Origin of the sequence: Mesorhizobium sp. BR1-1-4, from assembly GCF_020165375.1 — a bacterium.
GTDB lineage: Bacteria > Pseudomonadota > Alphaproteobacteria > Rhizobiales > Rhizobiaceae > Mesorhizobium > Mesorhizobium australicum.
In genome coordinates this window covers 1-55,458 of the sequence record NZ_JAIUIB010000007.1, presented here as the reverse complement: position 1 = coordinate 55,458, position 55,458 = coordinate 1, and the positions used below count along the sequence as shown (strand labels likewise).

General features: G+C 63.7%; 54 protein-coding genes, 1 tRNA gene, 1 rRNA gene and 1 pseudogene (1 of these 57 only partly in view). 35 read left to right on the top strand and 22 right to left on the bottom strand.

The features are described 5' to 3' along the window. The 6 genes from LB571_RS16615 to LB571_RS16590 all read left to right on the top strand — a co-directional run. A protein-coding gene (locus LB571_RS16615; RefSeq protein WP_015315665.1) for a UxaA family hydrolase crosses the window boundary here: on the top strand, positions 1-1,287 show its 3' portion. Its footprint begins 219 nt before the window's first position; only the last 1,287 of its 1,506 coding nucleotides appear in the window; the start codon falls outside the window, past its left edge; the stop codon is at positions 1,285-1,287. A gap of 61 nt (positions 1,288-1,348) precedes the next feature. Beyond that, positions 1,349-2,347, top strand: coding sequence for an aldo/keto reductase (locus tag LB571_RS16610; protein ID WP_015315664.1), 999 nt, complete (start codon positions 1,349-1,351; stop codon positions 2,345-2,347). A gap of 335 nt (positions 2,348-2,682) precedes the next feature. Then, positions 2,683-3,675 (top strand): ABC transporter substrate-binding protein, encoded by a 993-nt coding sequence (locus LB571_RS16605; protein ID WP_224596058.1) that lies wholly within the window; start codon positions 2,683-2,685, stop codon positions 3,673-3,675. Positions 3,676-3,828: 153 nt separating this feature from the next. Beyond that, complete coding sequence (locus LB571_RS16600; RefSeq protein WP_224596055.1) at positions 3,829-5,382, top strand: sugar ABC transporter ATP-binding protein; 1,554 nt, start codon at positions 3,829-3,831, stop codon at positions 5,380-5,382. After that, positions 5,379-6,344, top strand: a complete 966-nt coding sequence (locus tag LB571_RS16595) for an ABC transporter permease (RefSeq protein WP_015315661.1) — start codon at positions 5,379-5,381, stop codon at positions 6,342-6,344. Before LB571_RS16600 ends, LB571_RS16595 begins: the two co-directional genes overlap by 4 nt. Before the next feature lie 64 nt (positions 6,345-6,408). Further along, on the top strand, positions 6,409-7,425 hold the full coding sequence (locus tag LB571_RS16590) for a zinc-binding alcohol dehydrogenase family protein (RefSeq protein WP_140823915.1): 1,017 nt from the start codon (positions 6,409-6,411) through the stop codon (positions 7,423-7,425). Between the two features lie 2 nt (positions 7,426-7,427). Here LB571_RS16590 and phnF read toward each other — a convergent pair whose 3' ends face one another. Then, positions 7,428-8,177 (bottom strand): phosphonate metabolism transcriptional regulator PhnF, encoded by a 750-nt coding sequence (phnF, locus tag LB571_RS16585; protein WP_015315659.1) that lies wholly within the window; start codon positions 8,175-8,177, stop codon positions 7,428-7,430. Between the two features lie 111 nt (positions 8,178-8,288). Between phnF and phnG the strand changes: the two genes are divergently transcribed. The 12 genes from phnG (at position 8,289) to phnE (LB571_RS16525) (ending at position 18,737) form a co-directional block, all read left to right on the top strand. Next, positions 8,289-8,750, top strand: coding sequence for a phosphonate C-P lyase system protein PhnG (phnG, locus tag LB571_RS16580; RefSeq protein ID WP_224596052.1), 462 nt, complete (start codon positions 8,289-8,291; stop codon positions 8,748-8,750). Continuing rightward, on the top strand, positions 8,750-9,361 hold the full coding sequence (gene phnH, locus LB571_RS16575; protein WP_224596049.1) for a phosphonate C-P lyase system protein PhnH: 612 nt from the start codon (positions 8,750-8,752) through the stop codon (positions 9,359-9,361). The genes phnG and phnH overlap by 1 nt, the downstream gene beginning before the upstream one ends. Position 9,362: 1 nt before the next feature. Beyond that, on the top strand, positions 9,363-10,475 hold the full coding sequence (locus LB571_RS16570; protein WP_224528985.1) for a carbon-phosphorus lyase complex subunit PhnI: 1,113 nt from the start codon (positions 9,363-9,365) through the stop codon (positions 10,473-10,475). Then, entirely contained in the window at positions 10,472-11,383 is a 912-nt protein-coding gene (locus tag LB571_RS16565) for an alpha-D-ribose 1-methylphosphonate 5-phosphate C-P-lyase PhnJ (RefSeq protein WP_224596045.1), read from the top strand. The genes LB571_RS16570 and LB571_RS16565 overlap by 4 nt, the downstream gene beginning before the upstream one ends. Beyond that, on the top strand, positions 11,380-12,156 hold the full coding sequence (phnK, locus tag LB571_RS16560; protein WP_015315654.1) for a phosphonate C-P lyase system protein PhnK: 777 nt from the start codon (positions 11,380-11,382) through the stop codon (positions 12,154-12,156). Before LB571_RS16565 ends, phnK begins: the two co-directional genes overlap by 4 nt. A 46-nt stretch (positions 12,157-12,202) precedes the next feature. Beyond that, positions 12,203-12,910 (top strand): phosphonate C-P lyase system protein PhnL, encoded by a 708-nt coding sequence (phnL, locus tag LB571_RS16555; RefSeq protein WP_015315653.1) that lies wholly within the window; start codon positions 12,203-12,205, stop codon positions 12,908-12,910. Further along, positions 12,907-13,545: a DapH/DapD/GlmU-related protein gene (locus LB571_RS16550; RefSeq protein ID WP_224596044.1), complete on the top strand. Its 639-nt coding sequence runs from the start codon at positions 12,907-12,909 to the stop codon at positions 13,543-13,545. Before phnL ends, LB571_RS16550 begins: the two co-directional genes overlap by 4 nt. An 86-nt stretch (positions 13,546-13,631) precedes the next feature. Further along, positions 13,632-14,342, top strand: a complete 711-nt coding sequence (locus LB571_RS16545; RefSeq protein ID WP_140618946.1) for a DUF1868 domain-containing protein — start codon at positions 13,632-13,634, stop codon at positions 14,340-14,342. A gap of 130 nt (positions 14,343-14,472) precedes the next feature. Further along, a complete protein-coding gene (gene phnC / locus LB571_RS16540; protein WP_015315650.1) occupies positions 14,473-15,330 on the top strand; it encodes a phosphonate ABC transporter ATP-binding protein in 858 nt (285 codons plus the stop codon). A gap of 111 nt (positions 15,331-15,441) precedes the next feature. Next, positions 15,442-16,350: a phosphonate ABC transporter substrate-binding protein gene (phnD, locus tag LB571_RS16535; protein ID WP_015315649.1), complete on the top strand. Its 909-nt coding sequence runs from the start codon at positions 15,442-15,444 to the stop codon at positions 16,348-16,350. Positions 16,351-16,409: 59 nt separating this feature from the next. Further along, the gene (gene phnE, locus LB571_RS16530; protein ID WP_140721068.1) at positions 16,410-17,366 is read left to right on the top strand and encodes a phosphonate ABC transporter, permease protein PhnE; all 957 of its coding nucleotides are present in this window, start codon (positions 16,410-16,412) and stop codon (positions 17,364-17,366) included. A gap of 3 nt (positions 17,367-17,369) precedes the next feature. Further along, complete coding sequence (gene phnE / locus LB571_RS16525; protein ID WP_224596043.1) at positions 17,370-18,737, top strand: phosphonate ABC transporter, permease protein PhnE; 1,368 nt, start codon at positions 17,370-17,372, stop codon at positions 18,735-18,737. A 293-nt stretch (positions 18,738-19,030) separates the two neighbouring features. On the opposite strand, the gene LB571_RS16520 is transcribed toward phnE (LB571_RS16525), so the two are convergent. The 3 genes from LB571_RS16520 to LB571_RS16510 form a co-directional block, all read right to left on the bottom strand. Continuing rightward, positions 19,031-19,882, bottom strand: coding sequence for a sugar phosphate isomerase/epimerase family protein (locus LB571_RS16520; protein WP_224596011.1), 852 nt, complete (start codon positions 19,880-19,882; stop codon positions 19,031-19,033). A 212-nt stretch (positions 19,883-20,094) separates the two neighbouring features. Next, positions 20,095-21,282 carry a Gfo/Idh/MocA family protein gene (locus LB571_RS16515; protein WP_224596008.1) on the bottom strand — a complete coding sequence of 396 codons (1,188 nt, stop codon included), beginning with the start codon at positions 21,280-21,282 and terminating at the stop codon, positions 20,095-20,097. Between the two features lie 53 nt (positions 21,283-21,335). Then, positions 21,336-22,391, bottom strand: coding sequence for a sugar phosphate isomerase/epimerase family protein (locus tag LB571_RS16510; protein WP_224596006.1), 1,056 nt, complete (start codon positions 22,389-22,391; stop codon positions 21,336-21,338). A gap of 400 nt (positions 22,392-22,791) precedes the next feature. Here LB571_RS16510 and LB571_RS16505 point away from each other — a divergent pair, with 400 nt between their 5' ends. From LB571_RS16505 to LB571_RS16485, 5 genes are read left to right on the top strand one after another with little or no spacing between them, the layout of a single operon-like run. Further along, positions 22,792-23,679 (top strand): sugar phosphate isomerase/epimerase family protein, encoded by an 888-nt coding sequence (locus LB571_RS16505; RefSeq protein WP_015315643.1) that lies wholly within the window; start codon positions 22,792-22,794, stop codon positions 23,677-23,679. Between the two features lie 60 nt (positions 23,680-23,739). Beyond that, positions 23,740-24,909 carry a mandelate racemase/muconate lactonizing enzyme family protein gene (locus tag LB571_RS16500; RefSeq protein ID WP_224596002.1) on the top strand — a complete coding sequence of 390 codons (1,170 nt, stop codon included), beginning with the start codon at positions 23,740-23,742 and terminating at the stop codon, positions 24,907-24,909. Positions 24,910-24,911: 2 nt separating this feature from the next. Then, positions 24,912-25,631, top strand: coding sequence for a FadR/GntR family transcriptional regulator (locus LB571_RS16495; RefSeq protein WP_015315641.1), 720 nt, complete (start codon positions 24,912-24,914; stop codon positions 25,629-25,631). 14 nt (positions 25,632-25,645) lie between these two features. Beyond that, complete coding sequence (locus tag LB571_RS16490; protein WP_224596490.1) at positions 25,646-26,626, top strand: hydroxyacid dehydrogenase; 981 nt, start codon at positions 25,646-25,648, stop codon at positions 26,624-26,626. Between the two features lie 40 nt (positions 26,627-26,666). Beyond that, positions 26,667-27,056 (top strand): hypothetical protein, encoded by a 390-nt coding sequence (locus LB571_RS16485; protein WP_140721051.1) that lies wholly within the window; start codon positions 26,667-26,669, stop codon positions 27,054-27,056. Positions 27,057-27,071: 15 nt separating this feature from the next. Here the strand turns inward: LB571_RS16485 and LB571_RS16480 are convergent, their stop codons facing one another. Then, positions 27,072-28,376, bottom strand: coding sequence for an amidase (locus LB571_RS16480; protein ID WP_224595998.1), 1,305 nt, complete (start codon positions 28,374-28,376; stop codon positions 27,072-27,074). Between the two features lie 115 nt (positions 28,377-28,491). On the opposite strand from LB571_RS16480, the gene LB571_RS16475 reads away from it, so the two are divergent. Further along, a complete protein-coding gene (locus LB571_RS16475) occupies positions 28,492-28,839 on the top strand; it encodes a GFA family protein (protein ID WP_224595995.1) in 348 nt (115 codons plus the stop codon). 38 nt (positions 28,840-28,877) lie between these two features. Here the strand turns inward: LB571_RS16475 and LB571_RS16470 are convergent. From LB571_RS16470 to LB571_RS16430, 8 genes and pseudogenes are all read right to left on the bottom strand, one after another. Next, a pseudogene (locus tag LB571_RS16470) lies at positions 28,878-29,105 on the bottom strand (MFS transporter); the annotation flags it as partial. A 222-nt stretch (positions 29,106-29,327) separates the two neighbouring features. Beyond that, positions 29,328-30,431, bottom strand: coding sequence for an ABC transporter ATP-binding protein (locus LB571_RS16460; protein WP_015315636.1), 1,104 nt, complete (start codon positions 30,429-30,431; stop codon positions 29,328-29,330). Further along, on the bottom strand, positions 30,431-31,534 hold the full coding sequence (locus LB571_RS16455; RefSeq protein WP_015315635.1) for an ABC transporter ATP-binding protein: 1,104 nt from the start codon (positions 31,532-31,534) through the stop codon (positions 30,431-30,433). Before LB571_RS16455 ends, LB571_RS16460 begins: the two co-directional genes overlap by 1 nt. Continuing rightward, positions 31,531-31,761 (bottom strand): hypothetical protein, encoded by a 231-nt coding sequence (locus LB571_RS16450; protein WP_015315634.1) that lies wholly within the window; start codon positions 31,759-31,761, stop codon positions 31,531-31,533. Before LB571_RS16450 ends, LB571_RS16455 begins: the two co-directional genes overlap by 4 nt. Further along, entirely contained in the window at positions 31,758-32,717 is a 960-nt protein-coding gene (locus tag LB571_RS16445) for a carbohydrate ABC transporter permease (protein WP_015315633.1), read from the bottom strand. The genes LB571_RS16450 and LB571_RS16445 overlap by 4 nt, the downstream gene beginning before the upstream one ends. Before the next feature lies 1 nt (position 32,718). Then, entirely contained in the window at positions 32,719-33,624 is a 906-nt protein-coding gene (locus LB571_RS16440; protein WP_015315632.1) for a carbohydrate ABC transporter permease, read from the bottom strand. A gap of 69 nt (positions 33,625-33,693) precedes the next feature. After that, positions 33,694-35,010, bottom strand: a complete 1,317-nt coding sequence (locus LB571_RS16435; RefSeq protein ID WP_015315631.1) for an ABC transporter substrate-binding protein — start codon at positions 35,008-35,010, stop codon at positions 33,694-33,696. 360 nt (positions 35,011-35,370) lie between these two features. Then, entirely contained in the window at positions 35,371-36,051 is a 681-nt protein-coding gene (locus LB571_RS16430; protein WP_140875042.1) for a TetR/AcrR family transcriptional regulator, read from the bottom strand. A 139-nt stretch (positions 36,052-36,190) separates the two neighbouring features. On the opposite strand from LB571_RS16430, the gene LB571_RS16425 reads away from it, so the two are divergent. From LB571_RS16425 to LB571_RS16415, 3 genes are read left to right on the top strand one after another with little or no spacing between them, the layout of a single operon-like run. Continuing rightward, the gene (locus tag LB571_RS16425) at positions 36,191-37,387 is read left to right on the top strand and encodes a Tm-1-like ATP-binding domain-containing protein (RefSeq protein ID WP_015315629.1); all 1,197 of its coding nucleotides are present in this window, start codon (positions 36,191-36,193) and stop codon (positions 37,385-37,387) included. Between the two features lie 9 nt (positions 37,388-37,396). Next, complete coding sequence (locus tag LB571_RS16420; protein WP_140661660.1) at positions 37,397-38,254, top strand: phosphoenolpyruvate hydrolase family protein; 858 nt, start codon at positions 37,397-37,399, stop codon at positions 38,252-38,254. 5 nt (positions 38,255-38,259) lie between these two features. Continuing rightward, complete coding sequence (locus tag LB571_RS16415) at positions 38,260-38,676, top strand: cupin domain-containing protein (RefSeq protein WP_140661659.1); 417 nt, start codon at positions 38,260-38,262, stop codon at positions 38,674-38,676. 67 nt (positions 38,677-38,743) lie between these two features. On the opposite strand, the gene LB571_RS16410 is transcribed toward LB571_RS16415, so the two are convergent. Further along, positions 38,744-39,934, bottom strand: a complete 1,191-nt coding sequence (locus LB571_RS16410; RefSeq protein WP_224595992.1) for a M24 family metallopeptidase — start codon at positions 39,932-39,934, stop codon at positions 38,744-38,746. A gap of 365 nt (positions 39,935-40,299) precedes the next feature. Between LB571_RS16410 and LB571_RS16405 the strand changes: the two genes are divergently transcribed. The 5 genes from LB571_RS16405 to LB571_RS16385 all read left to right on the top strand — a co-directional run bounded on the left by LB571_RS16405 (position 40,300) and on the right by LB571_RS16385 (position 45,519). Beyond that, positions 40,300-41,910, top strand: a complete 1,611-nt coding sequence (locus LB571_RS16405) for an ABC transporter substrate-binding protein (RefSeq protein ID WP_224595989.1) — start codon at positions 40,300-40,302, stop codon at positions 41,908-41,910. 144 nt (positions 41,911-42,054) lie between these two features. Beyond that, complete coding sequence (locus LB571_RS16400) at positions 42,055-43,041, top strand: ABC transporter permease (protein WP_224595985.1); 987 nt, start codon at positions 42,055-42,057, stop codon at positions 43,039-43,041. Next, positions 43,038-43,868, top strand: coding sequence for an ABC transporter permease (locus LB571_RS16395; protein ID WP_224595982.1), 831 nt, complete (start codon positions 43,038-43,040; stop codon positions 43,866-43,868). The genes LB571_RS16400 and LB571_RS16395 overlap by 4 nt, the downstream gene beginning before the upstream one ends. Continuing rightward, on the top strand, positions 43,865-44,746 hold the full coding sequence (locus tag LB571_RS16390; protein ID WP_015315622.1) for an ABC transporter ATP-binding protein: 882 nt from the start codon (positions 43,865-43,867) through the stop codon (positions 44,744-44,746). The genes LB571_RS16395 and LB571_RS16390 overlap by 4 nt, the downstream gene beginning before the upstream one ends. After that, positions 44,743-45,519: an ATP-binding cassette domain-containing protein gene (locus tag LB571_RS16385; RefSeq protein ID WP_224595979.1), complete on the top strand. Its 777-nt coding sequence runs from the start codon at positions 44,743-44,745 to the stop codon at positions 45,517-45,519. The genes LB571_RS16390 and LB571_RS16385 overlap by 4 nt, the downstream gene beginning before the upstream one ends. A gap of 36 nt (positions 45,520-45,555) precedes the next feature. Here the strand turns inward: LB571_RS16385 and LB571_RS16380 are convergent, their stop codons facing one another. The 4 genes from LB571_RS16380 to LB571_RS16365 form a co-directional block, all read right to left on the bottom strand. Then, entirely contained in the window at positions 45,556-46,311 is a 756-nt protein-coding gene (locus LB571_RS16380) for an ATP-binding cassette domain-containing protein (RefSeq protein ID WP_224595976.1), read from the bottom strand. Beyond that, on the bottom strand, positions 46,304-47,365 hold the full coding sequence (locus LB571_RS16375; RefSeq protein WP_224595973.1) for an ABC transporter permease subunit: 1,062 nt from the start codon (positions 47,363-47,365) through the stop codon (positions 46,304-46,306). Before LB571_RS16375 ends, LB571_RS16380 begins: the two co-directional genes overlap by 8 nt. Before the next feature lie 99 nt (positions 47,366-47,464). Then, positions 47,465-48,442, bottom strand: a complete 978-nt coding sequence (locus LB571_RS16370) for an ABC transporter substrate-binding protein (protein ID WP_015315618.1) — start codon at positions 48,440-48,442, stop codon at positions 47,465-47,467. Between the two features lie 425 nt (positions 48,443-48,867). After that, complete coding sequence (locus LB571_RS16365; protein WP_140713129.1) at positions 48,868-49,773, bottom strand: sugar-binding transcriptional regulator; 906 nt, start codon at positions 49,771-49,773, stop codon at positions 48,868-48,870. A 283-nt stretch (positions 49,774-50,056) separates the two neighbouring features. Here LB571_RS16365 and LB571_RS16360 point away from each other — a divergent pair, with 283 nt between their 5' ends. Next, on the top strand, positions 50,057-50,965 hold the full coding sequence (locus LB571_RS16360) for a tagatose-bisphosphate aldolase (protein WP_224595970.1): 909 nt from the start codon (positions 50,057-50,059) through the stop codon (positions 50,963-50,965). 35 nt (positions 50,966-51,000) lie between these two features. Next, the gene (locus LB571_RS16355; RefSeq protein WP_224596487.1) at positions 51,001-52,473 is read left to right on the top strand and encodes an ROK family protein; all 1,473 of its coding nucleotides are present in this window, start codon (positions 51,001-51,003) and stop codon (positions 52,471-52,473) included. On the opposite strand, the gene LB571_RS16350 is transcribed toward LB571_RS16355, so the two are convergent. Both LB571_RS16350 and LB571_RS16345 read right to left on the bottom strand, forming a co-directional pair. Next, on the bottom strand, positions 52,457-53,068 hold the full coding sequence (locus LB571_RS16350; RefSeq protein ID WP_140661649.1) for an NAD(P)-dependent oxidoreductase: 612 nt from the start codon (positions 53,066-53,068) through the stop codon (positions 52,457-52,459). The genes LB571_RS16355 and LB571_RS16350 overlap by 17 nt on opposite strands. A 36-nt stretch (positions 53,069-53,104) precedes the next feature. Further along, positions 53,105-53,743 carry a DsbA family protein gene (locus LB571_RS16345; protein ID WP_140661648.1) on the bottom strand — a complete coding sequence of 213 codons (639 nt, stop codon included), beginning with the start codon at positions 53,741-53,743 and terminating at the stop codon, positions 53,105-53,107. Between the two features lie 140 nt (positions 53,744-53,883). Between LB571_RS16345 and LB571_RS16340 the strand changes: the two genes are divergently transcribed. Continuing rightward, on the top strand, positions 53,884-54,801 hold the full coding sequence (locus LB571_RS16340) for a LysR family transcriptional regulator (RefSeq protein WP_224595967.1): 918 nt from the start codon (positions 53,884-53,886) through the stop codon (positions 54,799-54,801). Positions 54,802-54,906: 105 nt separating this feature from the next. Here LB571_RS16340 and LB571_RS16335 read toward each other — a convergent pair. Beyond that, a tRNA-Met gene (locus LB571_RS16335) sits at positions 54,907-54,983 on the bottom strand. A 243-nt stretch (positions 54,984-55,226) separates the two neighbouring features. Further along, a 5S ribosomal RNA gene (rrf, locus tag LB571_RS16330) occupies positions 55,227-55,341 on the bottom strand. Positions 55,342-55,458 lie beyond the last annotated feature (117 nt).

The window sequence follows — 55,458 nt, the reverse complement described above, 5'->3', positions numbered from 1 at the left end:
CATGTCCATTCGCACAATCTGGTCTTCGAGGCCGGCCGCCTCCCCGTGGTGCCGCCAAGCGAGGCCGAGCATGCGACTGAAGCGGACCGCGCCCGGACATTCATGGGCTATCGCCGCGCCGACGGCCGCGCCGGCACGCGCAACTTCATCGGCATCATCGCCAGCGTCAATTGCTCGGCCACCGTCTGCCATTCGATCGCCGACACCGCCAACCGGACCCTTTTGCCGAAATATCCCGGGATCGATGGCTTCGTGCCCATCGTCCACGGCCAGGGCTGCGGCATGAGCGGCACCGGCGACGGCATGATGGTGCTGCACCGCACGCTTGCCGGCTATGCCCGCCACCCGAATTTCGGCGGCGTGCTGATGGTCGGGCTCGGCTGCGAGGTCAACCAGCTCACGCTTTACGGCCAGAAGGGTGCCGCCGCCGGCAAGCGCCACTTCAACATCCAGGATGCCGGCGGGTCGCGCAAATCGGTCGAAAAGGCGATGGGCGTGCTGGCCGAGATCGCCGAGGAAGTCGGCCAGTTGAAGCGCGAGCCGATCCCCGTCAGCGAGATCGTCGTCGGCCTGCAATGCGGCGGCTCCGATGGCATGTCGGGTATCACCGCCAATCCGGCGCTGGGTGCGGCCGTCGACATCCTCGCTGGCGTCGGCGGCATCGGCATCCTCTCCGAGACGACGGAAATCTATGGCGCCGAGCACCTGCTCGCCTATCGCGCCGCAAGCCCCGAGGTCGCCAAGAAGCTCGATGGCTACGTGAAATGGTGGGAGGATCACGTCGCCAAGCATGGCGCCTCGATCGACAACAATCCGTCGCCCGGCAACAAGCGCGGCGGCCTAACCACCATCCTGGAAAAGTCGCTGGGCGCGGTCGCCAAGGGCGGCCAGACGCCGCTTAACGGCGTCTTCGGCTACGCCGAGAAGGTCACCGGCAATGGGCTGGTGTTCATGGATACGCCCGGCTACGACCCGGTCTCTGCCACCGGTCAGGTCGCGGGCGGCGCCAATGTCATCGTCTTCACCACCGGCCGCGGCTCCTGCTTCGGCTGCCGGCCGACCCCCTCGATCAAGGTCGCCACCAACTCGACCATGTATCACCAGATGGAAGAGGACATGGACGTCAATTGCGGCGTCATCGCCTCCGGCGAAAAGACCATTGCCGGCATGGGCCGCGAGATCTTCGAACTGATCGTCGAGACGGCTTCGGGCCGGAAGACCAAGAGCGAGGATTTTGGCTACGGGGACAACGAATTCGTGCCCTGGCATCTCGGCGCGACGCTCTGATTTCGATTGATATCTGATAGACTGCCCGGCCGGACAAGTGGCCGGGATAGGGAGGTTGCGCATGGAAAAACGCCGCATCGGCCAGACCGCGTTGGAGGTCACCGAAGTCAGTTTCGGCGGCGCCGCGATCGGCGGCCTCTACCGGGCGTGTTCGCGCGAAGCGGCGATGGAAACGCTGCAGGGCGCGTGGGAGGCGGGCCTGCGCTATTTCGACACCGCGCCCTTCTACGGTTTCGGCCTGTCGGAACGGCGCTTCGGCGATTTCCTGCGCTACAAGCCACGTGATTCCTATGTGTTGTCGACCAAGGTCGGCCGCCTGCTTCACCCGGTGCCCGAAGATCAGGTGCCAGACCACTCCTATGTCGATCCGCTGCCCTTCGCGCTGGACTACGACTATTCCTATGACGGCATCATGCGCTCGGTCGAGTTCAGCTATGCGCGCCTTGGGCTAAACAGGATAGACATCCTGTTTGTCCACGATATCGGCGTTTACACGCACGGTGTCGAGAAAACCAAATTGCACTTTCGCCAGTTGATGGACGGCGGCCTCAAGGCGCTCGAGGAGCTGAAGCGGGCCGGCACGATTTCCGCCTACGGGCTCGGCGTCAATGAAGTCCAGATCTGCCTCGACGTGATGCGCCGCGCGCCGCTCGACTGCATCCTGCTCGCCAGCCGCTATTCCTTGCTCGACCGCAGCGCGGAAGCCGAATTGCTGCCGCTGTGCCGGGCGCAACGCACCTCGCTTGTCATTGGCGGGGTTTTCAACTCAGGCATATTGGCGACCGGGCCGGTGCAAGGGGCGCATTTCGACTACCAGCCCGCCAGCCGCGATGTTCTCGACCGTGTCGACGCCATGGAGAAGATCGCCGCTGAAGGTGGCTACCCGCTGCCCGCCGCCGCGTTCCAGTTTCCTTTGCACGAACCCGCGGTCGCCACTGTGCTGACCGGTACCGCAAAATTGGCAAACCTGACGCGCAACCTCGAACTGCTCGATATCGACGTGCCGGAGACGGACTATGCCAGGTATCGTCCCTACACGGTGGTGCAGGAACTGCATTGAAGCGCATCTTCGCGATGTGCACGGGCGCGCGACCCGCCTTCGCGATGTCGCGATCCAGAGAAGAATGAATATTCCATGTTGACTGATCTATGGAATTAATATTCCATACCTTCACAGAACGGAAACGGGAGCGCCTGACCGCGACAAGGGAGAGCCGCCGCTGGGGGAGTCATTGTCGGGCAGTTGGAGAACTGGCTGAAACACCGCTTGCATCGGCTGGATCGATGCACTATCAAAACGGTGCAACTGTTTTTTATTGATAAAGTTCTGTTTGGGCCACGCCTATCCGGACGGAGCTTCCGTTAACGTTCACCGGGCGACTTAGGGAGGATCCTATGAAATTCGTGACCAACATTCTCAACCGCCGCGCCGTCATGGCCCTGGCGGCAGCATCGATGCTCACCGGCGTCATGCATACCGCACCGGTTTCGGCGGCGGATGTGACCATCCCGATCATTGTCAAGGACACCACGTCCTTCTACTGGCAGATCGTTCTGGCCGGCGCCCGCAAGGCCGGCAAGGATCTCGGCATCAACGTGCCGGAACTCGGCGCCCAGGCCGAGACTGACGTCAACGGCCAGGTCTCGATCCTCGAGAACGCCGTCGCCAGCAACCCGGCCGCGATCGTGATCGCGCCCACCGAGTTCAAGGCGCTGGGCAAGCCGATCGATGAAGCGGCCGCCAAGGTCAAGGTCATCGGCATCGACTCCGGCGCCGACTCCAAGGCCTTCACCTCGTTCCTGACCACCGACAACGTGCAGGGCGGACGCGTCGCCGCGGACGGCCTTGCCGCCGCCATCGGCGCCGCCAATGGCGGCAAGATCGAGGGCGACGTCGCCCTGATCACCAACGCTCCCGGCGCCGGCTCGCTCGAACAGCGCAAGCAGGGCTTCACCGAGCAGCTCAAGGCAAAATATCCCGGCCTGAAGCTGGTCGCCGACAAATACGCCGACGGCCAGGCCACCACCGGCCTCAACATCGCCACCGACCTGATCACCGCCAATCCGAACCTCAAGGGCATCTTCGCCTCTAACCTGATCATGGCACAGGGCGTCGGCCAGGCCGTCGCCGAGAACAACCTTGGCGGCAAGCTGGCGCTGGTCGGCTTCGACAGCGACGAGAAGCTGATCAAGTTCCTCAACGACGGCGTCATTTCCGCCCTCGTCGTCCAGGATCCCTACCGGATGGGCTATGACGGCATCAAGACCGCGCTCGCCGCCTCGAAGGGCGAGAAGGTCGAGGCCAATGTGGACACCGGCGCCAATCTGGTGACCAAGGCCAATATGAAGGACCCTAAGATCGACGCGCTGCTCAATCCCAAGCTCTAAGCAGCCGGCGTTCAAAACCGCTTCCGGGGCCAGAGGCCCCGGAAGCATCCGCCGCCAAAGCGGCTTGGCGATCAGCCCGTTTGGCCGGGCTGCCTGAAAGACGACCGCAGCCTCGCCGAATGCCAACCGCGAGGCCAATCTGGGAGGATTGTCATGACGCCGACGGCGCAGGAACTGCATCCGGCCCCCGTGCTGGAACCTGGCAGGACCATCCTCGAACTGCGCGGGCTGGAAAAACGCTACCCCGGCACCCATGCGCTGAAGCCGGTCAATCTCGCCTTCAAGTCAGGCGAAATCCACGCCATCGTCGGAGAGAACGGCGCCGGCAAATCGACCCTCATCAAACTCCTGACCGGCGTCATGCCGCGCACCTCTGGCGAGGTCCTCTGGGAAGGCCAGCCGGCAGCCCTGGCGACGCCGCATGAAGCGATGGCGCTCGGCATCAATGCCGTGCACCAGGAAGTCGTGCTGTGCCGTCACCTGACGGTCGCCGCCAACATGTTCCTTGGCGAGGAAAATTCCCGTTTCGGCATCCTGCAGCAGCGCGCCATGGTCAGGGAAGCGCAGACGATCATCGACGATCTCGGCTTCGACCTGCCGGCGCATGTCGTGCTGGGTGATCTCACCATCGGCCAGCAACAGCTGATCGCCGCTGCCCGCGCCACGGTGCGCGGCACCAAATTCCTGATCTTCGACGAACCCACGGCCTACCTCACCCGCAAGGAGGCCGACCAGCTTTTCACGCTGATCCGGCGCCTGAAGGGTGAAGGCGTGACGATCATCTACATCAGCCATCGCATGGAGGAGGTCTTCGAACTCGCCGACCGGGTTTCCGTGCTGCGCGACGGCACGCTGGTCGGCACACGCAATATCGCCGAGACCAATGATGCCGAGCTGGTCAAGATGATGATCAACCGCTCTATCGAACAGGTCTATCACAAGGAGCATTTCACGCCGGGCGCTCCGATCGTCGAAACAAGGAACCTGTCGGGCAAAGGCTTCGAGAACATCTCGATGATGGTGCGTGCCGGTGAGATCGTCGGCCTCTACGGACTGATCGGCGCCGGCCGCAGCGAGTTCGTCACCTCGCTCTATGGACGTCATAAGAAGTCGGCCGGCCAGATCCTGTGGGAAGGCAAGGACGTCCAGATCAACTCCGAGCACGACGCCATCAAGCTCGGCATGGCACTGGCGCCGGAAAGCCGCCGCGACCAGGGCCTTTGCCTCAATCTGCCGGTCGGCCTCAACCTCAATTTGCCGATCTACAAGCGCATCTCCAGCAATCTGTTGATCTCGAACGCGAAAGAGAAGGCCGAGGCCGACCGTCAGATCGCCGGCCTGAGGATCAAGACGCCGACGCGCGGGGCGCTGGCGTCGAGCCTTTCGGGTGGCAACCAGCAGAAGATCGTCATCGGCAGATGGCTGGCGCACGGCGCCAAGCTGTTCATCTTCGACGAGCCGACGGTCGGCGTCGATGTCGGCACCAAGGCGGAGATCTATCGCCTGTTCGGCGAGCTGTTGTCGAAGGGCGCCGGCATCATCCTGATCTCGTCCTATTTGCCGGAGGTCTACGAACTGGCCGACACGCTGCACGTGTTCCGGCGCGGCAAGCTGGTGGCCACGCACGGGTTCCACACCGCCAGTCACGAGGACATTCTCACGCAGGCGCTCGCCGAGAAACAAGAAAAACTGGGAGGACAGACATGAGCATCGAGGCGATCCCCGCCGAAAAACCGAAGCGCAACTACAACGTCCTGTTCGGGCTGACGCTGCTGGCGCTGCTGGTGCTGCTCTGGATCGTCCTGTCCCTGGCGACGCCAAGCTTCGCCTCGGGTAACAACATCGCCAATCTTCTGCGGCAGGGCTCGATGATCGCCATCATGGCGGTCGGCCAGACCTTCGTCATCATCACCGGCGGCATCGATCTGTCGGTCGGCGCGGTGGTCGGCTTCGCCACCGTCGTCGTCGCCATGCTGATCAATGCCGGCGTTCCGATCGCGGTCGCCATCCTGATCACCTTGCTCGTCGGTGTCGCCATCGGCCTTTTCCATGGCTTCGGCATCGTCAAGATGGGCTTGCCGCCGTTCATCATCACGCTGGCGACGCTGACCTCGCTGCGCGGCATCGGCCTTTTGATGACCAACGGCAACTCGATCAACATCAACAGCGACAGCTTTACCGCCTTCTCGCGCAATTCCTTTATCGGCATCCCCAATTTGTTCTGGATGGTGATCCTGGTGGGTGTGCCCGCCTATGTCTTCCTGCATCACAGCCGTTGGGGCCGCTACCTCTTTTCGGTCGGCTCCAACGCCGAGGCCTCGCGCCTGTCCGGCGTCAATGTCCAGCGCACCATCTACATGGCTTATACGCTGTCCGGCCTGTGCGCGGCCTTCGTCGGCGTGCTGCTCGCCGCCCGCATCGGCATCGGCAACCCGACCCAGGCCGAGGGCTGGGAACTGCAGGCGATCGCCTCTTCGGTCATCGGCGGCACCTCGCTGTTCGGCGCGGTCGGCTCGGTGCACGGGCCGCTGCTTGGCGCCTTCATCCTGGCCACCATCAACAACGGCGCCAACCTGCTCAACGTCAACTCGTTCTGGCAGCGCATCATCACCGGCGCGCTGATCATCATCATCGTCTACTTCGACGGACTGCGCCGCCGCGGCAAATGACGCATTCCAATCGATCGCCGGCTTGGCGCGGGCCGGCGATTTCTTGAACAGACTGGATCAAAGCATGAAAGCCGTCGTCTGCCGCTCGCCCGGCGACCTTGCTGTCGAAGACCACCCGGCTCCCGGCGCCCCACCTCCCGGCTGGGCTCTGGTGGCGGTCAGCCATGTTGGCATCTGTGGCACCGACTACCATATCTTCGAGGGCAAGCACCCGTTCCTCGTCTATCCCCGCATCATGGGCCATGAGGTCTCCGGCACCGTGATCGAGCGGGGCGAAGGCGTCGACCTCGCCCTTGGCGAACCGGTGATCATCAACCCCTACCTTTCCTGCGGCAAATGCATCGCCTGCCGGCACGGCAAGCCCAATTGCTGTGTCAGGATCGAAGTGCTCGGCGTGCACCGCGACGGCGCGATGTGCGAACAGGTCCTGGTGCCGGCTAAGAATCTCTATCCCACCAACGGCCTGTCGCTCGCCGACGCCGCCGCCGTCGAATTCCTGGCCATCGGGGCGCATGCCGTCCGGCGCGCCCGGGCCGAGCCTGGCGCCCGCACCCTGGTCATCGGCGCCGGCCCGATCGGGCTCGGCACCGCTATCTTCGCCCGCATTGCCGGGTTGGACGTGACACTTCTCGACATGAGCACCGAAAGACTGGTCTTCGCGGCGAGTGAACTCGGCTTTTCGATTCTCGACGGCTCGCAAGGACCCGTGTCCGATCTGGTGCGTGATGCGACCGACGGCGAAGGCTTCGACGTGGTCTTCGACGCCACCGGCAACACGCGATCGGTTCAATCTGCCTTTGCCCACGTCGCGCATGGCGGAGCGCTGGTGCTGGTCAGCGTCGTCAAGGACGATATTGTTTTTTCCGATCCCGAGTTCCACAAGCGAGAAATGACATTGATCGGCAGCCGCAATGCGTTGCGCGCCGACTTCGACCATGTCGCGGCCTCGATCCGCAATGGTGCCGTGCCGTTGGCCAAGCTTGTCACCCACCGCACCACGCTGGCCGATACGCCAGGAGATCTCGCACGCTGGGCGCATGAAAAGTCGGGCCTGATCAAGGCCGTGATCGAGATCGGATAGCCCTACAGCGCCGACAGCTTCAACTCCACCCGCTCGGCCGGAAAACGCGACTCCGAAAACTGGATCGGCTGGCCGTCGGGTGTGACGTTGACCGCAACCGTGACCAGCACGATGGCGCCCGGCTGCAGATCGAGATCGGCGAGATCGGCGGCGTCGGCATGGCGCGCCGAGAGCACGGTCGATTGCCTGAGATAATCGTCGATACCGAAACGTGCGAGCGAGGCGGTGATAGAACCGGTTTGCGCCATCGCCTTGTCGATGCCGGCAAAGCGCCGGGCATCGAACCATCCAGCGGCGCGCGACACTGGCCGTCCGTCAGCCTCGCCGCGTGTCTCCAACCGGATCACCTCGGCACCCCTGGCAAGGCCAAGGCCTTCGGCCACGCGCTGGCTGGCGGGCTCGACCGACGAAGCGAGCAGCACGATGTGCCGTTCCGACGTCTGCCCCTGCAGGCCAGCCGAAAAGCGTGTCCGCGCGCCAATCGGATAGGACAGCCGCTTGCGTGACAGGACGAAGGTGCCGCGTCCCTGCTCGGCCCGCAGCACGCCCTCCTGCACGAGGGCCGATATGGCGCTGCGTACGGTGTGACGGTTGACGCCGTAGCGCTCGGCCAGCGCGACTTCGGGCGGCAGCGCGGCGTTTTCGGCGAAATCGCCGGCGGCGATGGATTGCAGGATCCTGTCGGCGATCTGGCGCCACAGTGAGACGCCGCTGCGCCGCTCGATGCTGTCGGCCACATCATGCCCGATCATGTTTTGCCCCCCGGCCTGTCACGCACCCGTCATGGACTCGCGTTAGGTAATATGTATAATTTGTATAGTTGTCTATATCAATAGACAAATTTAGCTGAGAGGAAGTTGGCGATGCGAGGACAGGAAGGCCGCGACCAGGCCGAGCGCAAGGCCGCCATGGCGACGCTGGCGCAATCGAGCGGCGACGACATCGTGCGGCTCTGGAACGAGTCCGGCCTGCCTTCGCAAGCCGAACTTCTGCGCGGTCCCGAGACGGGCCTGGTCACGCTGCGTGGCCGCATCGGCGGCGGCGGCGCGCCCTTCAATGTCGGCGAGGCGACCGTCACGCGTGCCACTGTCCGGCTGCCATCCGGGCAGGTCGGCCATTGCTACGCGCTTGGCCGCGACAAGCAGAAGGCGAAGCTGGGAGCAATAGCCGACGCGCTCTGGCAGGACCCTGCCCGCCGCACCGAGGTCGAGACCAGGCTGATCGCGCCTTTGCGGTCGGCGCTTGCCGCTGCCCAGGAAAAACGCCGCGCCGAGACGGCGGCAACGAAGGTGGATTTCTTCACCATGGTTCGCGGAGAAGATTGATGGATATCGCTGCGCAATCGATCGAGGGCGGTTTCGCCGATCCGGTCTTCAACGCTCAGACCGTGTTTCGGGCCGTCATGGATGCCATAGCGCGGCCGGGCAGTGTCCACCCCTTGCCACCCCTGGCCCGCCCACCGGCTCCGCTCTCGGCGACGTCGGGCGCCGTAGCACTGGCGCTATGCGACAACGACACGCCGCTCTGGCTCGACCCTCCCCTGCATGCCTCCGCCGCGATCGGGTCCTGGCTTGGTTTCCACACAGGCGCGCCGCTGGCCAACACGCCGGCCGACGCGCATTTCGCGTTTGTTGCCACGCCGGCCGAGATGATGGCGCTCGACGGTTTTTCGCAGGGCACGCAGGATTATCCCGACCGATCGACGACGCTGATCCTGCAGGTCGGCGACCTCGTTTCAGGCACTCCGTTACTGCTGGAAGGCCCGGGCATCGAAACCAGCGCCACGATCGCGCCGGCACGGATGCCGCGCCATTTCGTCGAGCAGTGGAAGCAGAATATCAGGCGCTTTCCGCGCGGCGTCGACATCATCCTCGCCACATCGGACGGCATAGCCTGCCTGCCGCGCACGACGCGCATCAAGACGATGGAGGTGTAAAATGTATGTCGCGGTAAAAGGCGGCGAGGCCGCCATTGCCAACGCCCACAGCCTGCTCGCCGATCGCCGGCGCGGCGACCGCTCGGTGCCCGCACTTCGCCTCGACCAGATCGTCGAACAGCTGGCGCTCGGCGTCGACAGGGTGATGAGCGAAGGCTCGCTCTATGACCGTGAACTGGCCGCGCTAGCCATCGTTCAGGCGCGCGGCGACATGATCGAGGCGATCTTCCTGGTCCGCGCCTATCGCACAACGCTGCCGCGCTTCGGCTACAGCAAGCCGATCGACACCGGCGCCATGCTGGTCGAACGGCGCGTCTCGGCGACCTACAAGGATCTGCCAGGCGGCCAGTTGCTCGGCCCGACCTTCGACTACACGCATCGGCTGCTCGACCCTGAACTTGCCGCTGGCGCCGATGTCGCCGAGCCCTTGCAGCGCGAGACGGAAGCGCAGGCGATGCCGCGCGTCTCGGCGATCCTCGCCCGTGAAGGTCTGATCGAACCGGATGGCCAGATGCCGCAGGACCATGTGCCCGGCGACATCACCCGCGAGCCGCTGGAATTCCCGATGGCGCGCGACATCCGCCTGCAGGCACTGTCGCGCGGCGACGAGGGTTTTCTGCTGGCGCTCGGCTATTCCACCCAGCGCGGCTATGCCCGCAACCATCCCTTCGTCGGCGAAATCCGCATCGGCGAGGTCGAACTGGAACTCGACGTTCCCGAACTGCCCTTCGCCGTGCCGCTCGGCACGGTGCGCGTCACCGAATGCCAGATGGTCAACCAGTTCAAGGGCTCGGCCAAGGCGCCGCCGCAATTCACCCGCGGCTACGGCCTCGTCTTCGGCCAGAGCGAACGCAAGGCGATGGCCATGGCGCTCTGCGACCGCGCCTTGCGCGCCTCCGAGCTCGGCGAGGATATCGTCGCCGCCGCCCAGGACGAGGAGTTCGTCATCTCGCACTCCGACAATGTCCAGGCCACCGGCTTCGTCGAGCACCTGAAGCTGCCGCACTACGTCGACTTCCAGGCCGAACTCGATCTCGTACGTCGCATGCGCGCCGAGTACGAAGCACGCGAAAATCCAGCGAAGGCGGAAGAAAAAAAGGAGGCAGCGGAATGACTGCGCAACCGACAAACATCGCCACCTACAACTTCGCCTATCTCGACGAGCAGACCAAGCGGATGATACGCCGCGCGATCCTCAAGGGCATCGCCATTCCGGGCTACCAGGTGCCGTTCGCCTCGCGCGAAATGCCGATGCCCTATGGCTGGGGCACTGGCGGCGTGCAGGTCACCGCGTCGATTATCGGCCCCGACGATGTGCTCAAGGTCATCGACCAGGGCGCCGACGACACCACCAATGCCGTGTCGATCCGCGCCTTCTTCAAGAAAGTCGCTAACGTCGCGGTCACCACCGATACCGCCACCGCCACCATCATCCAGACCCGTCACCGCATCCCCGAACATCCACTCACGGCGGGCCAGGTGCTGGTCTACCAGGTGCCCATCCCCGAACCGCTGCGCTTCCTCGAGCCGCGCGAGACCGAAACGCGGAAAATGCATGCGCTGGAAGAATACGGCCTCATGCATGTGAAGCTCTATGAGGACATCGCCAAGCACGGCCGCATCGCCACCACCTATGCCTATCCGGTCAAGATCGAGGGCCGCTATGTGATGGACCCGTCGCCGACGCCAAAATTCGACAATCCCAAGATGCACCGCTCGCCGGCCCTGCAGCTGTTCGGCGCCGGCCGCGAAAAGCGCATCTACGCCGTGCCGCCCTTCACCGATGTGGTGAGCCTCGACTTCGAGGATCATCCGTTCGAGGTGCAGACTTTCGATCAGCCCTGTGCGCTGTGCGCGGCCGAGAATGTCTATCTCGACGAGGTCATCCTCGACGACCATGGCGGCCACATGTTCGTCTGCTCCGACACCGATTATTGCGAGAAGCGGCGCGCCGACGGCCATCGCGGCCACCTTGCCCCCGAAACCGATCTTGCAGCAGGAAACATGGAGCCGGCGCAATGACCGACGAACCGCTGCTGCGCGTCTCGGCGCTCTCCAAGTTCTATGGCTCGCGGGTCGGCTGCGACAATGTCTCCTTCGACCTGTGGCCGGGCGAGGTTCTGGCTGTCGTCGGTGAGTCCGGCTCCGGCAAGACGACGCTGCTCAACTGCCTGTCGACGCGGCTGCTGCCTTCCTCCGGCACAGCCAGCTACCGCATGCGCGACGGCCAGTTCCGCGAGCTCTACCGCATGAGCGAGGCCGAGCGCCGCTTCCTGATGCGCACCGACTGGGGCTTTGTCCATCAGAACCCAGCCGACGGCCTGCGCATGACGGTCTCGGCCGGCGCCAATGTCGGCGAACGGCTGATGGCGGTCGGCGACCGCCACTACGGCAAGATCCGCGCTACCGCGGTCGACTGGCTGTCGCGCGTCGAGATCGAGGAAGACCGCATCGACGACGAACCGCGCGCCTTTTCCGGCGGCATGCGTCAGCGGCTGCAGATCGCCCGCAATCTCGTCACCGGGCCACGGCTGGTGTTCATGGATGAGCCGACCGGCGGCCTGGATGTCTCGGTGCAGGCCCGCCTGCTTGATCTCTTGCGCGGCCTGGTCACGGACCTCGGCCTTGCCGCGATCGTCGTCACCCACGACCTCGCCGTGGCGCGGCTGCTGTCGCAGCGCATGATGGTGATGAAGGACGGCCGCGTCGTCGAAAGCGGCCTCACCGACCGCGTCCTCGACGACCCGCGCGCGCCCTACACGCAATTGCTGGTTTCCTCGATTTTGCAGGTGTGATGATGGCGCGTGTCCCGCCGACGATTGACGATTGGAGAACCTTCTGATGCCGACCCCACTCGTTGTTTCCGACGTTGCCAAAAGCTTCACCATGCATCTGCGCGACGGCATCAAACTCCCTGTCGTCGCGGGTGTCTCGTTCTCGATCAAGGCGGGCGAATGCACCGTGCTCGGTGGTCCGTCCGGCGCCGGCAAGAGTTCGATCCTGAAGATGCTCTACGGCAACTACGCCGTCGACGAAGGCCAGATCATCGTCAGGCACGAGGACGGACTGATCGACCTCGCCCATGCCAGCCCGCGCACCGTGCTTGCCGTACGCCGGCAAACGATCGGCTATGTCAGCCAGTTCCTGCGCACCGTGCCGCGCGTCTCGGCTCTCGACGTCGTCGCTGAGCCACTGGTTGAACGCGGTGAGGAGCGCGAGGCAGCCCGAGCCAAGGCACGCGCGTTGCTGGCCCAGCTCAACCTGCCGGAAAAACTCTGGATGCTGCCACCGGCAACCTTCTCGGGCGGCGAGCAGCAGCGTGTCAACATCGCGCGAGGCTTCATCACCGAGCACCCCATCCTGCTGCTCGACGAGCCGACCGCATCGCTCGACGCGACGAACCGCGACGTGGTGATCGAACTCATCGCCGCCAAAAAGGCGGCGGGCGTCGCCCTGCTCGGCATCTTCCACGATCACGATGTGCGCGAGGCGGTGGCCGACCGCATCATCGACGTCACCGCCTTCGCTCCGGGAAAAATCGCCGCATGACCAGGAAGCTATCGGAGACGCCGCTGGTCCACCCGACGGCGGAGGTGCACAACTCGACACTCGGCCGCTGGACCGAAATCGCCGACCGCAGCCGGGTTTCGGAAAGCGAGCTCGGCGACTATTCCTACATGATGCAGGACTGCGCGGTCTGGTGCGTGACGATCGGCAAATTTGCCAACATCGCCGCCAGCGTGCGCCTCAACGCCACCAACCACCCGACCTGGCGGCCGACGCTGCACCACTTCACCTACCGCGCCTCCGACTATTGGGACGACGCCGAGCATGAGAGCGAATTCTTCGCCGAGCGCCGCGCCAAGCGCGTCATCATCGGCCACGACACCTGGCTCGGCCACGGCTCGACCGTCCTGCCCGGCGTCACCGTCGGCGACGGCGCCGCCGTTGGCGCCGGCGCGGTCGTCTCGAAGGACGTCGCGCCCTACACGATCGTCGCCGGCGTACCGGCAAAACCGATCCGCGAGCGCTTCGACCGCCGCACCGCCGAGCGCTACCAGGCGCTTGCCTGGTGGGATTGGGATCACGCGAGGCTGCGCGCCGCGCTCGATGATTTTCGGGAGCTGACGGCCGAAGCTTTTTTGGAGAAACACGAAGAACGGGCATCGGGCAAAGAGGCATAGCCCTCACATCATCGTCATATCGCTGGCTTGTTCATACCCTTGACACAGGACTCGGACAGGACGCGATCTCCTTGAAGGAGATCGCCATGCTCGACACTGTCAGACCCTCGCTCGCCGGATTCTTTGCCGGCTCCAATCCGGCGTCGCCGGCGCATCTCGGCACGCGCTACGACGCGTCAGGCAACTTCCTCCTCGAGCCGGGCAACACCGTCGTCAGCCATCTGGTCAGCGGCTCGCCTTCGGAAGCGGTGGTGTTGGCCGTCCGCGAGAAGATGCTGGCAATGCCTGATGCCGACCGCCTCGCCTTCACGCCCGTTTCCAGCCTGCACATGACCCTTTTCCAGGGCATAATCGAATATCGCCGTCGCCTGCCCTTCTGGCCGCGGGACGTGCCGCTCGACACCAGCATCGACGCCATGACCCGCCTCTATCTGGAGCGCCTGAAGGGGTTCCAGGGCTTCGGCCCTTTCAACATCAAGGTGGCCGAGGTCCTGCCGACCGGCCTCACCGTTGCCGGCGCGACCGACGAGGATGCGCGCATCATGCGTGCATGGCGCGATGCGCTCGCGGTGCCGTTCGGCTACCGGCATCCTGATCACGACACCTACGTCTTCCACATCACCTTCGCCTATCAGATCCAGCGCTTTGATGATGATAGGGCCGCCGCGTGGCAGGCGCTGTTTGACGATTGCCTGGCACTTTTCGCGCGCCAGGCGCCGGTGATCGAGATCAAGGCTCCCGCCTTCTGCGCATTCCGCGACATGAAGCATTTCGAGGAATTGCTGGTGCTCGGCTGATCGCCCGCAAGGCGCCAGTCGCCGCGCCTGTGGAGCGTAACAAAACTGACATCATCGCGACACGGCAGGTTCATGTGGTTGCGTTAGGCGAGTGCCTGACGATCAATATGGACCGGACTGGAACCAGCCCATGTCAGCAAACTCTGCCACGCTCGAAATCCGCGGCGTCAGCCGACGATTTGGCAAGAACACCGCCGTCAGCGACGTCAACATCTCGATCCCGCAAGGGCAGATGGTCGGCGTCATCGGTCGTTCGGGCGCCGGCAAATCCACTCTTCTTCGCATGATCAACCGTCTTGTCGACCCCAGCCAGGGGTCGATTTTTTTTGACGGCGCCGAGGTCTCCCGGCTGCGCGGCTCGCCGCTGCGGCGCTGGCAGCGCGACTGCGCCATGATCTTCCAGCAGTTCAACCTGGTGCCGCGCCTCGACGTGCTGACCAACGTGCTGCTCGGCAAATTGAACCACCGTTCGACCCTGTCCAATCTTCTGGGCATGTTTTCGCGCGCCGAGTGCGCGGAGGCGGTCGCCGCGCTCGAGCGGCTCGACATCGCCCGCACCGCACTTCAGCCCGCCGGCACGCTGTCGGGCGGCCAGCAGCAGCGCGTCGCCATCGCCCGCGCCATGATGCAGCAGCCCAGGGTGATCCTCGCCGACGAGCCGATCGCCTCGCTCGACCCGCTCAACGCCAAGGTGGTGATGGATTCTCTGCAGGACATCAATCTGCGCGAAGGCATCACCGTTGTCACCAATCTGCATACGCTCGATACCGCCCGCACCTATTGCAACCGCATCATCGGCATGGCCGCCGGCAAGGTCGTCTTCGACGGGCCGCCCGAAGAGCTCGACCGCCAAGCCGTGCGTCTTGTCTATGGCGCCGACAGCAATGGCGGCGAGATATCGGAGGTCATCACCTCCACCAGTGTTGCCTTCAAGCAGAAGATCGCCGCATCCGCCGGACCGCTCGAACCCGCATTCCCGGGATACTGAGCCCAGTAAGAGCCAATAGCGAGCAGCCTGGATCGTCCGCCCGCGTCAAGGGCACTTGTCAAGATCAAGAACGCTGCCGGCGCGGGGCCGGAACTTACAGGAGAGATATCAATGTTCAGGAAGATGGTTTTCGGTGCCGTTTCGGTGCTCGCCATGGCCACCAGCATGGCCCATGCCGCCGACATGAAGGAATTTCGCGTCGGCATTCTCGGCGGTGAAAACGAAACCGACCGGCTGCGCAACTACCAGTGCCTGGCCGATCACCTGAAGGCCGAATTCGGCTTCGAGAAGGTTTCGCTGTTCCCGGCCGCCGACTATGACGGCGTCATCCAGGGCCTGCTCGGCGGCACGCTCGACTTCGCCGAACTCGGCGCTTCCGGCTACGCCAGCGTCTATCTCAAGGATCCGAAGGCGGTTACCCCGATCCTCACCACCAAGCAGACGGACGGCTCCACCGGCTACTATTCGATCGGCCTGGCGCTGAAGACGTCGGGGATCACGGACATCAAGTCAGCCAAGGGCAAGAAGCTCGGCTATGCCGATCCGGATTCGACCTCCGGCTACCTGATCCCGCTGACCCAGATTCCGAAGACCACCGGCGCCTCGAACGAGACCTACTTCGCGTCGACCCAGTTCAATGGCGGCCACGAAAACAACGTTCTGGCCGTGCGTGACGGTAAGGTAGATGTCGCAGTCGACGATTCCTCGGGCATCGGCGACTTCAAGAACGGCTACACCTCCGGCACCTTCCACAAGGAAGTCGCCAAGGGCGCCGTCGACCCCAACGACTTCGTCGAAGTCTGGCGCTCGGGCCTGATCCCGAATGGCCCGCTGGTCGTTCGCACCGCGATCGGCGACGACATGACCGCCAAGCTGGCCGCCTTCTTCACCGACCTGCCCAAGAAGGACAAGGCTTGCTTCGAAGGCGTCGAAGGCGGCGATTTCACCGGCTACGTTCCGGTGAAGCCGGACTTCTACAGCGTCATCGTGGAAGCCCGTAAGGCAGCCATCGGCGGCTAACGGCGAAATTGCAAAAGGGCGGTACCTCATCAAGTACCGCCCTTTTTGCATCTCCGATCATGACCCTTTCCGTGACAGCCCCCTCCGGCGCCACCCACGAGATGGCCGATGCCTGGCGACGCCAGACGTCGCTGCGCAGGTTGTATACCGTGCTCGGCGTCGGCCTGCTGCTTGCTGCGATGCTTTCCAGCATGTGGTTCGCCGACGAAGCCAATGCCGGGCACTTCTTCGACCGGCTGCCGCATATTCTGGATTTCCTGAGCTGGCTGGTCCCCAAGGACTGGAACGACGTCTGGCGGGCGCTGTTCGACATTGCCTCGCCGCATGATACGGGCACCCAGGAATTCAACTTCCCGCTCGGTCGCGTCTACGTCTGGGGCGGTTTCTACATCCCCGAATATTTCGAGCTGATGCTGACCACCGTGAACGTGGCGCTGGTCTCGACCTTCATCGGCTTTGTCTTCGCCGTGCCCTTTTCCTTCATCGCGGCGCGCAACCTGACGCCTCATCCGGCACTGAGGCTGGTGGTCAAGCGCTTCATGGAATTGCTGCGTGCCTTTCCGGAGATCGTCATCGCCGGGCTGTTCGCGGCCATCGTCTCGACCGGTCCGATCGCCGCCATCATCGCCATCGGCCTGCATTCCATCGGCGCACTCGGCAAGCTGTTCTACGAGATCAACGAGAACATCGACATGCGAGCCGAGGAAGGCCTGCGCGCGGTCGGCGCCAACTGGCTCGAGCGGGTTCGCTTTGCCGGCCTGCCGCAGGTGTTGCCCAACTTCATGTCGTACACGCTGCTGCGCGTGGAGATCAACGTCCGCGTCTCGACCATCATCGGCGCCGTTGGCGGCGGCGGCATCGGCGAAGAGCTGAAGCTCTCCATCTCGCGCGGCTTCGGCGCCAAGACGCTGGCACTGGTGCTGCTCCTGTTCACCACCATCTTCATCATCGACCAGTTTTCCGCCTGGCTTCGTCGCAAGCTGGTCGGCGAACAAGCCTTCATGATGGGGGCGTAAATCATGGCGACCATGACCGCTGAGGAGATGCTGTCGATCGAGGCGCGCCACCCGCAGGTGTTCCGGCGCCCGGCATACAAGCGCTTCGGTCCGCTCCTGCTGTTCGTCGGCACTCTCCTCTATCTGATCTATGCCTTGTGGTTCTTCAGCCTGCCGCAGGTGCTGCGGGAATCGCACTGGGAGCGCCTGCCGCTCTTCCTGACACAATGGATCAGCTACGATCTGCAGCCGGAATTCCGTCTCGACCAGCCGGAGATCACGCCCAAATACCCGCGCTTTTCCGCGCTGGGCGACAACCCGAATCCCGACTGGGTGGCCAGGAATCCGGACGGCACCTTCACCGTGCTGATCGACGGGCCGGCAAAATCCGTCACCTTCGACAAGACGCAGGCGACGATCGTCGCCAACGGCCAGACCGTGCCTGTTTCGCTGACCAGCGGCAAGCCGGTGGTCACGGGTGCCGTACCGGACTGGATCACCGCCCATGACGACGAGGTGGTGGCCAAGATGGGCTTCGTCGGCGAGGTGCGCGTCACTGTCGACCGCGTCAAGGTGCGCAAGCGCTTCCTCGGCTGGGCGAACTTCGTTTTCGACACGCGCTCGCCCTTCTTCGGCAAATCAGCGCGGGAAGTGATCTCGCTGATCGTCTCGGGACCAGAGCTGAAACCAGGTACCACCAACCTTGCTCTTGCCGGCGACAACGTCTGGAACAACGCCCAGTGGCAGCACGGCGATGTCTGGACGAAGCTCCTGCAGACCATTGTCATGGCCTTCCTCGGCACGCTGCTCGGCGGCATCGTCGCGTTCCCCCTTGCCTTCTTCGCGGCGCGCAACATCACGCCGAGTGGCGTGCTCAGCCAGGTGCTCAAGCGCTTCTTCGACTTCATGCGCTCGGTCGACATGCTGATCTGGGCGCTGTTCTTCACTCGCGCCTTTGGCCCCGGCCCGCTGGCGGGAAGTGCAGCGATTTTCTTCACCGAGATCGGCACCCTCGGCAAAGTCTATTCGGAAGGCCTGGAGAACATCGACGACAAGCCGCGCGAAGGCGTGCTCTCGACCGGCGCCAACGGCATCCTGGTGCAGCGCTACGGCGTGATGCCCGAAGTGATCCCGGTCTTCATCAGCCAGACACTCTACCAGTGGGAATCCAACACCCGCGGCGCCACCATCATCGGCGCCGTCGGCGCCGGCGGCATCGGCCTGAAACTGTGGGAAGCGATGCGCACCAATTCCAACTGGGCCAACGTCTTCTACATGGTGCTGCTGATCCTGCTCGTCGTCTTCATTTTCGACAACATATCCAACTTCCTGCGCCGCCGGCTGAGCCGGACGATCCACGATTACAACAGGATCCAGGCCAGGCAGGGTTAGTGTTGTGACGCAGAAGCGCAAGCATCGTCTCGCCCGGCGCCGAGGGGTGGACCCCACTCCGTCGAGCTTCGCTCGACACCTCTCCCCCGGTCGACGGGGTAGAGGAAAGGCACCAGACTGTCCGATCCGCGCTTGTCCCCGAAGGCCGAGGCTCTCTTCGTGTCCCGGCGCCACCAAGCCCCTTCCTCTCCCTCCGGAGGGGGGAGAGGTGGCTCGGCGAAGCCGAGACGGAGTGGGGGAACCACCTGGCAAGCGACGCGAACACAAATAGAAAATGGACCAGACGTAGGCGCCTAAGCCGCCTTCCTCCACCCGTCCCTGATATGCCTGTACCCATCGCGATAGACGGCTTCCGGCGTCTCGGAAAAATCCCGCCACACCTTGGTCGCCGCCGCCAGATCCTTCAGCGAGCGACCGAACGCTTCGATCGTCAGCCAGTCGTCATAGCCGCTCTTGCGAATGGCGGAAAAAGTTTCCTTCCACGGAATGTTGCCACGCCCCGGCACGCCGCGATCGTTCTCCGATATGTGGATATGCACCACATTGCCGCAGTGCTTCGTATAGGCGCCGATCGGGTCGACTTCCTCGATATTGGCGTGGAACGTGTCGTACATTGCCCTGATGTGCGGCCGGTCAATGGCATCGATATGCTCCGACAGGTCGGCCATGGTGTTGAGGAGGTAGCATTCGAAGCGGTTCAGCGCCTCGAGCCCGACGGTGACGTTGCGCTTTCCGGCGTGGTCGCCGATGGCACGCTGCGAGGCGATCGAGCGCTTCTTTTCGGCGGCGGTCGGTCCGGACCCGGAAAATCCGCCGAGCGTCGAATGCAGCGGTCCGCTCAGCGTGCGGGCGCCAAGCGCATCGGCGCAATCGATCGCCCATTTCATGTAGTCGACACCGGCCTTGCGTGTTGCCGCATCGGCCGAAATCAGGTTCATCGCCGGATCGCCCATGGCTGACACAGCGGTCCGCTCCAGCCCGATACGGTCGAGCAATTCGCCCAGCTTCCTGTAGTCGTCCGGCGTGCCGGCGAAGATCGGGATTTCGACACCGTCGAAGCCGGTTGCCTTGATGTCTCGAAGCAGCGGCTCGTGCTTCTTCGATACCGCCGTCGTCCACAAGAACATGCACATGCCGATCTTCATCGACGCCCTCCCTTTGCTGGCGGCCGGCCGATTGCACCGCCGGTGTTCGCCACTCCCCTCATCCGGCCGCTTCGCGGCCACCTTCACCCCGAGAGGGAGAAGAGATATGCGCCAACGCCTCCTCTCCCCCTCGGGGAGAGGTCGGATTGCCCCGAATTGCCTTCGCAATTCGATTGGCTATCCGGGTGAGGGCCCTCGTTACTCGGCGCCTCTTACAGCTTGGTCCAGGCCCCGTTCTTCTTCGACGACTTCACGCAGGCCTCGATGAAGGCCATGCCCTCGACGCCGTCCTGGATGGTCGGGAAGACGACATCCTTTGCTGGCTTGCCACCCTTCTTGCGTGCCGCGCGGATGGCCCGTGCGGCCTCCTGGTAGATGTTGGCGAAGCCTTCGAGGTAACCCTCGGGATGGCCTGACGGAACGCGGCTGACACGGCCCGCCACCGGCAGCGCACCGGCGCCGTTGCGGGTGATCAACTGTTTCGGCTGGCCGAAGGGCGTGTACCAGAGATAGTTGGGATCGGCCTGCACCCATTCCAGCCCGCCCTTCGAACCGTAGATGCGCAGCTTCAGGCCGTTCTCATGCCCGGGCGCCACCTGGCTCGCCCAGATCATGCCCTTGGCCGGATGCGTTTTCCCCGTCGGTTTGAAACGCAGCATGACGTTGACATTGTCGTCGAGCAGCCTGCCCGGCACGAAGGCGTCGAGATCGGCCGACAGGGAGTCGAGTTCGAGCCCGGAGACGAAGCGGGCGAGATTGTAGGCATGGGTGCCGATATCGCCGAGCGCGCCGCCGGCGCCCGCCTGCTTGGGGTCTGAACGCCAAGCCGCCTGCTTCTGGCCGGTGGCGGCGAGGTCCTCGGTCAGCCAGTCCTGCGGATATTCCGACTGCACGATGCGGATGTCGCCGAGCACGCCCTTGGCGACCATTTCGCGCGCCTGCCGCACCATCGGATAGGCGGTGTAGTTGTGGGTGAGCACGAACACCTTGCCGGTCTTTTCGACGATCGCCGCAAGCCTTTTCGCCTCGGCCAAGGTCGTTGCCAGCGGCTTGTCGCAGATCACGTGGATGCCAGCTTCCAGGAAGGCCTTGGCCGCCGGCACATGCACGTTGTTGGGAGTGACGATGGCCACCGCCTCGATGCCATCCGAGCGCTTTGCCTCGGCCTTGGCCATTTCGGCGTAGGACGCATAGCTGCGCGACGGATCGAGCCCGAGTTCGACGGCCGAGGCTTTCGCACGCGCCGGATCGGCCGACAGGGCGCCGGCGACCAGCACGAAATCATTGTCCATGCGCGCAGCGATCCGGTGCACTGCGCCGATGAATGCGCCCTGCCCGCCGCCGACCATGCCGTAACGGATCGGGCCGCCTCCCGTTTCCGACTTCGATGCACCAACCATGTTTTTCTCCCTCGTGTGAGATATCCCTCCCCCGAGGGAGAGGGAAAGCCGTGTCAAAATCCCATCATGGCGCGCAGCAGCTTCTTGTCCGTGGTGCCGGCGGCGAAATCGTCGAATGCCTTCTCCGTCACCCGGATGATGTGGTGCTGGATGAAGGGCGCCCCTTCGGCCGCACCATCCTCCGGATGCTTCAGGCAGCATTCCCACTCCAGCACCGCCCAGGAATCGTAATTGTACTGCGTCAGTTTGGAGAAGATGCCGCCGAAATCCACTTGCCCATCGCCGAGCGAACGGAAGCGGCCGGCGCGGTTCGTCCAGCTCTGGTAACCGGAGTACACGCCCTGCCGTCCAGTCGGATTGAACTCGGCGTCCTTGACGTGGAAAGCCTTGATCCGCTCGTGATAGATGTCGATGAATTCGAGATAATCGAGTTGCTGCAGCAGGAAATGCGAAGGGTCGTAGTTGATGTTGCAGCGCTTGTGGCCGCCGACCGCGTCGAGGAACATCTCGAAGGTCGCCCCGTCGAACACGTCCTCCGAAGGATGGATTTCGTAGCCGACATCGACACCATTGTCTTCATAGGCGTCGAGGATCGGCTTCCAGCGTTTGCCGAGTTCGCCGAAGGCTTCCTCGATCAGTCCGGCGGGCCGCTGCGGAAAGGGATAGAGGTAAGGGAAAGCCAGCGAGCCGGTGAACGACACCGAGACATTCAGCCCGAGATTGCGCGATGCCTTGGCACCGAACTTCATCTGTTCGACAGCCCATTCTTGTCTCGCCTTCGGATTGTTGTGCACCGACGGCGGCGCGAACCCATCCATCTGCGCGTCATAGGCCGGATGCACCGCCACCAATTGCCCCTGCAGATGCGTCGACAGTTCGGTGATCTCGACCCCGGCGTCAGTGCAGATGCCCTTCACCTCATCGCAATAGGCCTTGGAAGACGCCGCCTTCTTGAGGTCGAACAGGCGCGCGTCCCAGGTCGGGATCTGCACGCCCTTGTAGCCGAGGCCGGCGGCCCATTTGGTGATCGACGCCAGCGAATTGAACGGTGCGGCATCACCCGCGAACTGCGCCAGAAACAGTCCAGGGCCCTTCATTGTCGTCGGCATCGGCATCCTCCTCGTTTGTCACGACCAAGCATAGCGCCTGATGAAAGCAGGGCCAGTCACTTTGGTCTTTATCGCGTCGGACGCTCTGCCGACACCGCCATTCTGGTATGACCAAATAAGGCAATCTGGTCAAGCCTTGGAATGCGCCGAAAAGGCACTCCGAAAGCCCAAAATAACGGCACATATCGCAATGTAATCAACAAATTAATTCACCCTGAAAGTTGCGCCGCCACAGTTGTTGCCGTCTAAAGGAATTTGCTGTAGACCTCATTTCAGGCCCAATTGGTCTAACCAGTTTACAGTAACAGGCTGGGGATGCCTTGGGGAGGAACCCTTGCATCGTCTTCCGGCGATGCATGTCGCAGGCAAACCATACGGACGAATCTGGGAAGGACAGACCATGCATCTTTCGACGCACAACTGGATGCGCGCGGAACCGCTTGAGACGACGCTGAAGCGCATCAAGAAATTCGGCTATGAGTCGATCGAGATTTCCGGCGAGCCCGCGCAGTACAAGACCAAGGAGACGCGGGCGCTGCTGAAGGAGCATGGCATTCGCTGCTGGGGCGCGGTGACCTTGATGCTGGGTGAACGCAACCTCGCCGCCAGGGACCAGGGCCAGCGCGAGCGCTCCGTGCAATACGTCAAGGACGTGCTGACGATGGTCGGCGAACTCGATGGCGAGATCATCACGCTGGTTCCGGCAACCGTCGGCAAGGTGGTCCCGGACGGTACCGAGGAAGAGGAATGGAAGTGGGTGGTCGACGCGACCCGCGAATGTTTCACCCACGCCAAGAAGGTCGGGGTCAAGATCGCCGTCGAACCGCTCAACCGCTTCGAAACCTATCTGTTCAACCGCGGCGCCCAGGCGCTGGCGCTGGCTGACGCGGTCAGCCCCGAATGCGGCGTCTGCCTCGACGCCTACCACATCCACATGGAGGAATTTAACGTCCATGACGCTATCCGCCAGGTCGGAAAGCGCCTGTTCGACTTCCATGTCGCCGACAACAACCGCTTTGCCGCCGGCCTCGGCCAGATCGACTGGCCAAGGATCGTCGCCACCTTGAAGGAAGTCGGCTACGACGGCGCACTGACCAACGAGTTCGTCGCCCCGGTCGACCGCACGCCGGCAGCACCCTATCCCGACATGGTCGAGCGCCATCCGGTCGATATCTCGCCCGAGCAGCTGAAGTTCATCCAGGACCATGGCTCCAGCGTGCTGACCGAGAAATTCTACACCGACCAGATGCGCATCACCGCCGAAACACTGCTGCCGCTGATCAAATAGTCGACTGCCGCTGGGAAATTTGCCCTTCCGCCCCGACCGGCGGCAGGGCTGGGGAAAAACATGCGCATCAAGACAGTCCAGGCCTGGTGGGTCCGCGTGCCGATCGAAGCCGCGAAGCAGCATCGCAGCGACTTCGGCCAGGTGACGACCTTCGACGCCGCCATCCTGCGCGTCGAAACCGATGACGGGCTGGTCGGCTGGGGCGAAGGCAAGAACGCAGCCGGCAGTGCCGGCAGCTACGGCGCACTCGTTCACATGCTGAATCACGAGGTCGGGCCGCAGTTGATCGGCCGCGATCCGGCCGACATCGGAGTCATCTGGGAGATGCTCTACAACGGCGTGCGCCATGAGAGCGCCGCCCGCGCCGGCCACGCCATGCCACAACTGGCGCGGCGCGGCATGAGCGTCGCCGCCATCAGCGCGGTCGACATCGCGCTCTGGGACATACTGGGCAAGTCGCTGGGCCAGCCGGTCTGGCGGCTCCTTGGCGGCCGCAAGGTCGATCGCATGCAGGCCTATGCCTCGGGCGGCTGGGCCTCCGCCGATGCCATCGGGGAACAGCTGAAATCCTATATCGCCAAAGGCGGCTTCAAGGCGTTGAAGATGCGGGTCGGCGCCATGGACGGCGCGGCGCACGTTTCCGCCGCCCGCGTGCGCGCCGCGCGCCAGGCCCTCGGCCCCGACATCGAGCTGATGGTCGACGCCCATGGCACCTATACGGTAGCGGAAGCCAAACGCTTCATCCATCTCGTAAACGACCTCGATCTCGCCTGGTTCGAGGAGCCTGTCATCGCCGACGACAAGCTAGGCATGGCCGAAGTGCGCGCCTCCGGCGCCGTTCCGATCGCCACCGGCGAAAGCGAGGCGACACGCTATGCCTTCCGCGATCTCGCCGTTCTCAAGGCCGCCGACATCTTCCAGCCCGATCCTGCCTTCTGTGGCGGTATCAGCGAGGCGATGAAGATCGGCACCATCGCCAGCGCCTTCAATTTGCGCTTTGCGCCGCATCTGTGGGCCGGCGCGCCCTGCTTCTTCGCCGGGCTGCATGTCTGCGCCGCGTCGCCTTCGAGTTTCACCGTCGAGTATTCGCTCGGCGCCAACCCGATGATCCACGATCTGGTCGAAGAGACTGTCGAAGCCAAGGACGGTATGATAGCGATCCCGGAAAAGCCCGGACTGGGATTCACCGTTTCGGAGCGATTCCTGGAGGCGCACGCGCAACGCAATTGACGATGAAAGAAAAGAACCTTCTCGCGGAACTCGCCGCCTATCTGTTCTCCCACTCGGACAAGGAGAGCGGCCGCACGCCGTCGGAACGCGAACTGGCCGAGCATTTCGGCGTCAGCCGTGGCCAGATCCGCGAAGCGCTCGCCATCCTCGAGGCCATGCGCATCGTCGAGCGCCGCGCCAAGTCGGGCATCTACATCGACACCAAGCAGGCCAGCGTCGAGGCGCTGGCGCTGTTCGCACGTGCCGGCCTGCCGCTCGATCCCTTGCAGATCTATGAAACGGTCGAGTTGCGCAAGATCCATGAGATCAAGGCCGCCGAGCTTGCCTGCTCGCGCGCCACCGAGGAGAATTTCGAGCGCCTGCGCGAAATCCTCAAAGCCTCGGAAGACCGCATCGCCGCTGGCGAAGGTCTGGCCAAGGAAGACCGCGAGTTTCACCTCGAGATCGTGCGCGCCACCAAGAACAGCGTCTTCCACAACATCTGCAGCGTCTACTATCTGATGGGCGAGCAGCGCCTGCCGATCTATTTCAACGATCCTGAACGCAGCGTGCGCTCGCATGCCGAGCACGTGCAGATCTACGAGGCGCTGCTGCGCCGCGACGGCAATCTCGCCCAGGCGCTCATGAGCGCCCATCTGCAGGGCGCGGAAAGCTACTGGAAGGGCCTGATCGAGGGCGGCATGGCGGCTTCGCCCGCGGGCGCGGCACTCGAAAAGGCCTGACCGTGACCCAGACCGTGCCAAAGATCCTGTCGACGCATCCGCTGCACCCGCGCGCCACGGCCAAGCTGGCCGGCGCCGGCCAGCTGGTCATCGCTTCGGCGCTCGACCCCGGCACATTGGCGGGGGAGGCCAAGGATGCCGACATCGTCATCGTGCGGGCGCCGCTGCCGCCGGCGCTGTTCGAGGGTGCATGGAAGCTGAGGGCCGCGATCCGCCATGGCGCCGGTCTCGACATGATCCCGATGGAAGCGGCCGCGGCGGCCGGCGTGCTCGTGGCCAACGTGCCCGCGGCCAATGCCCGCTCGGTGGCCGAGCATGTCATGTTCACCGCGCTTGCACTGCTGCGGCAGTTCCGCCGGGTCGACCGCGACCTGCGCGCCAAGGGCTGGCTGGCCGGACGCGAGCATGCCAATGCCAATATCGAACTCGCCGGCAAGACCATCGGCATCGTTGGTCTCGGCGCCGTCGGGCAGGCGGTCGGCCACATCGCCGCACACGGCTTCGACCTCAAAGTGGTGGCAACGACACGCAGCATGCAGCCGGCGCCGGAAAAGGTCGGCTTCCTGTCGATCGACGCGCTGGTCGAGCAGAGCGACATCATCGTGCTCTGCTGTCCGCTGACGCCGGAAACGCGAGGCCTGATCAGCCGCGAACGCATCGCCCGCATGAAACCCAACGCACTGCTGATCAACGTGTCGCGCGGGCCGGTCGTCGATGACGACGCGCTGATCGAGGCCTTGCGGGAGCGTCGCATCGGCGGCGCCGCGCTCGACGTTTTCTCGACGCAGCCGCTGCCGCCAAACCATCCCTATTTCGGCTTCGACAACGTCATTGTCACCCCGCATATGGCGGGGATTACCGAGGAATCGATGATGCGCATGGGTGTCGGCGCGGCTGGTGAAGCCTTGCTGGTGCTGGCGGGCAAACTGCCGATCAATCTGCGCAATCCCGAAGTGGTCGATCACTACCGGCGTCGCTTTCCGGCGCAGATATAGCATCGCGGTTTCGCCCCAATTCTCCGCGACGTTGCGAGCCATGTCCGGTCTTCGCCTTGCAGTTCTGATTGTCGCAACTTCGTCCATCTGCACCTTGCCGGCATTCGCAGCGGCCGACAGCAGCTATGTCTATTGCGACAACGGACTACGCTGCTTCAAGGCGCCCTGCCCGTCGAACAGCGCGCTCGACCTTGCCACCGGCACCATCACCAAGGGCGTGTCGATCGACACCAGCGGATTGCCGCAGGCCGACAAGGCGATAACGGCCCAGTCCGACGTGCTTTATAGCGGAAAGATCGTCGTCAGGGGCTCGATCGAGCACCGCATCCAGACCTTCACCGGCAAGGAATACAGCCTGCCCTGGCTGGTCGCGACCCGCATCGTGCGCACCGCCAAGGACGGCGAACGCAAGCACTGTTCATCGCACTGATCCGTCATCCGTGACTCACTGCCGATCAACCCCCAGCAGCCTCTCCACCGAAACGGCGATCCGCAGCAGATGCCGATCATGGCCGTTGCGCGCCACGAGCATCAGCCCTATTGGCAGCGATGGCCCCGGCATCGGCAACGAGATCGCGCAAAGGTCGAACTGGTTGGCGACCTGGGTGTTGCGCAGCAGCAGGCCTTCGATGCGGTCACGCAACTCGGCATCCTCGGCCATGGAAGCGATGGCCGGCGCCGTCACCGGTGTGGCTGGCAACGCCAGCACGTCAACCGATGCCAGCCGCTCATCCATGGCGGCGGCCAGCGCGGCACGGCGGCGGAGCGCCCTGATATAGACCGGCGTCGGCAGCAGCGCCGCCCGCGACAATGGCCCGCTGACATGCGGGTCGACCGGCACGGATGCGCCTGTCGCCAGCCAGTCAGCATGCACTTCCGCGCCCTCCATCGCCGCGATCGATCCGCGCCTGGTGGCCGCGCGTAGATCCGCGATCATGTCGTCGATCGACAGATCCGTAATGTGTGCGCCAGCCTGTTCGATCTTGCCAAGACAATACTCGAAGGCGGATCCAACCTCGCCTTCCGTGTCGCCGAAAAGAACGCCGCGCGGAATGCCGATGCGAAGCCCGGCGAGTGGAATGGCCACCAACTCCTTCGGCGCTTCGCCGGCCATCACCGCGTCGGCGGCGGCGCATATCGAGACGGTTCGGGCAAGCGGTCCGACCGAGTCCAAAGTGCCCGAAAGCGGAAAGGTGCCAGAGAGCGGGACGCGCCGTGCAGTCGGCTTGAAACCGACGACGCCGTTGAGCGCCGCCGGAATGCGGATCGAGCCGCCGGTGTCGGAGCCGATCGAGATGTCGCTCGTCCCCTCGCCCACGGACACGCCGGCGCCCGAGGACGACCCGCCTGGAATGCGGCTGGCATCAACGGCGTTGCCTGGCGTGCCGTAATGCATGTTGTCGCCGATCGCGGTGAAGGCGAACTCGGTCATGTTGGTCTTGCCGATGACGACCGCACCGGCTTGCCGAAGCCGGCTGACGATGGCGGCGTCGCGCTGTGCCGGCGCGGCGGTCTTGCGCATCAGCGACCCGGCCGTGGTCGGCTCGCCGGCGACATCGAACAGGTCCTTTATCGAGACAATGGTGCCGTCGAGCGGGCCGAGTGTCACGCCCACTCTTTTGCGGGCATCGCTGGCGTCAGCCGCGACCCGCGCCGCTTCGGCATAGAGCTTCGTAAAGACCTTCTCGTCCGCCGCACGGTTGGCAAGACGTGACAGGATGATTTCGAGGCGGTCGCGGATTGGTTGCATGTTGGTGTCGGACTCCGCCAGGATGGAACGTCTTTAAGGCAAGCAGCCGTTGGGACTGCAGAAGGGATAACCCGGCCAGCGTGCCTTTGCACCTGCCAGCGACAGGAAGATACTGATGCTTTACAAAGGCAGCTGCCATTGCGGCAAGGTTGCGTTCGAGGTGGAGGGCGAACTTGAGGGCGTCGTGCGCTGCAATTGCTCGATCTGCGCCCGCAAGGGTGCGCTGCTATGGGCCGTGCCACACGACAAGCTTACGCTCGTCGCCTGGGGCGATGACCTCGGCCGCTACACATTCGGCGAAACGAAGATAGCGCACCGCTTCTGTCGAACCTGCGGCATCCATCCTTTTGCCGAGGACACCAGCGAAGGCGGCGAACGCAGCGCCTACATCAACATCAATTGCGTCACCGGTCTCGACCCGTCCACCTTGTCGGTCTTCGCGTTCGACGGGCGGGCCGTCTAAGCTTCCCATCATCCCCTATCGGTGGCCATTGCGAGAGACTATTCGGCCTTTGGGCCGCGCAGGAATACCACGATGGCCGCCAGCAGCGTCGCGGCGCCGCAATAGGCAAACGCGCTGCCGACACCGGCATGGTCGACCAGCAGCCCGCCGAAGACGGCGCCCATCGCAATCGCTACCTGGAAGGTCGCCACCATCAGGCCACCGGCGCTTTCAGCCTGGTCGGGCGCTGCCCGCACCAGCCAGCTCTGCAGCTCTAGCGGCACGCTTGGGATCACTGTGGGGCGAAAGGGCCAAAGGCGCTGCCGGAACCTTGCTGAAAGTCCCGGCAACTGGCGGTGAAGCGACCAAGGGCGAACTGCCACCTTGATCCTACTGGACCCAGAAAGCCAATGAGATGCATGACGACGCCTGCCTCTCGGAGACGGAATGCGTGATCCTGCTGATCAACGACACGCCTTACGAGACCTACCTGCCGAAATAGCCGCGCCCTATGATGCGTGCCGCAGGCTGACACCACTGCCCTTGTCGAACAGCACCACCTTGTCGGGATTCCAGGCAAAGCGCACCGGTTGCTCGATCGCGACATCGGTCCTGGCCGGCACCGTGGCGCGAAGCGTTGTATCGCCGACCCGCAGCGTCAGGATCTTTTCCACGCCATGGTTCTCGACGTCGTGGACACGCGCCTCGACCGGTGCGCCGCTTTCCAGATAGACATCCTCCGGACGGATGCCGAAGACGAGCGGGCGACCGTCGGTCGCCGCACTCGCCCCAGCCCCCGTAAAAATCTTGGCCGCCCCCGCGAAGGGCAGTTCGAAATTCAATGGCGCCATCACCGCGCGGCCGTTAACCAGCCTGCCGTCGATGAGGTTCATCGGCGGCGAGCCGACGAAGCTCGCCACATAGGTGTCGCGCGGATTGTTGTAGATCTCGTGCGGCGTGCCGGTCTGGATGATGCGGCCATGGTTGAGCACGCCGACCTTGTCGCCCATCGACATCGCCTCGATCTGGTCGTGGGTCACGAACAGGAAGGTGGCGCCAAGCTGTATCTGCAGGTTCTTCAATTCGGTGCGGAGCGCCTCGCGCAATTTGGCGTCGAGCGCCGACAGCGGCTCGTCCATCAAGAACACGCGCGGCTTGCGCACGATGGCACGGCCGATGGAGACGCGCTGCATCTCGCCGCCGGACAGGCGGTCGGTCTTGCGGTCGAGCAGGTGCTCGATCCGCAGCGTGCGGGCGGCGCGGTCGACGCGGTCCTTGATCTCGGCATCCGGCAGCCGGCGGATCTTCGGCTTCAGCGGAAATTCGAGGTTTTCGCGCACCGTGTAGCGCGGGTAGAGCGAATATTGCTGCAGCACCAGCGCCACGTCGCGCTCGGCCGCACCCCAGTCGGCGACGTCGACGCCGTCGATGAAGACCTGCCCCTCGCTCGGCTTCTCCAGACCGGCAATCAGCCGCAGCGTCGTCGTCTTGCCGGCGCCCGTCTCGCCGAGCAGGACAAAGAATTCGCCATCGGCGATGTCGAGGTCGAGCCCGGTCAAGGCCGTGTGATTGCCGAAAGTCTTGGAGATGTTCTTGAGCTGGATATGGGCCATCAGAGCCTCACTTCAAGCGACCTGCCGCTTGCCTTGTCGAAGAAATGCGCCTGGGTCGGATCGATTCGGGCAAACACCTTCTCGCCCGGTCCGGCAACGAAGCCGCTCTTCGTGCGGGCCCGCAGCATTTTCGAGCCAACCTTGAGGTCGACGATGTCGAAGGAGCCGAGCGGTTCGACGATCTGCGTCTCGACGGCCATGAAGCCATCGGCCGCGTCACGACGAATGAGGACGCCTTCCGGCCGGATGCCGAGTGCGAGTTGGCCGCTGGCGTGGCCGTTGAGTTTCGACAGCAGCGCCCGCGGAAACTCGAAGCCGGAAGCCGCTCCACCAACGGTGACCGAGGCCGATGACGTTGTTTCGGCAACCGCCGCGTCGGCGACATTCATCACCGGACTGCCGACGAATTGGGCCACGAACAGGTTGGCTGGACGCGAATAGACCTCGTCGGGCGTTCCCACCTGCTGCAGCACGCCCTCATGCATGATGACGATGCGGTCGGCGAGGCTCATCGCCTCGATCTGGTCGTGCGTGACATAGATGGTGGTCGAGCCCTGCTTGATATGCAGCCGCTTGATCTCGGCTCGCATCTCCTCGCGCAATTTGGCGTCGAGCGCGCCGATCGGCTCATCCATCAGCATCGCCTTTGGCCGCCGCACCAGCGCTCGGCCGATCGCAACGCGCTGCATGTCGCCGCCCGAAAGCGCCGACGGCTTCTTCGCCAGCAGATCCGTTATCTGCAGCGTCTTGGCAACCGAGCGCACTTCCTGGTCGATCTCGCTTTTGCTCTTGCGCGTGGCGCGCAACGGAAAGGCGATGTTCTCGTAGACGCTCATATGCGGGTAGAGCGAGAATGATTGGAACACCATGGCGATGTCGCGGTCGGCGGCTTTCAGATGCTGGACCGGCTTGCCGTCGATGAGGATGTCGCCCTCGTCGATGGTTTCCAGTCCGGCGATGGCGCGCAACGTCGTCGTCTTGCCGCAACCGGACTGGCCGAGCAGGACGATGAACTCATTGTCCGCGATCTTGAGGTTGAGATCCTTGATGACCTGGACGGCACCAAAGAATTTCTGGACGCCGCGAAGCTCGATCTGGGTCAATGCTGTGCTCCCGGATTTCGCGCGTCCCCGGCATGACCGGTGCCGGCCTGTTCCTCGGGTGCGATCTTCGAGGTGATGTTGAAGCCGATCAGCCCGATCAGGATGATGGTCAGGCCGTAGGTGTGCAGGGTCATGTTCCAGGGCTGGCAGAGGGCCACGATGCCGAGCACCATGAGTATCTGCGAACCCGGTTCCAGATATTTCTGATTGATGGCGCGAAAGCTCATTTGCGGATCGCTCCGAAGGACATGCCGCGCAGCAGATGGTTGCGGAGCAGGAAGGTGAAGATGGCGACCGGCAGCAGGAACAGGAAGGTGCCGGCGGCTATCACCGTCCAGTCCGGCAGGCCCGAACCGACCTGGCTCGGGATGAACGGCGGCGCCGTCTGGGCGCGGCGGTTGGTCATGATCAGCGCGAAGGCGTATTCGTTCCATGCCGTGATGAAGCAGAAGACGGCGGTGGCGGCGATGCCGGTGGCGGCCTCCGGCAGCACGATCTTGAAGAAGGCTTCCATACGTGTGTAGCCGTCGACCAGTGCCGCCTCCTCATATTCCTTCGGGATTTCATCCATGAAACCCTTCATCAGCCACACCGAAAAGGACAGGTTGAAGGCGGTGTAGAGAATGATCAGCCCGATGTGGGTATCGTTGAGGCCGACCGCGCGGTACATCAGGAACATCGGGATCGCGACCACCACCGGTGGCAGCATGCGTGTCGACAGGATGAAGAAGAGCAGGTCCGCCTCCCCTTTCACCCTGAAACGCGAGAAGCCATAGGCGGTGAACGTGCCCATGCCGACGGCCAGCACCGTCGAGGTGATGGCGATGATCAGCGAGTTCAGGAAGCGGCTCGGATAGCCCGACCACTGCACCTGGCCCTTGCCGTCGCGCACGATCTTTTCGCCACCGTCGAAGACGACGCGCTCCCACCATGGGGCCGCCGCGTACTCTTCCGGCGATGGCGGACTGCGCAATTGAGAGCGCTTGGTGAACAGCTTCACGAACGGCGATATCTCCGGCTGGAAGACAACGGTCGGCGGAATCGTAGTGGCAAGATTGCGCGGCTTGAACGCTGTCGAGGCGATCCAGTAGATCGGCGCCAGGAAGATGATCGTCACCAGCAGCACGGCGACTATGGCGACGCGGTTGAAGGTGATTTCGGAAGAAGTGCGGACGGCCGCCATCTCAGCGCTCCTTCACCTTGTTGAGATATTTGACGTAGATGTTGGTGATCGCAAGCACCATGATCAGCACGATGTAGGCCATCGCGCAGGAGCGCCCGGTCTGCCATTCCTGGAACGCCATCTTGTAGAGCCGGATCGAGATCAGCTCGGCCGTCGGCTGGCTGGTCAGGATGTAGGCGAGATCGAAGGTCTTGAAGGCTTCCATGGTGCGGAAGATGACGGCGATCATCAGGATCGGCGCGACCAGCGGCAGGGTGATGCGGAAGAACGTGTAGAACGGCCCGGCGCGGTCGATCGCGGCGGCCTCATAGAGATGCTTCGGCACCGCCGACAGCCCGGCCAGCGACAGCAGCATGACGAAGGGCGACCACATCCAGATGTCGGTCAACGCAACAGCGTAGAGCGCCATCTTGGGGTCGGCCAGCCACTCGAAATTGCCGAGCCCGAGCGCATAGTTGATAACCCCCCATGACGGGTCGTAAAGCAGTTTCCAGAACAGCCCGACCACCGCCATCGACAGCATCATCGGCAGCAGCAGCAGCGTGGTGATAAGACCCTTGAGCGGAATGTCCCGGTTGAGCAGCATCGCCACGCCGAAGCCGACAAGCAGCTGTCCGACGACCGAGACAATCACGTATTTCGCCGTGATGGCGAAGTTCGACCAGACATAAGGGTCGTTGAGCAGGTCGCGATAATTCTGCAGCCCGACGAAATTCGCCGGCGCATTGGTCGACGCGCGGAAGTCGGTGAAGGAATAGCCGAGCGAGTAGATCAGCGGAAAAATGTTGAAGACGATCAGGAACAGAACCGTCGGGATGATGAAGAGATTGCGGATGGAGATATCGCTTAGGCCGCGTGCCGCGGCGCGCGAGGATCTGTCGAGGGTGGTGATCATCGTGGTCGCCAAGACCCTGCTCCCGGTTCAAGAAAAAGAAACGGAGGAGGCGACACCGCCCCCTCCGCGGGACATGAAGGATTATTGGACGCGGCCGTATTTCTTGAAGGTCGCGTTCCAGTCTCCAGCCAATGCGTCCAGCGTTTCCTTGGCGGTGCCGCTGCCGCCGATCATGTAGGGGTAGACGCGCTGGTTGAGCTGCTGCAGCAGTTCTGCGTATTCCGGCACTGCCCAGAAATCCTTCACCTTGAACATGGTCTCGTAGAAGGCCTTGTTGTAGGGCGTGGCGTTCTGGAACTCAGGCGACTTGAGCACCGCCTGGCTGCAGGTATAGCCGCCAAGGGCCGCCCACTTCTTCTGGGTCTCGTCCTTGATGAACCATTCGAGGAACTTCATCGCCTCGTCCTGCTTCTTCGAGTACGAGATGACGGAGATGCCTTGCCCGCCGAGCGCGGCGAACTGGTCGCCATTTGGGCCGGGAGGGTTGGCGAAGAAGCCGGTGTTCTTGGCATTCGGGTTCGACGCTTCGTTGATCAGCGAGGGGAAGAACGCGAAGAAGTTCATGCTCATCGCGGCCAGGTTTTCCGTGATTGCCTGGTTGTCCTCGACGAAGAACGATTTGGCCCAGCCCGGAGGCGTGAACTTGTAGAGCTCCTTGTAAGCATCGAGCGCGGCCACCGCCTTGTCGGAGTTGATGTGACCGTCGACCTTGTAGGTCGTGTAATCGCCCAGCTCACCGCCATAGGAGAACAGCGCGTTCTCAAAGCCCATCGCCATCGCGTCGTAGGAATTGTCGGTGTAGATGGCGATGCCGTATCTCTTCTGATCCGGCCGGTGGAAGAACTCGGCGATGTCGCGCAGCGCCTTGAAATCCTTCGGCACGTCGAGGTCGTAGCCGTATTTGGCTTTGAAGGCTTCCTTTTCCTTGGGATCCTCGAACCAATCCTTGCGATAGGACCAGCCGACGGCGTCGCCCTCAAGCGGGATCGCCCAGTATTTGCCGCTGTTGCCGGGATACTCGGCATAATATTTCACCGTCGCCGGTGCCATGACGTTGCCGAGATCATGCTTCTTGAAGAAGTCGGTCAGGTCGACGTAGTGGCCGCCGGTGGAGCCGGCGCCGAGCCACTGCGAGTCGCCGACGACCAGGTCATAGGCGTCGCCATGGGCGTTGAACTCGGTAAAGGCCTTGGTCTGGAAGTCGGACCAGGGCGTGGTCTCCACCGTGATCTTGACGCCGGTTTCCTTCTCGTACTCGTTGCCGAGTTCCTGCAGGTAATTGGCCGGATCCCATTCCGCCCAGAAGATGGTGAGCGACTTTTCCTGCGCGTAGACGGACGTTCCGCAGGCAAGCGTTAAGCCGATACCAGCAAGCATGCTGGTCACTAACTTGCGCATAATGATTTCCTCCCTTGTGCGCATTCTACCTTGTCGTACGAGCCAGCGACGGAGCCGGCCCTGGTAGTTCCTCCCGTGGTCGCGCTTTTCCGAATTCGGAGCCTCCTCGCTCTGTCCGGAAATGGATCGCAGCCCTCACTTTCGATCCGCTTATCTTCCTTGATCTGGTATTACCAATCCTGCGGCGACGTCAAGCCCTTTCTTGAAAGCCGGCATGGGCCGTTACTGTCGAATTAAAGCTTTATCTGCCTGTTTTCCCATGATTTTCCTACTCAATGATATACATTGACCTTGCCCCATGATCGCATTTTGGGCTAGGATCAGCGGTATGCAGGCAAATCTGGTCGAACCAGATTGGGGCTATTTCGCCGCTCCTGAAGCGGACTCATCACCACCATAAGCCGACTCCGCGATTGCTGTGCGCACCAGCGCACTCGCCGCCCATTGCGCCACCGACATCATCCGGCGGCTGTCCAGCCCCCATATATCCTTGAGCACGATCAGCACCTCCACGCCGAAGATCAGCGACAGCGCCTGCGCCAGCCGCTTGAAGTCGCGCGGCGGCAAGCGGCCCTTGAGCGGCGTGAGCGCCTCCTTCAGCAATTCGACGCGATGGCCGCGCGTGAAGGCCGGCTCTCCGCCCAGCGTGCCCGCCTGGCGCCGCGCCCATTGATCGAGCGACAGCTTCAAAGCAGCCTTGAATGTCGCCTCGAAGGCCTCGATGCGCGGCATGGCCGTATCGAACAGTTCGGTGACGCGGCGCTCGGCATCGGCGGCGGTGGACTTCCAGGTCAAGATTGGCCCCAGCCCCTCGTCGACGACGGCCTGCACCAGGGCTGCCTGGCTGGGGAAGTAACGGTAGGCCGTGGCCCGGGAGACCTCGGCTGCCTCCGCCACCTCGCTGACCGAAGGCGTCGCCCCCGCCTGCATCAGCCGCGTGGCCGTCTCCAGCATCAGCCGCTTTGTCCGCGCCCGCGGTCCGCGCTCTGCTCTCTCCCCGGCATTGTCGTCCGTTGCGGGTTGTTGACGTGAGACATCCATGCCAATACGATACGCGCGTCTCAAAAATTTGCAATGGCAGCCCTTTTCCTGGAGTGGCCACGTTGACGCTCTACGGCGCACAAAGCTTTCATCTGATGAACATCACCACCTTCGAACCAACCAGCAGAGGGAGGCGCGGATGAAGCGCATCCATGTGGTGGGCACCGCCGACACCAAGGGCGAGGAACTCGCATTCCTGGCCGATGCGATCGCCGCGACGGGTGCCGTCGTCTGCCGTGTCGATGTCGGCACGCGAGGCGCGACCGTGCCGGTCGACGTCTCGGCTGAAGAGGTCGCCGCCCATCATCCCGATGGCCGCGGTGCGGTGCTCGGCATCGACGACCGCGGCAGATCGGTTGCGGCAATGGCTGGGGCCTTCACGCGCTTTGTCCAGTCCCGCGACGACATATCGGGCATCATCGGCATTGGCGGCGGCGGGGGCACCTCGATCATCACAGCGGGCATGCGCGCGCTGCCGCTCGGTCTGCCCAAGCTCATGGTCTCCACGCTGGCCTCGGGCGACACCGCCCCCTATGTGGACGTGTCCGACATCATCATGATGCCATCGGTGACCGACATGGCCGGCCTCAACCGGCTGTCTCGTGTCGTGCTGCACAACGCCGCCCAGGCGATAGCGGGCATGGCGGTCAATCCGGCGCCTGCGGCGGACGGCAAGGCCTCGATCGGCCTCACCATGTTCGGCGTCACCACGCCTTGCGTGACGGCAATCGCTGAACACCTCCGCTCGACTTATGATTGCATGGTCTTCCATGCCACTGGCACCGGCGGCCGCAGCATGGAGAAGCTGGCCGACAGCGGCCTGCTGTCGGGTGTCATCGACATCACCACGACCGAGGTCTGCGACCTGCTGTTCGGCGGCGTGCTGCCGGCGACCCAGGATCGTTTCGGTGCCATTGCCCGCACCAAGCTACCCTATGTCGGCTCGGTCGGCGCGCTCGACATGGTCAATTTCTGGGCGCCATCGACCATTCCGGAGCATTATCGTGGCCGGCTGTTCTACGAGCACAATCCGAACGTCACGCTGATGCGCACGACCGCGCGGGAATGTCGCGCGATCGGCGAATGGATCGGCACCAGGCTCGCCCATTGCGAAGGCCCGGTGCATTTCCTGATCCCGGAAAAAGGCGTTTCCGCGCTCGACATCGAAGGCGGCGCCTTCTTCGATCCGGAAGCCGACGCAGCTCTGTTCGAAGCCGTCGAGCGCACCATCAGGCCGGGTGCGACGCGCCGCGTCACCCGCCTGCCGCTGCACATCAACGATCCGGACTTTGCCAAGGCGGCGGTCGCGGCCTTTCTCGACATCGCCAGACAGTGAGACCCAGACATGCCAGCCATACCGCGCAAGGACATACTGAAAAAGTTCCGGGGAATGATCGACAAAGGCGTGCCGATCGTCGGTGGCGGCGCCGGCACCGGCCTGTCGGCCAAGGCCGAGGAGGCCGGCGGCATCGACCTCATCATCATCTACAATTCCGGCCGCTACCGCATGGCTGGCCGCGGCTCGGCCGCTGGCCTGCTCGCCTATGGCAACGCCAACGAGATCGTCAAGGAGATGGCCTATGAGGTGCTGCCGGTGGTCAAGAAGACGCCGGTACTGGCCGGCGTCAACGGCACCGATCCCTTCGTCATCATGCCGCTGCTGCTGGCGGAACTGAAGACGATGGGCTTTTCCGGCGTTCAGAACTTTCCCACCATCGGCCTGTTCGACGGCCAGATGCGGCAGAGTTTCGAAGAGACCGGCATGGGCTTCGGCCTAGAGGTGGACATGATCGCCGAGGCACACAAGCTCGACCTCCTGACCACGCCCTATGTCTTCAACCCCGAAGAAGCACGCGCCATGACCAAGGCGGGCGCCGATGTCGTCGTCGCCCATATGGGCGTGACTACCGGCGGCTCGATCGGCGCCACCTCGGCCAAGTCGCTCGACGACTGCGTCATTGCCATCGACGCCATTGCCGAGGCGGCGCGCTCGGTGCGCAAGGATGTCATCCTGCTTTGCCATGGCGGCCCGATCTCGATGCCCGATGACGCCCGCTACATCCTCTCCCACGCCAAGGGCCTGCACGGCTTTTATGGCGCGAGCTCGATGGAACGGCTGCCGGCGGAAGCCGCGATCGCCAGGCAGACGGTGGATTTCAAGGCGGTGACGCTCGGCGCCGCCGCAAAGAACAAGAAGGGATGAGAGAGATGACCGACAGGAGCAAGGTGTTTGTCTACCCGAAGGACGTCAGCGCCTTCGGCTTCGACTGGGGAAAACTGTCTTTGACGGTGGCACCTGAAGTGAACGGCGCGACCCGCTTTTCCGGCGGCGTCGTCGACCTGCCCTCAGGCAAGGGCCATACCCGCCACAACCATCCGGGTGCGGAAGAGATCATCTTCGTCATCTCGGGCCATGGCGAGCAGATGGTCGAGGATGAGAAGGGCAATCCGGTGGTGGAGAAAGTCGGCCCCGGCTGCACCATCTACGTGCCGGAGAGTCGGTTTCATTCGACGCTCAACACCGGCGACGGGCCCATGCAGCTGTTCGTCGTCTATTCGCCGGCCGGGCCGGAACTGGGCCTGCGCGAACTGCCGGATTTCAGGCTGATCCCACCGGGTAGTTGATCAATCTATCCTGCTACAGGCAGCGCCGCCCCGAAAGGCGGATGAGGGGCAGCGCCTGCCTCCAAAATTAGGCCGTCCCACCCCTATTCCATCCCCGGCCGCGATCGCCAAACATCACGTACCCGCTCTCGGTCACCGCCAGCGTATCCTCCAGCTTGATGAAGCCGCGCGTCGGGTGGAGCATGGTGGTCTCCACCGACAGCACCATGTTTTTCTCCAGCGGCTTGGCCGCATAGGTGCCTTCATAAGCCACCGGATGGTTGGTCATCAGGAACGGCGCCTCATGCGTGATCAGGCCCATGCCGTGGGCGAAGAAATCCGTATAGGGCGCGACCTTGGATGTCTTCAGCACACCCTCGGCGTAAGCAATCATGTCGCCGCCAAGCGTGCCCGCCTTCACCTTCGAGAAGGCCGCCTGCTGCACCGTCTCGACCTCGGCCAGCAGATCCTCGAGCTCGGCATCGGGTTCGCCCAGAATGCCCATCCTGCAGAGGTCGCCGATATAGCCGTGATAATTGCCGCCGGAATCGATCGACAGCACCTCGCCCTTCTTCCACGCTTGCGGAGAGGTGGCGCGGTTGTGGCTGGAGCCCAGCGTCAGCAGGCAATATTCGAAATGCGCACCGCGATTGGTCTCTTCGCGCCTGATCTGCTCGATCATCTCGGCCTTGGTCGTGCCCTCGCGCGCCCAGGCGATGGTCGCCAGCATGGAATCGGTGATCAGCTCGGAGGCCGTGCGCAGCTTCTCCAACTCCGCGTCGGCCTTGATGGCACGCATGCGTTCCAGCATGTCGGTCGCATCGATCAGCTTCGCGTCGGGCAATGCCTTGCGGATCAGCGCATAGGCGTCCGACGGCAGGAAACCGGGCTCGATACCGATGCGGGCATCGCCCTTGCCGATCTTCCTGACATGCTCGACGGCAAGATTGGCGGCGTCGAGGGTGCCCCAGCAGGCGGCATGCAGCGTCGGCGTCCAGAACGGGTGGTTCTGGTGCTCGCCGCCTTCCATGCGATTGCCGATATAGGCAGCATGATCCGGACCGCCCTTCTCGTAGACCACGATCGGCAAATAGCGGCTGTGGCCGATCGCATCCATGGCGGCGAAGAAGATGAACTTGTAGCCGCCCAGCAGATACTGCGTGTTGTGCTTGGAGGTCGCGAGCAGCACGTCGATGCCGGCCTCCTCCATCAGCCGGTCGACCCTGGCCTGCTCGAACGGGATATCGCTGACGGCACTCTTGCCCGGCGCAATGTTCATCACTCTCTCCCTGAATTGCCGGGATCGGCGCTGTTTCGCACCCGATCCACTGGCTCGCGATCAAATCTGCACCATTTTTCTCGTTCTGGTCCAGCCAGAATGTTTACGAACACAGCGCCAGGGCGGTCACCAAAGCGTCATTTGTTCACATATCCGGAAACTGGTCCTACCAGCCAACCGAATTGACTGGACTTGTGCTAAACTGGTCCAGCGGACGGAAATTTCAAAGCCAAGCAAGGATGCGCCAATTCCGTCTCTGGCGAAACCCTCGGCAAGGCCCATAATCCCCGCCGCAAGGATGCCGATGCGCGCGCCGGCGTTCGAGGCCGCGCCCGGTCGGGTGGAGGAGAGGATTGAGGTCGATCATGTCAGGTTTCACGATTTCCAGACGCACCATGCTTACCGGGTCGGCAATGCTGCTGGCCACCACCGCCATGCCGGCCCTGGGCTGGACGCAGACGCCAAAGAAAGGCGGACGGCTCGTGCTTGCCGCCGATTCCGAGCCGCGCAATCTCAACCCGGCGATCGTCGCCTCCAACGGCGTTTTCTTCATCTCCAGCAAGATCGTCGAGACGCTGGCCGAAGCCTCCTTCGACGGCAAGGACGGGCTCGCGCCTCGGCTGGCGGTGAGCTGGGAAGGTGCCGCCGACGGTCTCTCGGCGACCTTCAAGCTGCGCGAAGGAGTCAAATGGCATGACGGCAAGCCGTTCACCTCGGCCGACGTCGCCTTCTCGGCGCTGCAGATATGGAAGCCGCTGCAGAATCTCGGCCGCACCGTGTTCAAGGACCTCAGCACGGTCGACACGCCAGACGATCTGACCACCGTGTTCAAATTCGCCAAGCCGACGCCGTTCCAGCTGATCCGCAACGCCTTGCCGGCGCTGTCGAGCGTGGTGCCGAAGCACATCTACGAAGTCGGCAAGATCGAGGACAACCCCGCCAACAACGCACCGATCGGTACGGGTCCGTTCAAGTTCGGCGAGTACAAGGCCGGCCAGTATTACCGGCTGACGAAGAACGCCGACTACTGGGGCAAGGACGAGCCCTATCTTGACGAGATCATCTATCAGGTCCTGCCCGACCGTACCTCGGCCGCCGCCGCGCTGGAGGCCGAGGAAATCCAGCTCGCGGCTTTCTCGGCCGTGCCGCTGGCCGATCTCGACCGCATCTCCAAGGTTCCCGGCCTGAAGGTCATCACCAAGGGCTATGAGGGTCTGACCTACCAGCTCGTGGTGGAGATCAACCATCGCCGCAAGGAATTGGCCGACCTCAAGGTGCGCCAGGCCATCGCGCACGCCATCGACAAGGACTTCGTCGTCAAGACAGTGTTCCTCGGCTACGCCGCCACGGCCACCGGCCCGGTGCCGAAGAACGATCCGCAATTCTACACCGCCGACGTGCCGATCTATGCCTTCGATGTCGCCAAGGCCAACTCCCTGCTCGACGAAGCCGGTTATAAGAAAGGCGCCGACGGCAACCGCTTCTCGCTCAGGCTCTTGCCTGCCCCCTATTTCAATGAGACAAAACAGTTCGGCGACTACCTGCGCCAGGCGCTCGCGGCAATAGGCATCGACGCGCAGCTGGTCAACAACGACTCGGCCGCCCACATCAAGGCGGTCTATACCGACCACGCCTTCGACCTCGCGGTCGGCCCGCCGGTTTTCCGCGGCGACCCGGCGATCTCGACCACCATCTTGGTGCAGGGCGGCATTCCCGATGGCGTGCCGTTCTCAAACCAGGGCGGCTACAAGAATGACGCGCTCGACGCCCTGATCACCAAGGCCTCCGAAACGCTCGACACCACGGCGCGCACCAATCTCTACAAGGAGTTTCAGAAGCAGGTCGCGGCCGACCTGCCGCTGATCAACGTCGCCGAATGGAGTTTTATCAGCGTCGCCAGTGACAAGGTCGGCAACATCGCCAACAACCCGCGCTGGGCGGTCTCGAACTGGGCGGACACATATTTGGAATCGTGACACACTCACGCGGATGAGAATTCGCGAGGAAAGCCGTCGGCAGCAGCCAATCCCCCTCCTTGAGGGGGAGATGTCCGGCAGGACAGTGGGGCGCGCCTGGGCTCGACATTTCGTTATGTCCCTTATCGCGCATTCGAGATCCGCATGAATCGCGCCCTCGTCCTCCTGCGCCGTCGCCTCGTCGGCAGCATCTTCGTGCTTTTGATCGTCGCCATCGGCACTTTCCTTTTGCTAGAAGCAGCGCCCGGCGATGCGGTCGACGCGTACATCGTCTCGACCGGCGGCGACGCCGGCATGATCGAGCTGTTGCGCCACCGCTGGGGCCTCGACCAGTCGGAGCTGACGCGGCTCGCCAACTACCTCTGGGCACTGCTGCATCTCGACCTTGGCCAGTCCGTCACTTTTTCCCGGCCGATCCGGGACGTCATCCTCGAGCGCCTGCCGACCACGCTCATCCTGATGGTCAGCGCCACCGCGCTCTCCTTTGGCCTCGGCTCGGTGCTCGGCATCTATGCCGGCGCCAGGCCAGGCAGCTTCCGCGACCGTTTTCTCTCCGTCGCCTCGCTGGCTCTCTACGCGGTGCCCGGCTTCTGGCTCGGCCTGGTGCTGATCGTGATCTTCGCCGTCGACCTGCGCTGGCTGCCGATCGGCGGCGTCGAGACGCTGGCCTCGGACAAGACCGGTCTCGACCGCGGCGCCGACATCGCCATCCATCTGGTGCTGCCGGTTTGCGCACTCGGTTTCATCTATCTGGCGCTTTATCTGCGCATGATGCGCGCCGGCATGGCCGAGGCCTGGCGCCAGGATTTTGTGCTGGCCGCCCGCGCCCGGGGGTTGTCGCGCCGCCGCATCGTGCTTGCTCATGTCGCCCGAAATGCGCTGCTGCCGCTGGTCACCATGCTCGGCCTGCAGTCGGCGCAGATGCTGGGCGGCAGCGTGGTCATCGAGAGCGTCTTTGCCGTGCCCGGCCTTGGTCGGCTGGCGCAGGAAGCGGTCGCCGCGCGCGACACGCCGCTGCTGCTCGGCATCATTCTTACCAGCGCCGTCCTGGTCATCGTCATCAATCTTGTCGTCGACATCGCCTACGCGTTCCTTGACCCGCGCGTCGGCGCCAGCGGGGCCGGTGCATGAGCCGTCTGCGCCGCTTTCTGCGCACGCCCGAGGCGGCCGCCGGTGCCATCATCCTGGCGGCGCTTTTTGCCATGGCGCTGTCGGCCTCGCTGCTGTTTCCCGGCGACCCGCAAGCCATTGCTGGCGCGGCGTTGCTGCCGCCTTTCCAGGACTGGTCGCTGCCGCTCGGCACCGACCGGCTCGGCCGGGACGTGTTGGCCGAGCTGTTTCATGGCGCCCGTACCTCGCTGGCCGTCGGTCTGGCGGCGGCGGCCGCGGCACTCGCTTTTGGCGCGGTGATCGGCACGCTGGCCGGCTTCGCCGGCGGCCTGATCGACGAGGTGCTGATGCGCGTCACCGATGCTTTCCAGACCGTGCCGGGCTTCCTGCTGGCACTGGCCTTCGTCAGCGTGGTTGGGACCTCGCTCGGCGTCGTCGTCGTTGCAATAGCGCTCGGCACCTGGACAGGACCGGCGCGGGTCGCCCGCGCGGAAGTCCTCTCCATTCGCGAACGCGACTATGTCGCCAGTGCCCGTGTCATTGGCATGCATCCCCTGGAAATCGCCTTTCGCGAGGTGCTGCCCAATGCCTTGCCGCCGATCTTGGCGATGTCGTCGGTGATCGTCGCCGCCGCGATCCTCACCGAAGCAGCCCTGTCTTTCCTTGGTCTTGGCGACCCCAACCGGGTCACCTGGGGTGGCATGATCGCGGAAGGTCGCGCTGTCTTGCGCACCGCGCCGTTCCTCTCGATCGTCCCGGGCATTGCGCTGGTGCTGACGGTGCTCGGCGTCTATCTCGCCGGCGAAGGCATCGTCGAGACGACGGCCGTGCGAAGGGGCCTGTCGTGACAGTACTGGCGTCGATCCGAGATCTGACGGTGACCTACCGCCGTGATGGCAGCGAGGTCGCCGCGCTGAAGAATATTATTCTCGATATCCAGCCAGGCGAACGGCTGGCCATCATCGGTGAAAGCGGTTCGGGCAAGAGCACGCTGGCGCTGGCGATCGCGGGATTGTTGCCGGCGAGCGCCAGGATTGAGGGGAGTATCGACTGGTTCATGCGATCACCGCCAACGTTGGGGGCCAAGGCACCCCCCTCCGGCAGGATAGAGGGGGGTGGGAAGGATCGCCTATCTCTCAACCGTCACAATCAAGCCTCCCTTGGCGGCCGCGACATCGGCTTCGTCTTCCAGGATCCGTCCGCCAGCCTCGATCCGGTAATGGCAGTCGGCAAACAAATCGCCGAAGTCGCGCGCACGCATCTCGGCCTCACATGGGCCCAGGCATATGCCAAAGCCAAAACCCTTCTCGAACGCGTCCGCTTGCCCGACCCCGACTCCGCCCTGCACGCCTTCCCGCATCAGCTTTCCGGCGGCCAGAAGCAGCGCGTGGCGATTGCCGCCGCGATTGCCGCCGGGCCGAAACTGCTGATCGCCGACGAGGCGACCAGTGCGCTCGACACCATCGTGCAGGCCGAGATCGTCGCTTTGATTCGACGGCTTGTGGCCGAGGACGGCATGACGCTGCTGTTCATCAGCCATGACATTGCGCTCGCCGCGGAGCTTGCCGAACGCATCGCCGTGTTCCGCCACGGCGAGTTGGTGGAGTTTGGCAAGACCGAGCAGATTGTCGAAGCCCCGACGCAAGCCTATACCCGCGCGCTGCTCGACGCCCATATCGACCTCGACGCCGAGCCGCTGCTGCACCGAAGCAGGCTGAATGCATGAGCCTGCTGACAGTGTCCAATCTCACCAAACGCTACAGTCGCGGCGGCAAGACCCTTGCTGCGGTGAGCGATGTCTCCTTTCATATCGAGCCCGGCGAAACGCTGGCGCTGGCAGGCCCTTCCGGCAGCGGCAAGTCGACCATCGCGCGGTTGGTGCTGCGCCTGATCGAGCCGGATGGCGGACGCATTGAATTCGAAGGCGGTGATTTCCTGGCTCTGGGCGGCTCGGCACTTCGAGCCCGTCGCGCGCGCGTGCAAATGGTGTTCCAGGATCCGCTGGCCGCCTTCAACCCGCGCGCCACGGTGGCGCGCGTCCTCGATGACCCCTTGCGCATTCATGGCGTCGCCCCGCGCACGGAGCGCCCGCGCCGCATCGCCGCCTTGCTGGAGCGGGTCGGCCTGGCGGCCGATCTCGCGCCCCGCGCAATCCATGAAATCTCCGGCGGTCAGCGGCAGCGTGTGGCGATTGCCCGCGCCATCGCCACCAAGCCGTCGCTGATCGTGCTTGACGAAGCGGTGTCGGCGCTCGATGTCTCGGTGCGCGGCCAGATCCTCGATCTCCTGCTGGACCTGCAGCGCGAGGAACGGATCGCCTATCTCTTCATTTCGCATGATCTTGGCGTCGTCCGGGCGGTCGCCCACCGCGTCATCCTTCTCGATGCCGGGCGGATCGCCGAGAGCGGCGATGCCCGAACCGTCATCGACGCGCCGCGATCGGCCATCGGCAAGGCACTGGTGGCGGCTGCGCCCAGATTGAACAGAAACAGACCATGATCCGCTCTTCGAACAAGATCACACCGACAGGACGGCCTACCCTCCAACCATCAACCTGACGACCTCGTCATGGTTGGTCTCGGAAATCTTGCGCTCGCCGGCCTGGACGCCGCGGCGCAGCACGACGATGCGGTCCGAGACCGCGAAGATATCCTGCAGATTGTGCGAGATGAAGATCACGCCGCGTCCTTGCGCCTTGAGCTGGTGGATGAGCGAGATCACCTTGCGCTGTTCCGGCACGCCAAGTGCCGCGGTCGGTTCGTCCATGATAAGGATCTGCGCATCCCAGTAGACGGCGCGGCCGATGGCGACGGCCTGGCGCTGGCCGCCGGAGAAATTGCTGACCGGGGCGTTCATCCGGCTGACGTGGAAATCCAGCCGCTTCATCGTCTCCCTGGCCGCCTCGGCCATGGCCTTGCGGTCGAGCACCGGCAGGAAGCCGAAAGCCTTGCGCATCGGTTCGCGGCCAAGGAAAATGTTGGCGCCGATCGACAGATTGTCGGCGAGAGCCAGATCCTGGTAGATCGTCTCGATGCCTTTTTCGCGCGCCTCCTGCGGCGTCGCGAATGCCACCGGCTGGCCACCGAGCATTATTTCGCCGCCTGTCGGCTGGAACACGCCCGAGATCGCCTTGATCAGCGTCGTCTTGCCTGCGCCATTATCGCCGGCCAGCGCCACCACTTCGCCTGGCCGCACGGCCATGGAGAAATCGTTGAGCGCGCGCACGGCGCCGAAATGCTTGGACAGGTTGCGGACCTCGAGCAAGGGGGTGTTTTGGTCGGTGCTATTCATCCTGGCGGCCTCCACTGAACCGGCGCTGCGCCTGGTCTATGAGCACGGAAATGATGATGACGACGCCGACGGCGATGAACTGCCAGAACGGCTCGACATTGACGAAGACCAGCCCGTACTGGATGACCGCGATCACCAGCGCGCCGGCGACCGTGCCCAGGATCGTGCCGGAGCCACCGAACAGGCTGGCGCCGCCGATGACGACCGCCGCGACGCTGTCGAGCAGCAGCGGCTCGCCGGCTTGTGCCGCACCGGCCGTGAAGCGCGCCGCGTAGAGCGCCCCGCCAAGGCCGGCGCACATCGCCGACAGCACATAGAGCCGCAATATATGGCCCCGGATGTCGATGCCGGCGCGCCGCGCCGCCTGCACATTGGCGCCGATGGCATAATTGTGCTGGCCGAACCGTGTCTGGCTGAGCAGATAATGCATCACGATGACGAACACGGCAGCGATCATGACCAGATAGGGCACGCCGTAGAACTTGCCATTGCCGAGCAGCGCGAACCAGGAATTCTGAACCGGCACCGTCGTGCCGCCGGCAAGCAGGAAGGCAACGCCGCGCGCGACGCCGAACATGCCGAGCGTGCCGATGAACGGCGGCACCCTGAGGCGCGAGATGAGCAGGCCGTTGATGATGCCGGGCAAGCCGGCGACGATCACCGCGGCGAGGATGCCCGCCAGCATGGCCAGCGGCAAGGGAATGGCGGCGCCCGCCATATTGGTGGCATGCGCGGCAACGACGGCGGCAAGCCCCATGATGAACCCCAGCGACAGATCGATGCCGCCCGAAATGATGACGAAGGTCTGTCCGGTCGCAAGCAGCAGCGGCGCTATGGCAAAGATTGCGATGGATTGCAGGTTGAACGGGTTGAGCACGAACGTCGCGCCGAAGGCGAACCTCGACCATACCTCGAAACAGATGACCAGACCGGCGAGGAACAACCAGGCGCGCCCTTCGGCGATGCGTCCGATCAGGGTCCTGGCCGGATCGCCATGATCGGCCTGGGGGGCGACATGCTTCTCGGCCGGCTGGGCTGGTGATGTCGAGGTCATGAATACTCCGCGGCGCGGCTGCGTTCAAACAGGCCCCGCCTTTGGGAACCCGGCACGAGCTCCCCCCGGCGGACCGGGAGGAGCCAAGCTCGTCTTGACCTACTCGGAGTAGAGGTACTTCGAGATGTTCGGGTCGGCGATGTTGGACTTGTCCATGATCGTGAAGCCGGTGCCGATCGTGACCGGGATTGAATGGCCGGTCAGGTGGGCATAGGCCGAGACGACGCCGAAGTAGCCGATCTCGGCGGGATGCTGGGCGATCGCCACGTCCACCAGGCCGGTGTTGATGTTGTCGACGATGCTGGTCGGTGCATCGAAGGCGACGACCTTGACGGTGCCGCTCTGCCCGGCCTGCTTGACGCCGTTGGCCGCACCCAGCGCGGAGAACAGATTGGCGCCGAACACGCCGACCAGATCGGGATTGCGCGCGAAGACGGCCTGCAGCTGCGAGGCCGCCTTGTTGGCGTCGTCGTCATTGAATTGGGTTTCCAGCACGGTGATGCCCGTATGCTTGGCCATTTCCTTCTTGAAGCCTTCTTCGCGCTGGTCGGTGGTCGAGATGCCGGGCTTGACGTTCGACACATAGACCTTGCCCTTGTCGCCGACGGCGGTGGCAAGCGCACGCGCGGCGATCTCGCCGCCCAGAACATTGTCAGAAGCAATGTAGGCCAGCGGGAAATCGGCATCGCCAGCACCCGTCTGGTAGACGCCGCTGCCGATGAAAGTATCGACTGTTATGACCGGAATGCCGGCGTCGTTGGCCTTGCGCAGCGGCTCGACCAGCTGGACCTTGTCGGTCGGCGCGATCAGGATCGCATCCGGCTTCTTGGCGATGACCGCGTCGAGCACCGGCACCTGGGTGACCGGGTTGAAGTCCGGAGCGCCCTGGAAGACCAGGTTCACGCCGAGCGCGTCGGCGGCCGCTTGGGCACCCTTGCGCATGGTGATGTAAAAGCCGTCGGTGGTGAGGCCCGGAATGAGCGCAATGGTGTATTTTTTGTCCTGCGCCTGCGCGGGCGCCATCAGCACCGTTGCGCTGACGGCAAGCGCCGCGAGCGCGGCAACGATCTTCTTCATGACATCCTCCTCATTGTTGGCAGTTCTGCCGTTTTCGGTGACATTGGAATGGCCGTTATCCGCTCAGAGGCAGGATGCCGGAACGCCTGTTTGCCTTTCGCGGGCAGCTCCTCCCAAGCGCCCTCCAGTCAAATATCAGCCGGCCGAGCCGACCGGCACAATCCCGTGCTCACTTTCCTCGCCTCCGCGAGGTCAGGGAACCATCGCGCCCGGCATCCTGCACGACGGGTCGGCAATTTGTAACACTTTGCAGAAATAAATTGCAACTCGGTTTTTCCGCGACTGCAACGCCGGCTATCCAGACGCCATCTGACTGCTCCTCCGAGCCCCGGGCGAACTATCGTCCCGACTCCCCGGCGACACAATCGATTTCGCAGCGGCTTCTCTCCGCGCCGACAGCGCCGCATCAGTCCTCATATCTGCCGCTATCGCATTGCAAGAACCGCGAGGATGGCCTGAGCCGTCTTGGTATCCGTCACCAGCGTGTTGATGAGCCCGGAACGAACGGCGCCGATGATTGCCGTCGCCTTCTCCGGCGAGGCTGCGACGCCGATCACCAGGGGCACGGCGCGAAGCTGCGCCGGCGACATGGCGATCATCCGGCTCTCCCCTTCCCAGGCGATCAGGGCGCCTTCCGCATCGAAATAATGGCGAAGGACGTCGCCAGCCGCATGGACCAGCGCCTGCTCGGTCGGCGTGGCGGCACTCGCCTCGGGTGGGTTGATGGCGTGCGGCAGGCCAATGCCGACGATGGCGACGTCGGTCCTGTCCCACAGCGCGACGGCATCGCGGATGGTGGCGTCTCCGAGGAAGGTGTCACGCAGTTCGCTGGACGGCAGATAGGGCGCATGGATAAAGTGCGGTGTCCCGCCAAACTCTTCGGCGGCGAGCCGCACGAATTCATTGACCTGGAAATGCGCCGCGTGCTGCTGCATGCCGCCAGTCGCGGCCACAGTCAGCACGCCCGGCATGCGCGGCAGGCCGGCTCGAATGACCTCGCGCACGGCGCGTCCCCAGCCGATGGCGACCACGGAGCCGGCCACCAGTTGCGCCTGCCTGAGCAAAGCGCCAAGCGGGGCGGAAAGCGCCGTCAGCGCACCCGCTGCCGGCGTTTCGACAACGGCGGCGTCCCGCAATTTCAATCCGTCGACAAGTTGCCTGGTAATATCCTCCGGCGTCGCCAGGTCGATCACCTCGATGCGCACGATGCCTTCGGCCCGCGCCCGCTGCAGCAGGCGCGAAATCGTCGCGGTGGAGACACCGAGCTGCCGCGCTATGTCGACCTGCGACATCTCCTCCACATAGTGCAACTTGGCAACCGTGTGCAGCATCGTGCGCGATGCGGTCGCGTCCTGGGCGGAGGGAACAGACAGCTTGCAATTCCTTTCAGCAACGTGTTACACACGTATACGCCGATGCGAGTTATCGCGCAAATCCGATGAACTCGCAACTTGAGGCGATACCAGGCCAAACGCCGGCTGGGCTGCTTATCCCAGCAGCCGGCGATGCATCAGGCGGCAAACTCTTCCTGCCGGCAGGCGGGCAAACTGACCATTTGTTTTTGTTTCCACGGGATCAGCGCCTCGGCGCGCCAACATCGGACAGAAGAAAACCATGACCAGGATGACCACCGCGGAACTGCGCGGCTACCAGCAGATATGCGGCAAGGACGGAGCCATGGTGGCCATCGCTTGCGACCAGCGCGGCGGCATGCGCACCTTGTTGGCGTCGGCCCCCGAGGACCAGGCCAGGATCACCAACGACATGCTCGGCGACACCAAGGCCGACATCACGCGCTATCTCGCAAGTGCGGCGTCCTGCGTGCTGCTCGACCCACTCTGCGCGGTGCCGAGGGTTGTCGACGACGGCGTACTGAACCGGGATACCGCACTCCTCATCGGCCTCGACGCGTCCGGTTTCGACGTTTCGCCGGAGGGCTATCGCCTGTCGCGGCTGGTCCCCGGCATCGATGCGCGGCGCGTGCGCGAACTCGGCGGCACGGGCGGCAAGATCATGGTGTATCTCAGGGCCGACAAGCCTGAAGCCAACGAACACAACATCGCCATCCTGCGCCAATGCATCGCCGACTTCGGCAAAGAGGACCTGCTGCTCGTCGTCGAATTCCTGACCTATCAGCTCGAAGGGGAAACCCCCGAGGACTATGCGGCCAAGACGCCCTGGCTGGTCGAGGAGGGTACGAGGATTTCGCTGGAATGCGGCGCGAAGGTGCTGAAGCTTCCCTACCCTGGAACGCCGGAAGCCTGCGCCAACATCACTGAAATGGCCGGCGAAGTGCCGTGGGCCGTACTTTCGGCCGGCGTCAACCACACCACTTTCCTTGGCCAGGTCGAGATCGCCATGCAAAATGGCGCCTCCGGCGTCATCGCCGGCCGATCGCTGTGGAAGGACTGCATCTCGCTCGATCGTGACATTCAGCGCGAAAGGCTTAAGACCATCGCGGTGCCGCGGCTGCGAGAGATCCAGGCGGTGATCGGGCACTATCGGCGGAAGGCTGCCGCTTGATATCCACCTTTGAGCGCCGGCACGTGCAGGACGTCATGCCACAAAAGTCGATGGCCATAGGGATCGATATCGGCGGCACCAATTTGCGTGCCGCCCGCATCTCGGGCACCGGTGAAATCCTCGAACGCCTTTCCGAAAAGAGCGCGCCCGACGCGGAGCTGGTGCTTGGCCGCATCGCCGACATGGTGTGCCTTCTCGATACGCCTGATGTGGCGGCCATCGGCGTCGGCGTCCCCGGCCGCGTCGACGTACGGCGCGGCGCGGTCCTGTCGGGCGGCTATGTCAACCTCGCTTCGGTCGCGCTCGCGCAGCGGCTGGAAAGCATGACCGGCAAGCCTGTCGTCGTCGACAACGACTGTAACATGGCGCTGGCCGCCGAGATGGCGCTTGGCGCCGGCCGGGGCCACGACAACATCGCCATGTTCACCATCGGCACCGGCATTGGCGGCGCCGTCGTCCAGAACCGACGGATCATGCGCGGCCGGGCAGCGGCGGGGCAACTGGGGCACATCACCGTCGACGTCAACGGCGAACTCTGCGCTTGCGGGCGGCGCGGCTGTGTCGAAACCACCAGTTCGGGCACGGCGCTCGGCCGTCACATAGGGCGGGCTGGCTTTGGTCCCGAGGTTTCGGTCGACCAATTCTTTGCCCGCGACGCCGCCGGCGACATCCAGGCGCGAGGCATATTGGAAGCCTGGGCGAGGCCACTGCGCGCGGCCATCGATACCACCGTTGCCGTGTTCGACCCCGACCTCGTCCTGCTTGGCGGCGGTCTTGGCCGGGCGGCACACAGAGCGCTCGGCCACGCGCCGGCGCTGGCGCCGTGGTACCAATGCCCGGTGGCGCCGGCGCAGCTTGGCGACGACGCCGGAGTGATCGGCGCGGGTCTCCAGGCGCTTTCGGCACCGACATCGACATCGCTTTCCGTTGAGCCCGCCCGCGCCAGACGCGCCGTGCTCGTCAACGGCATCCCGGCCAGCGGCAAGAGCACGGTGTCACGCGGCATCGCCGACCGCATGGGATGGCCGCTGCTCGCGCTCGATACGGTCAAGAACCCGTTCCTCGAAGTGCTCGGCGGCGGCGACCGCGAATTCAACCGCACGCTGGGCCGCGCCAGCTACCAGGCAATCTGGTCGCTCATCGGCGACGCCCCTGCCGGCAGCACCTTCATCGTCGATGCCTGGTTCGGCTTCCAGCCGCGGCAAGTGCTCGAGGATCATCTGCGCGACGCCGGCGTCGAACATACGGTCGAAATCTGGTGCCACGCGCCGGGCGAAGTTCTGGCCGAACGCTACGGCGCCCGGCTAGGTCAGCGCCTCCCGGGTCATCCCGGCGCTGCCTATATCCCCGAATTGATCGAGCTGGCCAAGCGCGCCGAACCGCTGCGGCGCGGGCCGCTGTTCGACGTCGATACGACGCAGCCGATCGACTTCGAGGCCATCGCCGCATGGCTCCGCGCGACCCTGGCCGGCGACGCGTCGGTCCTTTCAATCAATAACCGACGGTGAAGCGCTGCCTGACATGCGTCGGCTTCTCGATTTCGTCGACCATGGCGATGGCATAGTCCTCGAACGAGATGCTGCTACCCTTATCCGAGGCGAGAAGCGTGTCCTTGCCGACGCGGAACTTGCCGGTGCGCTCACCTGGGACGAACATCGCGGACGGCGACAGGAACGTCCAGTCGAGGTCGCTGACTGTCTTCAACTTGTCCAGGAAGTCGGCGCCCTTCTGTGCCTCGGCCTTGTAGATCGCAGGAAATTCGGCGGTATCGACCAGACGCTTGCCGGGCGCGACTTCGAGACTGCCCGCGCCGCCCACGACGAGATAGCGCTTCACGCCCGAGGCACGCACCGCGGCGATCAGCGTGTCGGGGTCGCTATCCACGAAATGCACCGCGCTGATCACCGCATCATGGTCGCGGATCAACTCGGCAAGGCCTTCCTTATCGAAGACATCGCCCTTCCTGGGGGTCACGCCGGGCAGCGCGGCAATTTTTTCAGGGCTGCGGGCGATACCGGTGACCGTGTGGCCACGATCGGAGAGTTCCTTGAGTATGCGCGAGCCGACAGCGCCGGATGCACCGATGAGAGCGACGTTTGCCATGTTCTTTTCCAGTCCTTGTTGGAGGTCGGTTGAGGATCACGCCGCCGCGATATGGGCGACAAGATTGTCAAAGCTGCCGAACAGCGCGTTCGAACCGATGAGCCGAGGCGCTTCGTTGCGGATGGCCGCTAGCGAAGGCACGCCCTTGGCATGCAAGCGCTGGAACAGCGCGCTGCCCCGATTGACCAGGTCGAGGTGCGCCGTCAGCAAGGTTTCGGTCGGGCTCTTCAGGATCGCGGCGGCATCCATCATGCCAACGCCGGCGAGCACGGCAGCCACGCCTTCCACAGTCACGATATCGCGACCGTCGACATAGCGCGCACGTTGGATTGCCTTGAGCGCGGTCAACCGGCGGCTTGGGTCTTCCAGGCCGGCGGCGCTGATGGCGAGGGTCGCGGCATGCGAGTCCAGCAAGGTGCCACGGATGCCGAGGACATTGTGCTGATAGGGCTGCGTGAACGCTTGTCCGGTCAGACGCTCGATACGCTGGTCGTTCGCCCAGGCGTGAGCGGCAAAACCTTCATCCATCGGCCTCGCGCCCGCTCCCGAAAACAGACCAGTCGGCAGCAATTCGACGCGCACGCCGCTGGCAGCCAATTTGTCCAGCATCGGGGCGGCGCCGTAGCACCAGCCGCAGAGCGGATCGAAAAGATAAATCACATCCGAATTGCTCATGATTGCCTGATATCCCTTGGCGCGGCGTGCAGCGGTCTGGATTGCCAAATCTGTTGCTCCTATGTGGCAGACAACGATCTTGCGATAAACACCATCCAATAGTATAAACTGTCTGATCTGATCAGACAAAAGCGATCGTCGTGGCAGACCTGCTGAACCTCAATCGACTCGTCTACTTCACCACCGTGATGGAGACCGGCTCCTTCACATCGGCGGCCGACCGGCTTGGCGTCGCCAAAGCCGTGGTCAGCCATCAGATCGGCAAGCTCGAGGAGGAGTTGGGCGCGACACTCATGCGACGAACGACGCGGCGTGTCGCGCCGACCGAAGAGGGACGCCTCTTCTATGATCGTGCGATGATAATCCTGCGGGAAGCGGAGGCCGCCTATGGCGAGATTTCGCGCGCGGCCGTCGAACCGGCTGGAATGTTGAGACTGACGGCGCCGCTCGACTACGGCACGAAGGTGGTTGCACCGGTCATCGCCGCCTATCTGAGAACTTATCCGCATATGCGCGTCGAGGTGATCTTCGACGACGCGGTAAGCAATCTGGTCGACGAGCAGATCGACCTCGGCATCCGCGTCGGCTGGCTTGCTGATTCCTCCAACCAGGCGCGGCGCCTGGGCACGATCCGGCAGATCGTGGTGGCAAGTCCTGCGTTCGCCGCAAACCTGCCGCAGAGCGTGAGCCCGCGGCAGGCGCGGTCGCTGGCCTGGGTCGGAAACGCCCAGCTTCGCGGCGTCGGCCAATGGCTGTTTTCCAGGGATGGCGACAAGGTGCTGACCGAACTCAACCCGGTCATCACATGCGACAAGAGCCCGGCTGCCCATGCCTGCGTGCTTGCCGGTATAGGGCTGGGTGTGTTTCCCGACTACAGCGTCAGCGACGACATCGCCGAGGGGCGGCTGGTGCCGGTCTTTGCCGACTGGGCCTTGCCCACCGGCGGCATCCACGCCGTCTTTCCGCCGGCAAGGTTCAGGCCCGCCAAGGTGCGCGCGTTTGTGGACCTGCTCGCCGCCGCCGAGAGAAAGCGATCGCGCGGCAGTGTCGTGGCGTGAATGCAACCGCGGCAGAAGGTCGGTACCCGAAACAAGTCGTCCGCAGCAATATGAGATCGGAACGCGAACGGCCCGCCGGCATTGAGCCAGGCGGGCCGTTTTGTTTGGTTGCGGGGACAGGATTTGAACCTGTGACCTTCAGGTTATGAGCCTGACGAGCTACCGGGCTGCTCCACCCCGCGTCACCACCATGATCGCCTTGTGGCGATTGCGGTATTTGCGATCGCCGTTTTATTTGGCGACTGCGGTATTCTGTCTCCACCAAATGAAAGGGCCGCTTAGAGCGGCCCGGGATCCCTTGGCGGGCCTTTATGCATGTTGCCCAAAAGAGTTAGCGGTTTGGGGCAACGACATGCATCGAACGACGTGCAGAGAAGATTTCACGGTCATCCGATTGGATGAGAGTTTGAACGTGCGTTTTGCAGACCTGGCAGCGACCTACTCTCCCGCGTCTTGAGACGAAGTACCATCAGCGCTGGAGCGTTTCACGGCCGAGTTCGGAATGGGATCGGGTGCAGCCGCTCCGCCATAACCACCAGGTCGGCAAAACGCACGTTATTCGAGAAGCTGGGTTAGGGATTAGTGAGTAGCGAATAGTGAGTAGGGGATACCTATTCGCCATTGGCTCACTGCTCTTCACCTGTCTTTTTGTGCCTG

What these genes read in the sequence shown, in the direction of transcription:
- LB571_RS16610 (WP_015315664.1), top strand. Translation starts at nt 1,349, where the DNA reads ATGGAAAAACGCCGCATCGGCCAGACCGCGTTGGAGGTCACCGAAGTC.
- LB571_RS16605 (WP_224596058.1), top strand. Translation starts at nt 2,683, where the DNA reads ATGAAATTCGTGACCAACATTCTCAACCGCCGCGCCGTCATGGCCCTG.
- LB571_RS16600 (WP_224596055.1), top strand. Translation starts at nt 3,829, where the DNA reads ATGACGCCGACGGCGCAGGAACTGCATCCGGCCCCCGTGCTGGAACCT.
- LB571_RS16595 (WP_015315661.1), top strand. Translation starts at nt 5,379, where the DNA reads ATGAGCATCGAGGCGATCCCCGCCGAAAAACCGAAGCGCAACTACAAC.
- LB571_RS16590 (WP_140823915.1), top strand. Translation starts at nt 6,409, where the DNA reads ATGAAAGCCGTCGTCTGCCGCTCGCCCGGCGACCTTGCTGTCGAAGAC.
- phnF (WP_015315659.1), bottom strand. Translation starts at nt 8,177, where the DNA reads ATGATCGGGCATGATGTGGCCGACAGCATCGAGCGGCGCAGCGGCGTC.
- phnG (WP_224596052.1), top strand. Translation starts at nt 8,289, where the DNA reads ATGCGAGGACAGGAAGGCCGCGACCAGGCCGAGCGCAAGGCCGCCATG.
- phnH (WP_224596049.1), top strand. Translation starts at nt 8,750, where the DNA reads ATGGATATCGCTGCGCAATCGATCGAGGGCGGTTTCGCCGATCCGGTC.
- LB571_RS16570 (WP_224528985.1), top strand. Translation starts at nt 9,363, where the DNA reads ATGTATGTCGCGGTAAAAGGCGGCGAGGCCGCCATTGCCAACGCCCAC.
- LB571_RS16565 (WP_224596045.1), top strand. Translation starts at nt 10,472, where the DNA reads ATGACTGCGCAACCGACAAACATCGCCACCTACAACTTCGCCTATCTC.
- phnK (WP_015315654.1), top strand. Translation starts at nt 11,380, where the DNA reads ATGACCGACGAACCGCTGCTGCGCGTCTCGGCGCTCTCCAAGTTCTAT.
- phnL (WP_015315653.1), top strand. Translation starts at nt 12,203, where the DNA reads ATGCCGACCCCACTCGTTGTTTCCGACGTTGCCAAAAGCTTCACCATG.
- LB571_RS16550 (WP_224596044.1), top strand. Translation starts at nt 12,907, where the DNA reads ATGACCAGGAAGCTATCGGAGACGCCGCTGGTCCACCCGACGGCGGAG.
- LB571_RS16545 (WP_140618946.1), top strand. Translation starts at nt 13,632, where the DNA reads ATGCTCGACACTGTCAGACCCTCGCTCGCCGGATTCTTTGCCGGCTCC.
- phnC (WP_015315650.1), top strand. Translation starts at nt 14,473, where the DNA reads ATGTCAGCAAACTCTGCCACGCTCGAAATCCGCGGCGTCAGCCGACGA.
- phnD (WP_015315649.1), top strand. Translation starts at nt 15,442, where the DNA reads ATGTTCAGGAAGATGGTTTTCGGTGCCGTTTCGGTGCTCGCCATGGCC.
- phnE (WP_140721068.1), top strand. Translation starts at nt 16,410, where the DNA reads ATGACCCTTTCCGTGACAGCCCCCTCCGGCGCCACCCACGAGATGGCC.
- phnE (WP_224596043.1), top strand. Translation starts at nt 17,370, where the DNA reads ATGGCGACCATGACCGCTGAGGAGATGCTGTCGATCGAGGCGCGCCAC.
- LB571_RS16520 (WP_224596011.1), bottom strand. Translation starts at nt 19,882, where the DNA reads ATGAAGATCGGCATGTGCATGTTCTTGTGGACGACGGCGGTATCGAAG.
- LB571_RS16515 (WP_224596008.1), bottom strand. Translation starts at nt 21,282, where the DNA reads ATGGTTGGTGCATCGAAGTCGGAAACGGGAGGCGGCCCGATCCGTTAC.
- LB571_RS16510 (WP_224596006.1), bottom strand. Translation starts at nt 22,391, where the DNA reads ATGCCGACGACAATGAAGGGCCCTGGACTGTTTCTGGCGCAGTTCGCG.
- LB571_RS16505 (WP_015315643.1), top strand. Translation starts at nt 22,792, where the DNA reads ATGCATCTTTCGACGCACAACTGGATGCGCGCGGAACCGCTTGAGACG.
- LB571_RS16500 (WP_224596002.1), top strand. Translation starts at nt 23,740, where the DNA reads ATGCGCATCAAGACAGTCCAGGCCTGGTGGGTCCGCGTGCCGATCGAA.
- LB571_RS16495 (WP_015315641.1), top strand. Translation starts at nt 24,912, where the DNA reads ATGAAAGAAAAGAACCTTCTCGCGGAACTCGCCGCCTATCTGTTCTCC.
- LB571_RS16485 (WP_140721051.1), top strand. Translation starts at nt 26,667, where the DNA reads ATGTCCGGTCTTCGCCTTGCAGTTCTGATTGTCGCAACTTCGTCCATC.
- LB571_RS16480 (WP_224595998.1), bottom strand. Translation starts at nt 28,376, where the DNA reads ATGCAACCAATCCGCGACCGCCTCGAAATCATCCTGTCACGTCTTGCC.
- LB571_RS16475 (WP_224595995.1), top strand. Translation starts at nt 28,492, where the DNA reads ATGCTTTACAAAGGCAGCTGCCATTGCGGCAAGGTTGCGTTCGAGGTG.
- LB571_RS16460 (WP_015315636.1), bottom strand. Translation starts at nt 30,431, where the DNA reads ATGGCCCATATCCAGCTCAAGAACATCTCCAAGACTTTCGGCAATCAC.
- LB571_RS16450 (WP_015315634.1), bottom strand. Translation starts at nt 31,761, where the DNA reads ATGAGCTTTCGCGCCATCAATCAGAAATATCTGGAACCGGGTTCGCAG.
- LB571_RS16445 (WP_015315633.1), bottom strand. Translation starts at nt 32,717, where the DNA reads ATGGCGGCCGTCCGCACTTCTTCCGAAATCACCTTCAACCGCGTCGCC.
- LB571_RS16435 (WP_015315631.1), bottom strand. Translation starts at nt 35,010, where the DNA reads ATGCGCAAGTTAGTGACCAGCATGCTTGCTGGTATCGGCTTAACGCTT.
- LB571_RS16430 (WP_140875042.1), bottom strand. Translation starts at nt 36,051, where the DNA reads ATGGATGTCTCACGTCAACAACCCGCAACGGACGACAATGCCGGGGAG.
- LB571_RS16425 (WP_015315629.1), top strand. Translation starts at nt 36,191, where the DNA reads ATGAAGCGCATCCATGTGGTGGGCACCGCCGACACCAAGGGCGAGGAA.
- LB571_RS16420 (WP_140661660.1), top strand. Translation starts at nt 37,397, where the DNA reads ATGCCAGCCATACCGCGCAAGGACATACTGAAAAAGTTCCGGGGAATG.
- LB571_RS16415 (WP_140661659.1), top strand. Translation starts at nt 38,260, where the DNA reads ATGACCGACAGGAGCAAGGTGTTTGTCTACCCGAAGGACGTCAGCGCC.
- LB571_RS16410 (WP_224595992.1), bottom strand. Translation starts at nt 39,934, where the DNA reads ATGAACATTGCGCCGGGCAAGAGTGCCGTCAGCGATATCCCGTTCGAG.
- LB571_RS16405 (WP_224595989.1), top strand. Translation starts at nt 40,300, where the DNA reads ATGTCAGGTTTCACGATTTCCAGACGCACCATGCTTACCGGGTCGGCA.
- LB571_RS16400 (WP_224595985.1), top strand. Translation starts at nt 42,055, where the DNA reads ATGAATCGCGCCCTCGTCCTCCTGCGCCGTCGCCTCGTCGGCAGCATC.
- LB571_RS16395 (WP_224595982.1), top strand. Translation starts at nt 43,038, where the DNA reads ATGAGCCGTCTGCGCCGCTTTCTGCGCACGCCCGAGGCGGCCGCCGGT.
- LB571_RS16385 (WP_224595979.1), top strand. Translation starts at nt 44,743, where the DNA reads ATGAGCCTGCTGACAGTGTCCAATCTCACCAAACGCTACAGTCGCGGC.
- LB571_RS16380 (WP_224595976.1), bottom strand. Translation starts at nt 46,311, where the DNA reads ATGAATAGCACCGACCAAAACACCCCCTTGCTCGAGGTCCGCAACCTG.
- LB571_RS16375 (WP_224595973.1), bottom strand. Translation starts at nt 47,365, where the DNA reads ATGACCTCGACATCACCAGCCCAGCCGGCCGAGAAGCATGTCGCCCCC.
- LB571_RS16370 (WP_015315618.1), bottom strand. Translation starts at nt 48,442, where the DNA reads ATGAAGAAGATCGTTGCCGCGCTCGCGGCGCTTGCCGTCAGCGCAACG.
- LB571_RS16365 (WP_140713129.1), bottom strand. Translation starts at nt 49,773, where the DNA reads ATGCTGCACACGGTTGCCAAGTTGCACTATGTGGAGGAGATGTCGCAG.
- LB571_RS16360 (WP_224595970.1), top strand. Translation starts at nt 50,057, where the DNA reads ATGACCAGGATGACCACCGCGGAACTGCGCGGCTACCAGCAGATATGC.
- LB571_RS16355 (WP_224596487.1), top strand. Translation starts at nt 51,001, where the DNA reads ATGCCACAAAAGTCGATGGCCATAGGGATCGATATCGGCGGCACCAAT.
- LB571_RS16350 (WP_140661649.1), bottom strand. Translation starts at nt 53,068, where the DNA reads ATGGCAAACGTCGCTCTCATCGGTGCATCCGGCGCTGTCGGCTCGCGC.
- LB571_RS16345 (WP_140661648.1), bottom strand. Translation starts at nt 53,743, where the DNA reads ATGAGCAATTCGGATGTGATTTATCTTTTCGATCCGCTCTGCGGCTGG.